This window comes from Streptomyces sp. NPDC085900, assembly GCF_044540925.1.
Taxonomy (GTDB): domain Bacteria; phylum Actinomycetota; class Actinomycetes; order Streptomycetales; family Streptomycetaceae; genus Streptomyces; species Streptomyces gilvifuscus.
On sequence record NZ_JBITSP010000013.1, the window covers coordinates 227,375 to 283,090 of the forward strand.

Sequence of the window (55,716 nt, forward strand, 5' to 3'; positions counted from 1 at the left end):
GGAAGGAGACGGCGGTCGCGGCGAGCACCGGGTGGGCCTTGGCCCGCGATCTCCTGGCGGCACCGCTCCACGCCGTGGGTGACACGGTGGACCTCGCTCACCGCGTGTACCAGGTGGTGCGCCGCAGCCTCCGGCAGAGCGGGAACGATGATCACTGGGCCGTATCCCCGGTGACGGTCGGCGACCAGTACGAAAAACCCGTGAGCCTGCGGGAGTACTGCTCACGGATGAGCGTCGAGGACATGCATCAGTGGGAAGACGTCCTGCGCCACGTGTCGATCCTCCAGACCTGGATGTTTGCCCGGGTGCGGGTCTTTCTCAAGAAACACGGGGCCGACCTTGCCGAGTTCGACAAGCAGGTGTCGAACGTCATCAACCAGACGATCACCATCGGCAACAACAACAACGTCATGACGGCTGCGGCGGGCGAAAAGACCGGTCAGACCGCCTCGGGGAAGGCGTCGACGGAGACGAAGGAGTGAATCATGGCTGCACGACGGCAGGAGCCGCAGCAGGGGGTCAGCACGGTCTCGTACACGATCGGCACGGGCAATACGACCGTCGCCGCCGCCGCTGGTGACACGGTTGATCAGGACGTGACGGTCGCGGGGACATCCCCCGCGCCGACGAAGCTCGATGAGGCGAAGACACTGCTCGACGAATTGCGCACGGTACTGAAAGACCATGCCGAAGAGCTGGAAGACTCAGCCCAGTGCGACGCGGCTGTCGCCATGATCGGGCAGCAGCTGGACAGCGGGCGGCCTCAGCAGTCCCTGCTGGGAGTGTTCCTGAGTGGACTCCTCGCCGCGATCGGCGGTGCAACTGACGTGATCGCGATCGCTGAGAAGCTGCGGGACGCCATCCAGGCGCTGTTCCCCTGATGCGTTCCCTCGTCGACAAGGATCCGGCGAACCGTTCGGTAGGGTCGCCGCATGGGGGAGGAAGAGGCCGACCCGCGCGAGCTGTTCTTCGAGAGTCCCGTCGAGATCGTGCTCAATTGACGCAGCGTGACGGTCGATCGCAGGTGGTGATTGCCCGTGACGAATTGCGTTCATAAAGAATGCACCTCCCGGGGCAGCCGTCACAGTCCTGAAACCCAATTGTCCCGTCTGCTCCAGGCAAGCGATCTACCGTGGACACCACACCCCACCAGCCCGGCCACCGTCGCCCGAAGGCACACCCCGCCCTCGTCCGGACAGGAGCCCCGTGTCCCGCCCCGCCGTCGCGTTTCGTCCTCCGCCCTGGCTTGCGCATGCCCTGCGTGCCCAGCGCGGCCCCGTCTCCTGGAGTGCCGTCACGCGCGGTGCGCTGTCGGCCGGGCCACTGCTCCTGATCACCGTCCTCCTCGACCGCACCGCGCTCGGCGTCCTCTCCGCCATCGCCGCCATGCTCGCCGGGATCAACGACCGCCCGGGCAGTCGGCGGGCGTCGGTGAAGCGGCTCGGGGTGCCCGCGCTCGCCGGGGCCGGTGGGCTGCTCGTCGGGACGTACGCCGAGGTACACGCCGACCCCGTCGCGCTCACGGTGCTGTTCACCGGGATCGGGCTCCTCGCCGGCGGCGTCAGCGCCGTGGGGCCCGTGGCCTCCAGCGCCGGGACGCAGTTGCTCGTCGCGTCGGCCGTCGGGGCCGGGATGCCGGCGCCCGAGCCCGGCTGGGCGCGGGCGCTCGCCTTCGTCGTCGGCGCCGGCTGGCTGCTCGGTCTGCGGCTGCTCCTGCCCACCCCCGGCGCCACCGCCGGCGACTTCCGGTTCGACGGGGAGCGGGCCGCCGTGGCGGCGGTGTACGACGCCGTCGCCGACCTGCTCGACGCCGCCGGCACCGAGGAGGCCGTCGCACGCCGCGTCGCGCTGACCGCCGCCCTCGACCACGCGCAGGACGCCCTCGCCGGACCCCGGCTGCGGCGCTACGCCAGCTCCTCGGCCGAGCGGCGGCTGCACGCGCAGTACGCCGCCGCGCTGCCGCTGGCCGAGGCGGCGACCGCGCTCGCCTGGGCCGGGGAGCCCGTCGCCGGGCGGACCTCCGAAGGGCCCCGCCGGCTCGCCGGCGCCGTACGGGAGAACACGCACACCGGGCCCCTGCCCGCACCGCACCGGTCCGTGCCCGCCCTGCGCGCCCTCGACGACGCCCTGCTGCACGCCGCCGACGCCTTCGATCGGGGCAGCGGCGGCGATCTGCACACGCGCAGGCGGTCCGTCCGGGACCTTCTCCGGGTCGCCTTCGGGGCCGGCGGACGCGAGTACGGCCTGCGGGTCGGACTGTGCTTCGGCGCCAGTGCCGCCGTCGCGCAGGCGCTGCACCACGCCCGCTGGTACGGGCAGCACACCCACTGGTACTGGCTGCCCGCCACCGCCGTCTTCCTCGTCAAGCCCGACCTCGGGCCGCTCGCCTCCCGGGTGCTGAGCCGGGCTGCCGGCACCGTGCTGGGGGCGCTGCTGTTCGCCGGGTTCGCCGCCGTGCTGCCCCGACCCGAGGGGCTCATCGCCCTCGTCACCCTCTGCGGCGCCCTCATCCCCGTCGCCACCCGGCACTTCGCCGCGCAGACCACCGTCGTCACCGTCCTGGTGCTGGCCCTGGTGATGGTCGGCGGGGAGCCGCAGGCCTCCGTCAGCCGGATCGGTGAGACGCTGCTGGCCTGCGCGATCGTGCTGGTCTTCGGCCATCTGCCGATGCCGGGACAGCGCGGCGGGGGAGTGCGGGCGCGGCTGGCGGCGGCCGGCGAGGCCACGCAGGCCTATCTCGCCCATGTGCTGAGCGAGTCGGACGACCGCGCCACCCGCTGGACGCTGCGCCGCGAGGCCTACCGGGCGCTCGCCGAGGCCCGTACCGCCATCGCCCTCACCGCGGCCGAACTGCCCCCGCTCGCCCGGCACTCGGAGGGCGCGGACGAGGTCGTCGCCTCGCTCGAACGGCTCGCGGACGCCACAACCGCCTGCGCCGTCCACCTCGACGACTCGGGACACCTCTCGGCCCACGACAGGGAGCAGATCGCCGCCCTGCTGGCGGAGTTGGCGAAGGACGGCGAACGTGCGCGGCTACGGCTGCCCGAGCTGCCGCTCGCCGGGTAGGGGCGTCAGCCCAGCAGCCGTCAGCCCAACAGCCGTCGCTCCTTCGCCACCGCGACCGCGCCCGCCCGTGTCTCCACCCCCAACTTGCCGTAGATCCGCCCCAGATGGGTCTTCACCGTCGCCTCGCTGATGAACAGCGCCCGGGCGATCTCCCGGTTGCCGATGCCGCGGGCCAGCTGGCCGAGGATCTCTCGTTCACGGGCGGACAGCATCGGGTGCGGGCTGCGCATCCGCGCCAGGAGGCGGTCGGCGACGGGGGTCGACAGAGCCGTACGGCCGCGGGCCGCGCTGTGGACGGCCGCGAAGAGTTCCTCGGGGCGCTCGGCCTTCAGCAGGTAGCCGGTGGCGCCCGCCTCGATGGCCCGGGTGATGTCGGCGTCGGTGTCGAACATCGTCAACACCAGGACGCGCGGCGGTGACTGACCTGCCGTCAGCTGCCGGATGGCAGTCACTCCGTCCATGCCGTCGCCGAGTTGCAGGTCCATCAGGACCACGTCGGGGCGCAGCCGGGCGCTCAGGGCGAGCGCCTCCTCGCCGCTGCCCGCCTCCCCGACCACCTCGATCCCCTCGGCGCTGGCCACCAGCGCGCGCAGCCCGGCGCGGACCACCGCGTGGTCGTCACACAGCAGCAGCCGGACGGGCCCGCTCACGCGGCCGGCTCCTGCGTCGAGTCGTACACCGTGCTCATACGGCCGCCTCCTTCGGGGCCAGCGGGATCGCCGCCGTCACGACCGTCCCCTCGCCCGGTGCCGACTCCACCGTGAGGGTGCCGCCCGCCTGCCCTGCCCGGATGCGCATGGCGGGCAGCCCGTGGCCGCGGGCCGGGCCGGGGTCGGCGGCCGGCCGGGCGGAAGGGGGCGGCAGGGCGGTCGGGGCCGACTCGAAGCCCCGTCCGTTGTCGGCGACGTCGAGGGAGATCTGCTCGTCCAGGCAGGTCAGGGTCAGCACGGCCCGGGTCGCGGCCGCGTGTTCCCGTACGTTGGCCAGCGCCCCCTGGGCGATGCGCAGCAGGGCCGCCTCGGTGCGTTCGGGCAGCGGGCCGGGAAGGTCGCCGTCGAGGCGGAAGCCGACGGTCAGGCCCGGGCCGCTCTCCCGTGCGGCGAGGGCGGCGAGGGCCGCGGGCAGCGACTGCCCGGCCAGGTCGGCGGGGGCGAGGTCGTGGACGAACCGGCGGGCCTCGGTGAGGCTGCGCGCGGTGACGGCGGCCGCCTCGCGCACATGCGTACGGGCCGTCTCCGGGTCCGTCGCCCAGACCCGCTGCGCGGCCTGCAACAGCATCCGCTGGCTGGACAGCCCCTGCGCGAGCGTGTCGTGGATCTCCGCCGACAGCCGCTGCCGCTCCGCCAGGACACCCGCGCGCCGCTCCGTCGCCGCCAGGTCGCGGCGCGTGCGGACCAGGTCGTCGATCAGTGCCCGCTGCCGTGCCCCCTGCCGTTGCAGATGGACGAAGACGGCCGTGGCCACCGCGGCGACGGCGATCGGCGCCACGACCATGTTCGGGTTCAACGGGCCCTCCGACGCCCGGACTTCGGACACCACGACCAACGCCGTGAGTACGGCGGCCAACGGCACCGCGATCCGTGGCGGCAGTGCGTACAGGCCGGCGAACAGCAACGGCATCGCACACCAGGTGGCGCTCGGCGCGACGGCCAGCAGGGCCACCCAGACCGCCGACACCGAGGCCAGCCAGACCAGATGACGTGCGGTGGGCGGGGTGCCTGCGCGCGGGGGCGGGGCGAGCAGGTGGCCGAGGGCGTACAACAGCGCGAAGCCCGCGAAGAGCCCCGCCACCCAGGCGGTACGGGCCCCTCCCTGGTCGCGGCTGAGGAAACGCGCGATGGAGGAAGCCAGTAGCAGCAGGAACGCACCGTGCACGACGACGGCCAGACGACGCTCGTCCGGATCGGGAACGGCGCCACGATCCGAACCAGAATCCTGCCCCGGACCCGGACCCGAATCCTGCCCCGGACCCGGACCCGGACCCGGACCCGGACCCTGACCCTGACCCGGTCCCGGACCCTCGACGATCCCCGTGCCCGGGCCTTCGGTGTTCTCCATGTTCCGTGTCTAACGCGGCCGGCCGCGCCCCGCATCAACCGATCGGCTGACATCGTGCTCGCCCGAACCGCCCGGCGGACGGCTGCCGTCGGCCGATCCGGAGACCCCGTCCCCGCCCCGAGGCTTACGGCACTACCTCCCTCCTCCGCCTCGGAAAGGCCGGACCATGCCCGCCAGGAATCTCACCGCCAACCGCGCCGCCCTCGGCCACCGCCTCGGCTACGCGCTGCGCCACCCCGACCGGGTGCCCCGCCACCTTGCCCGCGCGGCACGGGACTTGTGGCTGAGCCACCGCCACCCCGACCACGTCGACTACTACCGGGCCGTGATGCGGTCGGACACGCGCGACAGCCCGGACGCGGCCGTCGGCAGCCGAACCCGCGAGCGCTGGCTGGCACTCGGCGCGATGCAGTTCGACTACCTCGTCGGCCACGGACTGCGCCCCGAGCACCGCATGCTGGAGATCGGCTGCGGCAACCTGCGCGGCGGCTGGCGGTTCATCCGGCACCTGGAGCCCGGGCACTACCACGGCATCGACATCTCGCCGGACATCCTCTTCGCCGCCCAGGAAACGGTCGTGGAGATGGGCCTGGAGAAGCGGCTGCCCACGCTGACCCCCGTCCGCGACCTCACCTTCCGCTTCCTGCCCGACGCGCACTTCGACGTCGTACACGCCCACAGTGTCTTCTCGCACTCGCCCCTGCACGTCATCGAGGAGTGCCTGGCCCACGTCGGGCGGGTGCTCGCGCCCGGCGGCTGGTTCGACTTCACCTTCGACCGCACCGAGGGGGAGGAACACCACGTACTGAGGGAGGACTTCTACTACCGGACGCAGACGCTGGTGGATCTGGCCGGGAAGTATGGGCTGCGGGCACGGTTCATGGACGACTGGGAGGCCCTGCCGCACGGGCAGTCGAAGATAAGGGTGACGGAGGGCTGAGCCGGCGGGGGCCGGCCGTCGCCGCTACTGCGCCACCCGTGCCCACACCGGCGCGTGGTCCGACCCGGGCTTCCCGCGTCGCTCCGAGGGGTCCGGGCCCACCGACGGCAGGTGCGGGGCGCCGTCGCCGGGCAGGCCCGTGCCGGCCGCCGTCACCCGGTGGACCAGGTGATGGCTCAGCAGGATGTGGTCGATGAGCTCACGACGGCCCGAGTTGACCCGGGAGTAGCGCTGCTCGGGCGGGATCAGCGGGGCCACGTCCCACAGCCGTTCGGCGTCGCCCTGGTCGGGGCGGTCGTAGCCAGGGGTGCCGATCTCGGACCCGGGCGGCCCGAGCAGTATCTGCGTGGTCGCCGCCTGCACCTCGTCGTTCATGTCGCCCAGCACGACGACGTCCCGCGCGCGGCCGTCCCCGTCCAGCAGTTCGTCGGCGAGGGCGCGCAGGGTGGCGGCCTCGGCGGCGCGGCGGTACAGGGCGTAGGCGCCGTAGCGGGCGCGTTCACCCTCGTCGTGGGGGAAGAAACGGTTCCCCGGATATTCCAGCAGCTTCGACTTCAGGTGGGCCACGGCCACCCGCAGCGGACCGGCGTCCGTCGTGACCTCCACGGCCAGGAAGCCGCGCCCCGCCGCCGAGAGTTCCGTGCCGGAGTCGTTCACCTGCACGGGGTGCAGCCCCGGCGGGAAGGCGTTGGTGTCGGCCAGCACCCGCAGGGGCGCGCGGCTGATGACGCCGACCCGGATGTGCCGGCCGTCCTCGTGCTTGGAGAGCGCGCTGTGCCAGTCACCGCCGACCAGGTCCAGCAGGTCCTGCAGCGCGTCCGGGTCGCCGACCTCCTGCACACCGAGCAGCGCCGGATCGAGCTCCGTGACGACGGCGGCGAGCGCGGCGAGCTTCGTCCGGTACGTCGCCTCGTCCGGGGGGCCGCCGGGGTCGCCGGGACGGAAGAGATTCTCCAGGTTCCAGGTGCCGAGGAGCATGACAGGCCCCTTTCCAGAGCCGTCGGGCGAGCCGGGTGAGCCAAGGATCCTCGTCCGGCCGATTCCGCGGTAGAGCGACGACAGAATGCGCGGTTCGGCTCACGCGCCCCGACAACCGGGGCATACGTCGACGGGACGACCGAGAATCCCGCCGAACTCATCATCACCGGATGCACCGCCCTCGCGCACGACGATCAAGGACGGATCGGCTCCGAAGAGGCCGCGGCCGTCGTCGTACGGGACGGCCCCCTCGACGTACCGCCGGCCCGGGCGGTCGAGAAAGTCCGTGCGGCGGCGATGAGTTCAGCCTCTTCCGGCGGTCACCACACCGAACGGACCGTTGTACAGGAGGGGTTATGTCGCTTCCGGAGATCGTCTCGCGTGAGCAGTGGCGCGCGGCGCGCGCGAACCTGCTCGTCAAGGAGAAGGCCGCCACGCGCGCGCGTGACGCGCTCAACGCGGAGCGGCGCAGACTGCCGATGGTCGAGGTGGACAAGGAGTACGTCTTCGAGGGCGGCGACGGCAAGGCCACCCTGTACGACCTCTTCGAGGGGCGGCCCCAGTTGGTCGTCCACCACTTCATGTTCGCGCCGGAGTGGGACGCCGGCTGCCGCAACTGCTCCGCATTCCTGGACCAGATCGGGCATCTGGCGCATCTTGCCGCACGGGGTACGACGTTCGCGGCCGTCTCCCGGGCGCCGTACACCAAAATCCTGCCGTTCAAGGCGCGGATGGGCTGGATGCTGCCCTGGTACTCGTCCTTCGACAGTGACTTCAATCACGACTTCGAGGCGACCCTGGAGCGGGACGGCGAGCTCGTCGAGCGACCCGGGGTCAGCTGCTTCCTGCGGGACGGGGAGCGCCTCTGGCACACGTACTCGACGTACGGGCGCGGGCTCGACGGACTCGGGTCCACGACGAGCCTGCTCGACCTGACCGCGCTGGGCCGGCAGGAGGAGTGGGAGGAACCGAAGGGACGTGCGTCGTCTCTTGGGGCGCCTGTGAGCAGCGCACGCGTCCGCTATCACGATGAGTACGAGGACTGATACGGAAAGCGACCGAGATGATCGCAAAGTTACCGGATCCTCACACTCCGCGCTGAACAAGTGTCAACTACGTCTCAGTCCCGCAACTGAGCGAGGCCTTTCGGCCCCCGAAGGCGTTAACTCCTACAAGCACAACGCTTTCTGGAGGTGCGAGATGGTGAACGGGCGAATGGTGCTCGAAGCCTTTCCCGCAGGTGGGCCGCGAGGCTCGTGGCCGGCGGAGGAGTTCGCGCACGCGCGACGACTGGAAGGACTGGCCGCCGAGGTCGTCATGGACCTCGCGACGGACATGTTCCTGGTGATCGTGCGCGGTGACACGGCCGCGGACGCGGTCGCCTGAGGTGCGTCAGCCCGCCTCGGGGGCGGGCACGGGCGCAGTGAACTGTTCCGCCTGGAGCGAGTACAGCTCCGCGTAGATACCGCCACCGGCCAGCAGCTCCTCCGGAGTGCCGGACTCCGCCAGCCGCCCCTGGTCGAGCACGTGCACCAGATCGGCGTGGCGCACGGACGCCAGCCGGTGGGTGATGAGGATCACGGTCTGGCCGGTCGAGGCCAGCGCGCGGATCTTCTCGAAGACCTCCAGCTCGGCCCGGGCGTCCAGGGCCGCCGTCGGCTCGTCCACGACCAGGATCCGGCCGCGCCGGTAGGCCGCCCGCGAGATTCCCAGCCGCTGCCACTGACCGCCGGACAGCTCGTGCCCTCCGCTGAACTGGCGGGCGAGCAGCGTGTCCAGGCCGCGCGGCAGACCGGCCACCACGTCCTCGGCACCCGCCTCGGCGAGCGCGGAGGCCATACGGTCCTCCGTCAGCGGCGCCGAGGAACGGCCGATCGCCACGTTGACGCGGGCCGTGAACGGCCAGCGCTTGAAGTCCTGGGCCACCATCGCGACCCGCTCGGCAAGCTGGTACCGGTCGGCGGTCGCGGCGTCCACGTCGTCCCACAGGATGCGGCCGCTGTCCGGCCGGTACAGGCCCGCCAGCAGCTTGACCAGGGTGGTCTTGCCCGAGCCGTTCTCGCCGACCAGGGCCACGATCCGGCCGAGCGGGAGGCTGAGGGTGACGTCGTCGAGGGCCGGGCGCGCGGATTCGCCGGGGTAGCTGAAGCTGACGTGTTCGAAGCGAACCTCCCGCGGGTCCTCGGGCAGGGCCTCGCCGCCCACCGGGATCGCCCGCTCGGCCGCCTCGACGTACAGCCTCTGCAGGTCGCCTACGAACAGCGCGTCCTCGTGCAGCGAGTTGACCGCCACGACCAGGTTGTCCAGGCTCGACGAGCCCGTCCGGATCGCGATCACCGCCGTACCCGCCACCGACAGCGCCATCGCCCCGGCCAGCAGCAGCCCGGTGAGCGTCGCGTACGTCGCCACGGTCGTGATGCCCGTCCAGGCCGAGGCGATCACCCCGGTGCGCGCCGCGAGCCGGGCGAGCCGCGCCTGCTCCGCCTCCGCGGTCTCCGCCATGGCCCGGTAGTGCCGCAGCAGGAAGGGGCCGACGCCGTGCACCCGGATCTCGGGCGCCGCCTCCGGTTCGGTGAGCAGACCGCTGACCAGGCGGCTCGCCCGCGCGTGCTGCACCCAGGTGTGCCAGGACTCGTAACGCCGCCGGGCGTTCGTCAGCGCGCCCCAGGCCGTCGGTAGCGTCATGGTCGCCAGCAGCGGCAACAGCACCGGGTGCAGCACGGTCAGCACGCTCGCCGCCGCGACGAGCGAGATCAGGGCGCTCACCACACGCGTGGCGTACGAGATCATCCGCCGCGCCGATCCGGCGCCGTACTGGGCGGTGTCCAGCAGCTTGTGGAAGGCGTGGTCCTCGATCGCGGCCAGCTCCACGGCGGCCGCCCGCTCCAGATACAGCTCGGTGGCCACCCGCTCCACCTTGGGCTCCAGACGCCCGGTCGCCCAGGTGGACGCGGCCCGCAGCAGCGCCCCGACCAGGGCCACGGCGGCCATCACGGCCAGTACCGGTACGGCGTCGCGCAACCGGTCCCCGATCGCGCCCCCGGCGATCAGCCGCCCCAGCACGCTGTTCATGGCGAGCAGACCCACCGCCTGCGCCACGCCCCGGCCCACCTCGGCCGCGAGCACGGCGCGCGCCGCCCGCGGGTCGGCCTCCCAGGCCAGCCGGCAGCTCGCCCCCAGCAGCTCCGGCAGCCGCGTCACCATGGCCCGCAGGCTCAGCTCCAGGAACGCGTCGGTGTGCTGGTTCCAGCCCATGTCGTAACGCAGCGGGCCACCGAACAGCAGCTGCTCCGACTCGGACACCCCGGGCTGGGCGGCGCCGGCAGGTTTCTTCCTCCGACCGAGGAGACGCCTCCTCCTGCGGGGGGCTGGGGGGCGGGGCTTTTGGTGTGTGTCGGAAGTTTGTGTTGCCGTGCCGTCTGCGGGGTTCTGTGTTCCTGCGCCGCCGTCCGGGCTCCGGGCTTCCTCGCGGGCGCCCGCGCCTTGAGCCCCGCCCCGCTGCTCAGTGCCCTGTGCCCCGCGTCGTTCCTCCGCGCCCTGCGTCCCGCCCCGCTCCTCGGTGCCCTGCGCGCGTCGCGCGTCCCCCAGTCCGTCCGAGTCCCGCGTCTTCCCCACCGCCGGCTTCCCCCTTCATCTCGCCGGACGGCCACTATCGCGGGACGGCGTCCGCGAGGGCAGGGCGCGGGTGGGAGAAGGCCGAGCGCGCGGGCGTACGCCCCAGGCGGCGCAAGGGCCGCTACCGGCCGGCCGGCCACCGGCTGCCCGCCCAGCCCCCCGCCCCGATGTTTACGCAACCACGGGCGTCAGCCCGTCACGCGATCACCGGGCGGGACCACGTCGGCGTCGTTCCCGTGACCCGGCACAGGGCCAGGTACAGCGGTATCGGCGGGGTGTACGGGAGTGTGCCGTCCGGCTTGTGGATCAGGCCGGGGACCGCCGGGGCGTCCGGAACTACCGCCCCGGCGGCGTACAGGGCGGGGGCCGGCCACTCCAGGGCGTAGTCGGAGTCGGACGGGACCAGCCACCACCAGTGCGCCTCATCGGCGTAGACGCACCCCACCCGTGGCAGCCGGGGCATCAGCAGCGGCCCGAGGCAGGCGGGCACCGCCACCGCGTCGCAGCCCAGCGGGGCCGTCATCCCCTCGGGCACGGGCAGCCGCCGGGGCCTGCCCGAGCCGTGCAGTCCGCGATTGAGGCGGACCAACGTGTCCAGGCTCAGCACCTGGCCGCCGGATGCGGCCCTCACTCCCGTCCCCCCTCTCGGAGACGCGCGGTCGGATCGGCCCCCACGGCCCCCGTCCCGTGCCGCGCGTCCGCCTCGTCGCCGTCCCCCGAGCCGCCGGCCGAGCCGGGCTTGGGACGGGCTCCCCAGCCCAGGTCGTTGCATGGGCCGCAGTCGTGCCACGGCTCGTCGGCCTGGCGCGGCAGCTCCGCCCAGACCAGCAGGCCGGGGCCGTGTTCGTGGGCTCCCCACGCGTGACAGAGGGCGTCGATGAGAAGCAGTCCCCTCCCGTGCTCCTCCTCGGGCCGAGCCCGCGCCGGATGAGGCACACCCGGCGCACAGCCCTCGTCACGCACGGCTATCCGCACCAGGTCCTCGCCGTCGTGCAGCTCGCAGACGATGAGGCTGCTCGCGGTGTGGACGAGGGCGTTGGTGACCAGCTCGGTGACCACCAGGGCGGCGGTGTCGCAGATGTCCTCGCACACCGACCAGCCGTTCAGCCGCGCCCGGGTCATGCGTCTGGCCTGCGCGGGAGAGCCCGGGTGGGCGGCCAGCTCGAATCGGAACCGGCGCTCGGTGGCGACCCTTGCGGGGTCTGCTCCCGGGGCGGCACCGAGGCTGTGGGGGTGGCCTTCGGCGGCGTCTGTTCCTAAGGGCGCGGACGGAATCACGCTTGCCACTATCGCCCCGGCGTGAACACTTGGCAAGTGTCACTCTGAAAATTGCAGAGTGCGGTGTGACGTTGTGGAACGGCGTGGCACACTGCTCGCAACAGCACGTCGAACGGCGCCAGTTGAGATCAGCGTGGATCGGTACCGAACCGTACAGATCTTCGAATAGGTCTTCGAATGGCGCCGTATGGCTGTCAGCATGCTTGTGGATTCCCAGGGGTCGAGGGAGGTGGAGGGTGAGCGAGCCGCGGTCCGCGCCGACGGTCGGTCAGGTCGTCCTCGGCCGACGCCTGCTGGACCTGCGGGAACGCGCCGGGCTCAAGCGTGAGGAGGCCGCCAAGGTCCTGCGCGTCGCCCCCGCCACCGTCCGCCGCATGGAGATGGCCGAGGTCGGCCTGAAAATCCCTTACCTGCAACTGCTGCTGAAGTCCTACGGCGTCTCCGACGAGGAGGCCGACACCTTCGTGCAGCTGGCCGAGGAGGCCAACAAACCGGGCTGGTGGCAGCGGTTCCACGACATCCTGCCCGGCTGGTTCTCCATGTACGTCAGCCTGGAGGGCGCGGCCTCCCTCATCCGCTCCTACGATCCGCACTTCGTCCCCGGCCTGCTGCAGACCGAGGACTACGCGCGCGGTGTGCTGAGATCGGGCGCCATCGGCCAGACCCGGCCCGAGGACATCGAGCGTCATGTCGCGCTGCGCATACAACGCCAGGAACTGCTCACCCGCCCGGACGCGCCCCGATTCTGGGCCGTGTTCGACGAGACCGCGCTGCGCCGCCCCGTCGGCGGCCCGGAGGTGATGCGTGCCCAGATCGACAAGCTGCTCGACGCCACGAAGCTGCCCAACGTCACCCTGCAGGTCGCGCCGTTCCTGAGCGGCCCGCACCCCGGCACGTTCGGGCCCTTCGTGCTGTTCCGATTTGCCATGTCAGAACTGCCGGACATGGTCTACAGCGAGTACCTGACCGGCGCCGTCTACCTGGACGCGCGCGCCGAGGTGGCGACCCACCTCGAGGTCATGGACCGCATGGCGGCGCAGGCCGCTACGGCACATCGCACGAAGGAGATCCTCCGGGATCTCCGCAAGGAGCTGTGAATGGATCGCATCAAGCCGCGCAAACACGTCTACAACGGCATGCCCGCGCGGGAGTTGGGCAGCGAGGGCTGGCACAAGCCCTGGAGCGGCGGCAACGGCGGCAACTGCCTGGAAGCGATGAAACTCGCCGACGGCCGCATCGCCGTCCGCCAGTCCACCGACCCGGACGGCCCGGCGCTGATCTACACCACCGACGAGATGACGGCGTTCATCGAGGGCGCCAAGGCGGGGGAGGCCGACTTTCTGCTGTCGTGACGCGATGGTCCGGCGCTCGAACGACTTTTCTTCCCGTTTTCCTTACCGTGGTTATGAATTGATGGGCAATCAGACGATGGTCGAGATCGACGGCAGAACGTGGGCAGGACCCGGCAGATGCCGGCCCCGGACCTCCGCATGCCGCTCGTGGCACGTGTCAACCGGACCGTCCCGCACAGGGATCTGACGAAGTCCGCGCCGGCCGTGCGGACCGACCCCTCACCTCGGGCGTCGACCCGCACGGCGCGGGACCCCCTCATAGCGCGCCGGGCAACCCCCGGCACAGTGCCTCCAACGCCGTCTCGTACGCGTGCTCCGCGGGTGTCGCGTATCCCACGACCAGGCCGTCGGCGGCCTCCATGTCCGTCTCCGGATGGCGGAACCCGGCCAGCCCGTCCAGCGCGACGCCCTGCCAGGCCGCGGCCTTGACGGCGGACCGCTCGGTGCCGGGCGGCAGCCGCAGCACGGCGTGCAGGCCGGCCGCCACCCCGGTCACCTCGACGTGCGGCGCCTGCGCGGCGAGGGCGGCCACGAGCCGGTCGCGCCGGCTCCGGTACCGCTGCCGCATCCGCCGCACATGACGGTCGTAGGACCCGCTCACGAGGAAGTCGGCGAGGCTCAGCTGGTCGAGGACGCTCGCCCACGCCTCGCGTTCGCCCTTGGCCGCCAGCACCCCGTCGACGTACCGCTCGGGAAGTACCATCCACCCCAGCCGCACGGCCGGTGACAGGCTCTTGCTGACCGAGCCCAGCAGGATCACCCGCTCGGGGTCGAGTCCCTGCACGGCACCGACGGGCTTGCGGTCGTAGCGGAACTCCCCGTCGTAGTCGTCCTCCAGCACCACACCGCCACGCGCGCGTGCCCAGTCGATCACGGCCGTCCGGCGCTCGGCGTGCAGCGGGCCGCCCGTCGGGAACTGGTGCGCGGGCGTGAGCAGTACGGCCCGCTCCCGCCCCAACCGGTCCACCCGCGCCCCGTGTTCGTCGAGGGGCAGCGGTACGGTCCTTACGCCCGCGGCCGTGAGCAGTTCCCGGTGGAAGGGCAGCCCGTACGCCTCCACCGCCAGCGGCCCGCGCAGCACTCCGCCGCCGAACAGCAGCCGCAGGGCGTGCGCGAACCCGGAGCAGACCACGATCCGGTCCGCATCGGTCCGCACGCCACGCGCGCGTGCCAGGTACTCCGCGAGCGCCTCCCGCAACTCGACGCGCCCGGCCGGATCGCCGGGCCCGAACACCTCGTTGGGCGCCTGCTGGAGAGCCCGCCGGTAGGAGGCCAGCCAGGCCGCACGGGGGAACGCGGAGGCGTCCGGGGTGCCCTGGCGCAGGTCGTGCAGCGGGGGGCGCGGGGGTATGCGGACATGGGCGGGGGCGGTTGGCGATGAGGCGTGCGCGGGTGGGGTCGGCGCAGAGGTACGCGTGCGGGAGGTCGGTGCCGAGGCACGCGTGCGTGGGGGTGTCTTCGGGGACTCTCGCCCGGCGCGCGGCAGTGGTGCGGCGCGGTCCGCGACACGGGTGCCCGATCCTTGCCGGGCGGTCAGCCATCCCTCCGCGACGAGCTCCGCGTACGCGTCGGCCACCGTGTTGCGGGCCACGCCCAGGTCGGCGGCGAGCGAGCGGTAGGGCGGCAACCGGGTGCCGGGCGCGAGCCGCCCGTCGCGTACGGCCTCGCGCAACGCGGCGATGAGCGCGGCCCGTCGCCCGCCCGTCCCGGACAGCTCCAGATGCAGGTCGGCCCCGACCCGCTCCGCGGAATTGACCCACGATTTCGCCATGGAAATGCACCCTACAGCGGGTCTTTCGAGTCCGTAGGGTCGATCACATGACGACGCACACGACACGAACGACGCACGCGACGCACACCGCTTCCTCGACGGCTCCCGCCGGCCCGGCGGCCGCGGCCGGTTCGCCCCGCACGCGCCTCGACTTCGCGAAGTCCGCCCCGAAGGTCTTCCGCGCCCTGGTCGGTTTCGACGCCGCGGCCCGCGAGGGCCTCGACCCGGCGCTCGTCGAACTGGTCCAGATCCGTTCCTCACTCCTCAACCACTGCGCGTACTGCCTGCACATGCACACCAACGACGCCCGCAGGGCAGGGGAGAGCGAGGACCGGCTGCACATGGTCGCCGTCTGGCGCGAGGCCCGCCACTTCTTCACCGAGAAGGAGCAGGCCGCCCTCGCCCTGACGGAGGCGGTGACCCTCGTGTCCGACGGCGGCGTCCCCGACGACGTCTACGCCGAGGCCGCCGCCCACTTCGACGAGGAGGAACTCGCCCACGTACTGGCCCTGATCCTCACGATCAACACGTGGAACAGGGTGGCGCTGTCGACGGGCAAGGTGGCGGGGACGGACGAGCGACGCCGCTGAGGCCCCTCCGCTCGCCCTACGGCTACACCATCATCGGCCGGTCGAACGGCCCGATCGGCGCCGGCAGTTGTGAGCTCCCCGTCAGGTGCCGGTCCACGGCCGCCGCCACCGCCCGCCCCTCCGCGATCGCCCACACGATCAACGACTGCCCGCGAGCGGCGTCCCCGGCGGCGAACACGCCCGGCACACTCGTCGCGAACCCGGCGTCCCGCCTGATCGTCCCGCGCGGCTCCATCTGAAGCCCCAGCTGGTCGATCAGCCCGTCGCCCCGGTCCGGCCCGGAGAAGCCGAGCGCCAGCAGCACCAGGTCGGCGGGCAGTGTCCGCCCGGTGCCCGGCAACGGGCGCCGGGCCGCGTCGACCTCGACCAGATGCAGTGACCGCACATGCCCGCCCGCGTCCCCGGTGAAGCGGAGCGTGGACGCCGCGAACAGTCGCGCGTCCGCGCTCGCCGCCGGCGCCGTCCGGAGATCACGCGCCTCCTCGTGGGCGGCCGACAGCCGGTAGATCTTCGGGTACGTCGGCCACGGCTCGGCGTCCTCGTCCCGCTCGGCGCCCGGCTGCGCGTAGATGTCCAACTGGGTGACCGAGGCGGGCCGTTGACGCACCGCGGTGCCCAGGCAGTCGGCGCCGGTGTCACCGCCGCCGACGATGACGACATGCTTCCCGGCGGCGGACACCGGGGAGCTCTCGATGTCCCCCTCGCACACCCGGTTGGCCAGCGGAAGATACTCCATGGCCTGATGTATGCCGTCCAACTCGCGTCCCGGTACGGGCAGTTCGCGCCACGCCGTCGCCCCGGTGGCGATCACCACGGCGTCGTAGCGTGTGCGCAGCTCGGCCGCCCCGACATCCCGGCCGACCGCCGTCGACGTGCGGAACTTCGTCCCTTCGGCCCGCATCTGCTCGATCCGCCGCTCCAGATGGTGCTTCTCCATCTTGAACTCCGGGATGCCGTACCGCATCAACCCGCCGAGCCGGTCGTCCCGCTCGTACACCGCGACCGTGTGCCCGGCCCGCGTCAGCTGCTGTGCCGCCGCCAGCCCGGTCGGCCCCGAGCCGACCACCGCGACGGTCCGTCCGGAGAGCCGCTCCGGCGGCCGCGGCGGCGTCAGCCCCAGTTCCCAGGCCCGGTCGGCGATGGCCGCCTCGACGTTCTTGATGGTGACCGCGGGCTGGTTGATCGCCAGCACGCACCCCGCCTCGCAGGGCGCGGGACACAACCGCCCGGTGAACTCGGGGAAGTTGTTGGTGGCGTGCAGGCGGTCGGCCGCCTGCCGCCAGTCGTCCCGGCTGACCAGGTCGTTCCATTCCGGGATCAGGTTGCCGAGCGGACAGGCTTCGTGGCAGAACGGTACGCCGCAGTCCATGCAACGGTCTGCCTGCCGGTTGACGATCGGCAGCAACGCCCCGGGGACGTAGACCTCGTTCCAGTCCCGGACGCGCTCCTCGACCGGCCGGCGGGGCCATTCCTGCCGGGGCGTGGTCATGAAACCCTTGGGATCGGCCATGGCCGGTTTCCTTGCGTACGGGTACGGCGGCCGTGCGTCATCGGGCGGCACTCTTTCGGCCACGATACGACGGGTCGGCCAGTGGCGCAGAGTGGGCGGACAGCGCTTTCCGGCCGGCCTTCTCAGGAGCCGCCCAGCCCGTCCCGGAAACCTCTCAGGGCGTCCTCAGCTCACCCTCGCCCCCTCAGGGCGCACTCAGGTGATCGCCAGCACATACGCCACCGCCGCCCCGGCCGAGGCCACCGTCCGGACGTGGTTCCAGAACGTCCACTCGCGCACATACGACGGCCAGTAGTTCGCCGCCTCCGAGGTGCCCGGTTCCAGCCTGCCCAATATCTCGTTGCGCGGCACGTTCGCGACCATGGTCACCCCGAAGCAGCCGAACAGATACAGCGCGCTGCCCACCAGCAGCTCCGCCGTGCCGCTCTCGGGCCACAGCACGAACGTCACCACGCCGATCACCGCGCACAGCACCGCCGACCCCACGAAAAGGATCATGAACGCCGGCATCACCGCCGTCGTGTTGATCGCGTTCATCGCAGCCACCCCCTGCGCCGGCGGCAGCGTGGCCAGTGCCCTCATCACGAACGTCGAGAACCCGCAGAACACCCCGGCCACCAGACCGGTCCCCAGCACCCCCAGCACCGTCAGCCAGAAGTACGGTCCATCGATCACCACAACGTCAACTCCCCGTGTCGGCCGGTACCTCGCCCGGCGCCCCCGTCACCACAAGTCGAACCCCGTCCGAGCACCGGGACCATGGCCGAGGAACGCGGGCCCATGCGCGAGCGTCCAAGCCCACGGCACGGCCACCGGCCCCGCTCCCGATCCCTCAACCCGCCTCCGCACCCGCCCCCGCGGACCGCCAGCTCCGCAGCACCGTCTCCACCCCCGCCCTGATCCGCCGTCGCGCCTCGTGCCGCGGCACCCCGCTCATCAGCAGCTGGTCGTACGGCGTCTCCAGATGCCGCACGGACGCCGCCACCGCCGCGACCACGGCCCCCTCCGACAACGCCCGCCCGGCCGCGCTCCGGCCGACCCGCCCGCTGCCCCGCACCGACGCGTGACCGGCGACGGCCCGCGCCCGCTCCTCCGGACACCCGGGAAACAGCCGCCGAATCTCGGCCGCGAACGCCTCCGCGAACCGCACGTCCTCGGCGGCCCGCCGCCGCGCGTCCCGGGCCCGGCGCCGGCGCCGCGCCTCCGCGTCCGCCAGGCACCGCTCCTCGGCCCGGACCAGCCCCGCCTCCTCGACCAGGACGCCCTGCCGCTCGTAACGCGACTTCCGCCGGTTGAACCGCACGACGACCGCCGACAGCGTGCTCTCCTCCCGCGACCGCCGCGTCAACGCCGTGTCGCCGCGGGGCAGAAACACCAGATGCCCCAGGTCGGCGCAGTCCAGACAGCGTGGCGTTCCCTCCTCGAGCACGAGCATGGCGAGCGGCCCCGCCTGGCAGTCCGCGCAGTGGCGTCTCTTGAGCGGCTGGATCACGAGAAGTCCGGTGCGGGGCGGGGGAGTCGCGAGGTGCGCCATACATGTTTCCTTCCCCCGCCTCATCCACGGACCACTCCGATATCCCGCCCTTCGCACCACACCGGCGACGGCATCGACCGGCCCCGGGGAATGCCAGCGTGTTCCGGTGGGTTCGGTCCGCCGCGTCGGCGCAGGACTCCCGGGCCCGGACGCACGCCGACCGGTGCCTGACGCATCATGGGCCCTGTGCGACTCGAAGCGATCACCTGGGACCGGCTCGGCGACCTCCTGGCCGAGCGACTGCTCGACCTGAAGCCCGCCGACGGCAGCCCCTGGCCCCGTGTCGCCTTCGACGGCGCCCCGGCGGCCAGCCCGGGAGACCTCGCCGAACGCGTCGCCGCGTCCCTGCGCACACGCGGCCGCCCCTCGCTGGTCGTCGGCGCCCAGGGCTTCCTGCGCCCGGCCTCGGTCCGCCTCGAGTACGGCCGCCACGACGTGGAGGCCTACTACAACGGCTGGTTGGACACCGGCGCACTGTGGCGCGAGGTGTTCGGCCCCCTCGAACCCGGCGCCGACGGACGCGTCCTGCCCGACCTGTGGGACCCGACCACCGACCGGGCCACCCGCAGCGACTACGTCCGACTCCCGCCCGGCGGCTTCCTGTTGCTCCATGGCCCCCTCCTGCTGCGCCACTGGTTCCCCTTCGACCTGACCGTCCACGTCCTCCTCTCGCCCGGTGCCCTGCGCCGCCGCACCCCTGAGGCCGACCACTGGACACTCCCCGCCTACGAGCGCTACGAAGCCGAGACCGACCCGGCGGGCACGGCCGACGTGCTCGTACGCGCGGACGACCCTCGCCATCCGGCGTGGAGCGGGTGAGCGCGGAGCGCTTGCCCCGGCAAACCCCTTTTCTATGCACGCGCATTTAATTATCCTGGCCGCATGACGATCTCCTCCACGGATCCCGTCTCCTTCGGCGATCCCGTCCGCGCCCTCCTCGACGGCAAGAACTTCGCCAGCGTCGCTACGCTCGGCCCCGGCGGGGCTCCGCACAACTCGGTGGTGTGGATCAAGCGCGAAGGCGACACGGTGCTCTTCTCCTCCACCGACGGCCGCCAGAAGGTGCGCAACCTCCGCCGCGACCCCCGTGTCAGCCTCACCGTCTTCGACCTCGCCGACCCCTACACCTCGGTCGAGATCCGCGGCACCGCCGAGATCCTCCCCGACGAGGGCAAGCGCCTGCCGTACGAGCTCTCGCACAAGTACCTCGGCATCGACCCGCCCGCGGAGAAGGAGGACGAGGTCCGCGTGATCATCCGTGTCACGCCGCGCAGGATCGTGGGCTTCTCCGTCTGAGCGAGACCCGCCCGGCTGCGGATGCGGCCGTCATGGGCCGCGGCGAGAATGTAGGGCGCCGGTTTCCGCGGTGCGTCCCGTGCCGCGCCGGCCGCCCGGCATCGGGAGGTACTCCATGACCACCGCCGGAGACATCATGCACCGGGGCGCCCAGTGGATCCCCGCCCACGAGACCCTGGACCGCGCCGCTCAGCTCATGCGCGAGCTGAACGTCGGAGCCCTGCCCATCAGCGACCAGGACGAGCGGCTGTGCGGCATCCTCACCGACCGCGACATCGTCATCGGCTGCGTGGCCATGGGCCACGACCCGGCCAAGGTGACCGCCGGCGAGATGGCCAAGGGCACCCCGCGCTGGATCGACGCGGACGCCGATGTCGGAGACGTGCTGCGGGAGATGCGCGACCATCAGATCCGCCGGCTCCCCGTCATCGAGAACAAGCGGCTGGTCGGCATGATCAGCGAGGCCGACCTGGCCCAGCACCTGACGGAGGACCAGATCGCCGACTTCGCCCACGGCGTCTACGCCAGGACGACGACCGGCTGACCGCCGTACCCGCCGTACCCGCGTACCCGCCGTGCCGCCCCGCCCGGCCCGGCCCCGGGAGGGGGGCGTCACAGCCAGCCGTTGCGCCTGAACCCGCGGTAGAGGACCAGGCACGCCGCCGATATCACGGCTATGACCAGGGGGTAGCCGAACTTCCAGTGCAGCTCCGGCATGTACTGGAAGTTCATGCCGTACACCCCGCAGACCATCGTCGGTACGGCGATCACGGCGGCCCAGGCGGTTATCTTGCGCATGTCCTCGTTCTGCGCGACCGTGACCTGCGCGAGGTGCGCCTGCAGGATCGAGTTGAGCAGCTCGTCGAAGGAGGCGATCTGCTCCTTCGCCCGCATGAGGTGGTCGAGGACGTCTCGGAAGTACGCCTGTATCTCCGGGTCGACCACCCGGATCGGTCGTGTCGCGAGGTCCTCGACCGGGCGGGCGAGCGGCACCACCGCCCGCTTCAGTTCCAGGAGTTCGCGCTTCAGCTGGTAGATGCGCCCGGGGTCGGTCCGCGCGCCGCTCTCCGCGAACACGTCCGTCTCCACCTGGTCGATGTCCGCCTGTACCGCGTCCGTGACGTTCAGATAGTCGTCGACCACATGGTCCGCGATCGCGTGCAGCACCGCCGCCGGCCCCTTGGCCAGTTGCTGCGCGTCGGCCTCCAGCTCCTCGCGCAGGGGACCGAGGGAGCCGTGCATGCCGTGCCGGACGGTGATCACGAAGTCCTCGCCGACGAACACCATGATCTCGCCGGTGTTCACCACCTCGCTGGTCGCCGTCAACTGCTCGTGCTCGACGTAGCAGACCGTTTTGAACACCGCGAACAGCGTCTCGCCGTACCGCTCCAGCTTCGGACGCTGATGCGCCTCGACCGCGTCCTCCACCGCCAGCGGGTGCAGGTCGAACAGCTCGGCGATGCCCGCGAACTCCTCGTCCGTCGGCTCGTGCAGACCGAGCCAGACGAAGCCGTCCCGGTTCTTGCGCACACGTTCCACCGTGTCGACCAGATCGCTGCCACCCGGCACCCGCACACCGTCCCGGTAGCTCACGCAGTTCACCACCGAGGAGCCCAGGGGGGAGCGGGCCGGATGGCTCAGGTCGACGCGCGGGCGCCGTCGAGCCAGCCGTGCCACCTTGCGGAGGCCACCGACCCTGCCGAGGCTCGTGACCTTCCGCAGATTCCCTGCCATGGACATCTGGATCTCCTCGCGTGGATCTCCTCGTGCGTGACGCGCCGTTCGCGTCAGGAGCCCTCCAGCTCCGTCTGCTCGTTCGCGCTGCGCCGCATTCCTGCGTCGTGGCGCGCCAGTCTGCCAGGTCTTCGTGAGCGCCGGGTGAGCCTGTGGGAACAGTGGATTCCGCTTTGTTCCCGCCTGTGGACGAGGGGGTTCGCCTATGTGGACGACGGGAGGCGCCGACTGGTTCTCGCATTGTTTCCGGATGGTTCCCGGACGGACGCCGATGGGTGGCCGACCGGTTCGCCGAGAGCGGCCGATGGCCGGGGCGCTTCCTCCGCAGACGACATCGGCCGATGGCCGGGACGTTTCTTCCGTCGTCCGGCATCGGCCGAAGGCTCCGCGCCATTTCCGCCGTAGGAACGTGCGGTCGCCGCGTCGACCGCTCGTCGCAAGCCGGGCAACTGGGATGATCGCGGCATGACGCGATCCGACGGGTATCTCCTCGACAACCGGCAGAGCGAGGCGGCCGAGCGTTTCGACGCCTTCGCCAGGCTCTTCGACCCCACGACCTTCCGGCATCTCGAAGGGTTCGGCGTCGGCGCCGGCTGGCGCTGCTGGGAGGTCGGCGCCGGCGGCACCTCCGTGGTGTCCTGGCTGGCAAAGAAGGTCGGACCGACCGGGAAGGTCGTCGCCACCGACATCGACACCTCCCTCCTGGCCGCCGCCGCACGCCCCCCGGTGGACGTCCGCGTCCACGACGTCGGCGCCGAGGAACCGCCGGGGGAGGGGTTCGACCTGGTGCACGCCCGGCTCGTACTCGTCCACGTCCCCGACCGCGAACGTGCGTTGCGGTCGATGATCGCGGCCCTGCGCCCGGGCGGCCGCCTCCTGATCGAGGACGCCGACCCTGCCCTGCAGCCCCTGGTCTGCCCCGACGAACACGGCCCCGAGCAGCGCCTCGCCAACCGTCTGCGGCAAGGCTTCCGCCAACTCCTCGCCGACCGCGGCGCCGACCTCTCCTACGGCCGCCGCCTGCCCCGACTGCTGCGCGAGGCGGGCCTGCGCCAGGTCGAGGCCGACGCCTACTTCCCGCTCGCCTCACCCGCCTGCGCGGCCCTGGAGTCCGCCACGATCCGCCAGATCCGCGGCAGGCTCGTCGACGCCGGACTCGCCACGGACGAGGACATCGAGAACCATCTCGCCAATGTGGCCGCCGGGGGAATGGACCTGGCCACGGCTCCGATGATCTCTGCGTGGGGGCGCCGGGCGGCGTAGAGGTGCGGAGGGCCGGGAGATCCGCGGACCGATTACACGAAGCCCGACCGTGGCGTCCGCTCAGTCCCTCCCCGGCGGCCTCCCGCCGACCCGCTCGACGGCCTGCGCCCCGGCCCTGCACCCTTCCCGCGCCGCGTCCTCCGGCTCCGCGCCCGCGACCAGCGCGGCGAGGAAGGCGCCGGTGAACGCGTCACCGGCTCCCGTGGTGTCGGTGGGAGTCGCCGGTACGGCGGGGACATGGGCGGACACCGCACCGGAGCGGGCCACCAAAGCACCGTCCCGGCCCTGCTTGGTCACCACCAGCGGCACGTGCCGGCTCAGCTTCGCGGCCGCGTCCGACGCGTCGGAGAGCCCGGTGAGCAGGCACGCCTCGTCCCGGCTCGGCAGCAGCAGGTCCAGTCCGTCGACGAGGCCCAGGAAACGGTCCACTCCGAGCCGCGCGAGGAACCCCGCCGACGCGGGGTCCAGGCTCACCGGTACACCCCGCGCGCGTGCCGCCCTCAGCGCGACCGCGACCAACGCGCGGCTTGGCTCGGAGAACAGCAGATAGCCCGACAGGTGCAGTCGGGCCACGCCGTCCAGCAGCGTGTCCGACCAGTCGTCGGGCTCCAGGCGCAGGGATGCCCCGCTGTCGGTCAGGAACGTCCGCTCGGCCGCGTCGCCCGTGTCCACCAGGCAGATCACCGTCCCCGTGGCCGCCTGCGGATCGACGACGAGCCGCGGTCGCACGCCGCACGCGGTCAGCTCCCGCTCGTGCCAGTCCGCCGCGTCCGCGCCGACCCGACCGAGCAGCCGCACCTCAGGGCAGCCCCAATGTGCCGCCCAGCAGGCGACATTGGCGCCGGCGCCACCCGGCACCGTGCGGATCGTGGCAGCCGTGTCGGTCCCCGGCGCCAGCGGCCCGCCGTGCCGGGCGACGACGTCCGTGATCACGTCACCGACGACCAGCAGAGCACCGCCCGCCGAGGTCATCACCGCCCGCGCACCGTCGGACCCGGCCCCCGCCGCCCGCGGACCGTCGAATCCGGCCCCCGCCGCCCGCGCACCGTCGGATCCGGCCCCCTCCGGCGTCGTCGTCACGCTCCAGCCCAGGCCGCCGCGATCCGAGCCGCGAGCCTCACGTTGCCGCGCACCGCTGCCAGATTGGCGCTGAGCGAGGCGCCGTCGGTGTGCCGCACCAGATAGTCGAGCAGGAACGGCGTGACGGCCTGCCCGGTGACACCCTCAGCCTCGCACGCGTGCAGCGCGTCGGCCAGCACACGCGCGTGCAACTCGGGATCGAGCTGCTCCTCCTCGGGCACGGGATTGGCGACGATCAGCGCAGACTCCGGTCCGTCGAGCGCGTCCTGGGCCCGCATGACGTCCGCCACCTGCCCGGGACTCTCCAACGTCCACTCCACCGGATGCCCCGAGTCGGACAGATAGAAGCCGGGGAAGCGGTCCGTGCCATATCCGGCCACGGCGACGCCCAGCGTCTCCAGACGCTGCAGGGTCGCCGGCACGTCCAGGATCGACTTCACACCCGCGCACACCACGGTGATCCGCGTCCGCGCCAGCAGCCCCAGGTCGGCCGACTCGTCCTGCGTCACCGTCCACTCCCGGTGCACCCCGCCGAGGCCACCCGTGGCGAACACCCGCACTCCCGCCAGCGCCGCCAGCAGAGCCGTGGCCGACACCGTGGTCGCCCCGCTGGCCCCCGAAGCCACCGCGAGGGGCAGATCGCGGTGGCCCAGCTTGCGGATGCCGTCCTCGTTCGCGACCCGCTCCAACTGCTCCTTGTCGAGGCCGACATGGGGCCGCCCGTCCAGCACGGCGATCGTCGCCGGAACGGCGCCCTCCCGTCGTACGACGTCCTCCAGCTCCAGCGCCACCTGCAGATTCCGCGGACGCGGAAGCCCGTGCGCGATGATCGTGGACTCCAGGGCCACCACCGGTCGACGCGCGTCGACCGCCTCGCGTACTTCCTCCGACACCACCAGCACCACGAGCCCGCCTCCTGTCGTTCGTTCTTCCCTCATCTCTGGCGAGCGGCGTGCCCGGTCAAACCCTTGCGGTCGGTCGAGGACGACACCAGCCTGGGGTGCATGACGGACAACACGGCACGTCTCGACCACGTCGTCCTCTGGGTACGCGACCCCGTGGCCTCGGCCGGCTTCTACGAGAAGACCGTCGGCATGGAAACAGTGCGGCTCACCGACTTCGCCGAGGGCAGCGCGCCCTTCCCTTCGGTACGGCTCAACGAGGACACCATCCTCGATCTCATGCCGCTCACCATGGCGGAGCGGATGCGGATGCTCCCGGGAGCCGTGGAGAGCTCGGGGCACCCGGTCAACCACGTCTGCCTGGCCATGCCCGCCGAGGACTTCGATGAACTGCGCGGCCGACTCCAGGAGAGCTCGGTGCCCGTGTCGGACATCGACCACGACTCGTTCGGCGCCCGCGGAAAGGCCAGGCGCAGCTTCTACTTCCGTGACCCCGACGGGAACGTCTTCGAGGCCCGGCACTACGACTAGCGGACCGCGACCGGGGGGAGCGGAGGGCGATGCCCACGCGCGCGTGGCCGTGACGTGGGCACCGTCCCTCTCGCCGGTCCTCAGACGCGCTGCACGCCGTCCAGCACCCCGTGCGGATTCAGCACGTACTTGCGGCTGGCGCCCTGGTCGAACTCGGCGTAGCCGCGCGGCGCGTCCTCGAGACCGATGACGGTCGCGTTGACCGCCTTGGCGATGTGCACGCGCTCGTGCAGGATCGCCCGCATCAGATTCCGGTGGTACTTCATCACCGGGCACTGCCCGGTCGTGAAGCGGTGGCTCTTGGCCCAGCCGAGGCCCAGCCGCACCTTCAGCGTCCCCGACTTCGCGTCCTCGTCGACCCCGCCGGGGTCGTCCGTGACGTAGAGCCCCGGAATGCCCAGGGCGCCGCCCGCCTGGGTGATCGACATCAGTGAGTTGAGGACCGTGGCCGGCGCCTCCTGGGCGTCCGGGCCGTGGGCCCGGGCCTCGAAGCCGACGGCGTCGACCGCCGCGTCCACCTCGGGCTCGCCGAGGATCTGCTCGATCTGCTCCCCGATGTCGCCCTGCGACACGTCGACGGTCTCGCAGCCGAAGCTCCTCGCCTGGGCGAGGCGTTCGGTGTTGAGGTCGCCGACGATGACCACGGCTGCACCCAGCAACTGCGCCGACGCGGCCGCCGCCAGACCGACCGGACCGGCCCCGGCGACGTAGACCGTCGAGCCGACGCCCGCGCCCGCGGTCACCGCGCCGTGGAACCCCGTTGGGAAGATGTCCGACAGCATGGTGAGGTCGAGCAGCTTCTCGCGGGCCTCGTCCCGGTCCGGGAACTTCAGCAGGTTGAAGTCCGCGTACGGGACCATGGCGTACTCCGCCTGACCGCCGACCCAGCCGCCCATGTCGACATAGCCGTAGGCCGCTCCCGGGCGGGCCGGGTTGACGTTCAGACAGATGCCGGTCTTGCGCTCCTTGCAGTTGCGGCACCGCCCGCAGGCGATGTTGAACGGTACGGAGACGATGTCGCCGACGTCGATGAACTCGACGTCCGGACCCCGTTCGACGACCTCTCCGGTGATCTCGTGTCCGAGGACCAGCCCCTCGGGCGCGGTCGTCCGCCCGCGCACCATGTGCTGGTCGCTGCCACAGATGTTGGTGGCGAGCACCTTGAGGATCACCCCGTGCCGGCACTTCCGGCCGACGTTCTCGGGCGCGACCCCCGGCCCGTCCTTCACTTCAAGCGTCGGGTAGTCGATGGTCTGGACTTCCACCGCGCCCGGCTTGAGATACGCGACTGCCCTGTTTCCGCTCATGCGTGATCGCCGTCCCTTCGGCTTCCGAGCCCTCGGATGCCAGTGGCTGTGCGCATGTTCGAGTCTGCTCCCGCCGTACCCACCCGGCCACCCTGTGCGTGCGCCTTTCGGGCGGCCGAACCGGTCGCTTCAGGGAGGGGCGGATCAGAACAGCGGTTCGGGCAGCACACCCTCCAGGGCGAGCAGTTTCCGCTTGGTCTCCAGCCCGCCGCCGAACCCGCCGATGCCTCCGTCGCTCTCCACGACCCGGTGGCAGGGCACCACGACCGGCAGCGGATTGGAGCCCATCGCCACCCCCACGGCCTGCGCCGCGCCCGGCTGCCCCACTCGCCCGGCCAGGTCGCCGTAGCCGACGACGGCGCCGTAGGGCACGCCGGACGCCAGCTCGCGCAGCACCTGCCGGTTGAAGCCGGAGATCAGCGACCAGTCCAGCGGCAGGTCGAAGTCGTGCCGCTGGCCAGCGAAGTAGGCCTCCACCTGTCGTATCGCCTCGGCCAGCAGGGGCGAGTCCGGTGCCTCGACGGGCTCGCCGCCCAGCCGCGACCGGAGCCGCTCGAGCGCCTTGTCGCGCACCGCGTCCGTGGCGTGGAACACGACGTTGACCAGACCCTCGCGGGTCGCGGCGAGCAGCAGCGGACCGATCCCGGTGCCGACCACCGCCCACACGACCTGCTGTTCGTACCGCCCATCGCTGTCCATGCGCCCACCGTACGACCAGGCACTGACAACGCCCGCCCGGCCGCCGTTCAGGGCGACTGGAGTGCCGCCTGGACGACGTCGGGCTTGTTGGTGATGACACCGTCCACCCCGTACCGCGCCGCCCGACGGGCGGCGCCGGCGTCGTCGACGGTCCAGGCGAAGACCGACAGCGGCCTGCCGTGCGGCCCCGTGAACGCGTGCACCGTGGAGACGTAGCCCGTCGAGACCGAACCGAGGGAGGGGTTGATCCCGTCGGTGAACTGCGCGTACCCGGGCAGGTGGGCCACGGTCGGCGCACCGAGGTAGGCCGTCCTGACCGCGGGCTTCAGGTCGTGGACGATCTTCAGGCTGTCCGCGCTGAAGCTCTGCACGACCAGCCGGCCGGCCAGGTGCCGGTGGTCCAGCCAGCCGTCGTTGCCCAGCAGCTTCAGGATCTGCCGTTCGATGCCCGGGTACAGCTCCGGGTTCTTGATCTCGAGCAGCAGCTTCTCGTGATTGCGCTCGACCCGGCGCATGTACTGCTCCAGCGTCGGCACGCGCGTGCCCGCGTACCGGGGCGCGAACCAGGAGCCCGCGTCCAGGCGGGCGATCTCGGGCGCGGTGAAGTCCTTCACCTTCCACGGCGCACGGTTCGGGAAGACGTCCTCCACATCGGTCGTCCGCCGCAGGCTGTCGTCGTGGAGGACGACGAGCTCGCCGTCCTTGGTGCGCTGCACGTCGTTCTCGACCCAGGAGAAGCCCATCCGGGCCGCCTTGTCGATGGCGGCCAGGGTGTTCTCCGGCGCGTATGCGGAGGCGCCCCGGTGCGCGATGACCAGGGGCGGCTCGCCGTCGCCCGCCCGGGCGTCGGAACCGGGCAGCAGGAAGGCGGCGACCCCCAGCAGCGCGGTGACGATGGCGGCAACTGCGCGCGCGTACATACGCACTCCTCGCGTCGAGCGATCACGAACAGCTCAACTGTGACAGCAGTGAGTCAGCGCCGGCGGGGTACACAATGGCCACACATTGAATGGAGTTGCCCAAGTCCGCTCACCGGTGCCGCACAACTGGGGCAACGACGTGTTTCTTTGCCGGAAAATCGTTCGACCGTTCCGGTGGGGGTCATACTCTCTGCCTCAGCCCTGACCGCTCGGCCGGTCGGGGGAGGGGGCGCAATCAAGTAGTTCCGGTACGCAAAGGGCGGGAAGGGCAGCCGCGCATGCAAGGCACGGTCGACGGATTCAGCTACGGACTCGTCACACCGCTGGTGGCCTACCTCATGGCCTGCCTGGGTGGCGCCCTCGGCCTGCGCTGCACCACCAGATCCATGCTCGTTACACACTCCTCGCGCCCGGCCTGGCTCGCCCTGGGCTCGGCGGCGATCGGCTCCGGCATATGGACCATGCACTTCGTCGCGATGATGGGGTTCACGGTCAGACAGGCGCCCATCCACTACGACAAGGCGATGACGTTCGCCAGCCTGGGCGTCGCCATCGTGATGGTGGGCGTGGGGATCTTCATCGTCGGATATCGCGGGGCCAGGGGGACGGCCCTCTTCACAGGCGGAACGATCACCGGCCTCGGCATCGCGTCCATGCACTACCTGGGCATGGCCGCCATGCGCCTGAACGGAAAGCTGGAGTACAACACCTTCACGGTCGCCGCGTCCGTCGTCATCGCGATGTGCGCCGCCACCGCCGCCCTGTGGGCCGCGGGACAGGTCCGCGGGTTCCTGTGGAGCGTGGGCGCGAGCCTCGTCATGGGTCTCGCCGTCAGCGGCATGCACTACACGGGCATGGCCGCCCTCACCGTCCACCTCCACGGCACGTCCGCCCCCACGTCCGGCGAGACGCCCGCGGCCCTGTTGTGGCCGATGCTGATCGGACCGCTCGCTTTCCTCCTGATCGCCGCCGTGGTGGTGATGTTCGACCCGCTGATGGTCATGGGCAAGCCCGACTGGAGTCCCGTCGAGCACAAGCCGGGCGTCCCGGCCCATCCCTCCGTCCACCACCCGGCCCACCACCCCCACCGTCCGGTCCGGCCCCTGGGCCGCCGCGCCTCCCGTACCCCGCAGAACCGCTGATCGGACCGCTTTGTCAGTGGGGGGTCGTACGGTTGATGCCATGCGGCCCGTTTCCAACATCGAACGCACGGTGGCGCCCTTCGAGGTCGTCAGCCCCTACCAGCCCAGCGGCGACCAGCCGGCGGCCATCGCCGACCTGGCCAAGCGCATCGAGGCCGGTGAGAAGGACGTCGTACTGCTCGGCGCGACCGGCACCGGCAAGTCCGCCACCACCGCGTGGATGATCGAGAAGCTCCAGCGCCCCACCCTCGTGATGGCGCCGAACAAGACGCTGGCCGCCCAGCTGGCGAACGAGTTCCGCGAGCTGCTCCCGAACAACGCCGTCGAGTACTTCGTCTCGTACTACGACTACTACCAGCCCGAGGCCTACGTCCCCCAGTCGGACACCTACATCGAGAAGGACTCCTCGATCAACGAGGAGGTCGAGCGCCTGCGCCACTCCGCGACGAACTCGCTGCTCACCCGCCGCGACGTCGTCGTGGTCGCCTCGGTGTCCTGCATCTACGGCCTCGGTACGCCGCAGGAGTACGTGGACCGCATGGTCCCCCTCCGGGTCGGCGACGAGATCGACCGCGACGATCTGCTGCGCCGCTTCGTGGACATCCAGTACACGCGCAACGACCTGGCGTTCACCCGCGGCACCTTCCGGGTCCGCGGCGACACGATCGAGATCTTCCCGGTCTACGAGGAGCTCGCGGTCCGCATCGAGATGTTCGGCGACGAGATCGAGGCCCTCTCCACGCTCCACCCGCTCACCGGCGAGATCATCAGCGACGACCGGCAGCTGTACGTCTTCCCGGCCTCCCACTACGTCGCGGGCCCCGAGCGCCTGGAGCGGGCCGTCAACGACATCGAGAAGGAGCTCGGCGAGCGCCTGGCCGAGCTGGAGAAGCAGGGCAAGCTCCTGGAGGCCCAGCGTCTGCGGATGCGCACGACGTACGACATCGAGATGCTCCGCCAGATCGGCTCCTGCTCCGGCGTCGAGAACTACTCGATGCACTTCGACGGACGCTCGCCCGGCTCCCCGCCGAACACCCTGCTGGACTACTTCCCCGACGACTTCCTCCTGGTCATCGACGAGTCGCACGTCACCGTCCCGCAGATCGGCGCCATGTACGAGGGCGACGCCTCCCGTAAGCGCACCCTCGTCGACCACGGCTTCCGCCTGCCCTCGGCCCTCGACAACCGCCCGCTGAAGTGGGAGGAGTTCCAGGAGCGCATCGGGCAGACGGTGTACCTGTCGGCGACCCCGGGCAAGTACGAGCTCTCCCGTGGAGACGGCGTCGTCGAGCAGATCATCCGCCCCACCGGCCTCGTCGACCCGGAGGTCGTCGTCAAGCCCACCGAGGGGCAGATCGACGACCTGGTGCACGAGATCCGCACGCGTACGGAGAAGGACGAGCGCGTCCTGGTCACCACGCTCACCAAGAAGATGGCCGAGGACCTCACGGACTACTTCCTGGAGCTCGGCATCCAGGTGCGCTACCTGCACAGCGACGTCGACACCCTGCGCCGTGTCGAGCTGCTGCGCGAACTGCGCTCCGGCGAGTTCGACGTCCTGGTCGGCATCAACCTCCTCCGTGAGGGACTCGACCTGCCCGAGGTGTCCCTGGTGGCGATCCTCGACGCCGACAAGGAGGGCTTCCTGCGGTCCGGCACCTCCCTGATCCAGACCATCGGCCGCGCGGCGCGCAACGTCTCCGGCGAGGTCCACATGTACGCCGACAAGATCACCCCGGCGATGGAGAAGGCCATCGAGGAGACCAACCGCCGCCGGGAGAAGCAGGTCGCCTACAACAAGGAGCGGGGCATCGACCCCCAGCCGCTCCGCAAGAAGATCAACGACATCGTGGCGCAGATCGCCCGCGAGGACGTCGACACGGAGCAGCTGCTCGGCTCCGGCTACCGCAAGTCCAAGGACGGCAAGGGCGCCAAGGCTCCCGTGCCCGCGCTCGGCGGCAAGGCTGCCGGCGGTGCCAAGTCCGCCAAGGGCAAGGCCAGGGAGACGGTCCCGACCGACCGTCCCGCGGCCGATCTCGCCGAGCAGATCGAGGAGATGACGGCGCGTATGCGCGCCGCCGCGGCGGACCTGCAGTTCGAGATCGCCGCCCGACTGCGCGACGAGGTCTCCGAGATGAAGAAGGAACTGCGCCAGATGAAGGAGGCGGGACTGGCCTGACCTCGCCGGTCCTCCCCGTGCCCCGGCCCTCCGACTGTGTTGCAAGACCGACACAAAGCGGGAGCCGGGGTACGGCACTGTCGGTCCCCCTGCGTAGGGTTCTGCTCAACCGCGGACTCCGCGGCAACAGGGGACAGCTCGAGAGGGGAATCAGCGCGTGACCGTCAACATGACCAAGGGTCAGGCCATCAGTCTGCAGAAGAACGACGGGGGCAGCCTGACCGCGGTGCGCATGGGTCTCGGCTGGCAGGCGGCTCCCCGGCGCGGCCTGTTCGGTTCGCGTACGCGGGAGATCGACCTGGACGCCTCGGCCGTCCTGTTCGCCGACAAGCAGCCCGTGGACGTCGTCTTCTTCCGCCACCTCGTGAGCGACGACGGCTCCGTGCGCCACACCGGTGACAACCTCGTCGGCGGTGTCGGCCAGGGCGGCGACGACGAGGCCATCCTCGTCGACCTCGCGCGCGTCCCGGTCCACATCGACCAGATCGTCTTCACCGTGAACTCCTTCACGGGACAGACCTTCCAGGAGGTGCAGAACGCCTTCTGCCGCCTCGTCGACGAGACCAACGGCCAGGAGCTGGCCCGCTACACGCTCGCGGGCGGCGGTGCCTACACGGCCCAGATCATGGCGAAGGTGCACCGCTCGGGCGCGGGCTGGACGATGACGGCCATCGGCGCCCCGGCCAACGGCCGCACCTTCCAGGACCTGATGCCGACGATCCTGCCGGTCCTGTAGGACCACCCGAAGAGCGACACACGGCACACCGGCGACACAGGGGGACGAGGCGATGGCGGCCGAGCTGGTGCGGGGGCAGAACCACCCGCTCTCCCAGGCCCGACTCGAGATCCGGGTCTCGGCCGGTGCGCCGGTCGTGGCCTCGGCCACGCTCGGCGACGAGAACGGCAAGGCGCGGAGCACCGAGTGGGTCGCCCACCCGGGTGCGCCGACCCTGCCGGGCCTGGAGGTCTCCCGGCAGGCGGCCGCCGACCACCGTCTCGCGGTGGACCTGGACGCCATGCCGGAGGCCGTCCACCGGGTCAACGTCCTGCTCGCGCTGCCCACGGCGGGCGGCGCGGGCCCGGCCCGCTTCGGCGCCGTGGCCGCCCCCTTCGTCGCCGTCACCGGCCTCGACGGCACCGAGGTCGCCACGTACACGATCACCGGTCTGGACGCCGAGTCGGCCGTCGTGGCCCTGGAGCTCTACCGCCGGCAGGGCGCCTGGAAGGTGCGCGCCGTCGGGCAGGGGTACGCCGGGGGTCTCGCCGAACTCCTCACCGACCAGGGCCTGCCCGAGGCCCACCACCTCGCGGGCCACATCGACGAGGCGGTCGCCCAGAGCCTGGCCCGCTCGGTCCAGGCACCTCCGCAGCGGACCGCGGACGGCGACCGTACGCGGCAGGCCGCGGGACCGCAGGCCTCTCCCTACGGCCCGCAGAGCACGCCCGCGTCCGGCGCCGCGCAGCCCACGGTGCCGCAGGGCCTCACGCCCCCGGACTCCTCGGCGCTCACCGAGCCGTCCGCGCCCACCGTCTCCGGCCCCATCGACTACAGCCACCCGGGCCGCAGGCCCGCCGCACCCCCGCCGCCCGCCCCGACGGCGCCCCCGGCCCCTCCGGGACAGCCGGCGCAGCCCGTCGCGGGCGACGCGACCGGCTGGTCCATGGACGAGCGGCTCTACAACCAGGTCTGGGGCATGTTCGAGGACCTGGCCCGTACGACCGCCGCGTACCGCAGCGCCGTCGACTTCGCCGACTCCCGTATGGAGAAGGAGCTCGACCGGGCCCTGTCCGACCCGCGCAGCAGGATCGGCGGACAGGGCGACGCCGCGCGGGAAGCGGCGCAGGCCAAGCACGCGCACCTCGTCGACCAGGCCCGGGCGGCCCTGGACCGCGACCTCGCCCAGCTTTCCGCCGAGGCCGACGTCGTCGAGCCCGCGCTGCCGCCCGCGTACGCGCGCTGGGACAACCCCGTGTGGCACGGCTACCGGGTGCCGATGGAGCTCCCGATGGCCGTCCGCGTGGGCGATCTGCATCTGCCGGAGAGCGGGCTGCTGCGCATCCCGATGCTGGTGCGGCTGCCGTTGGAACGAGGTCTGTGGATCGACAGCGGACGCTCCGAGTTGTTCGACGAGTCGTTCGCCGACGGCGTGGGACTGGGGCACCTCGCCATGGAGACGGCGGTCGCGCTCGCGGCGCGTCTGCTGGCCGTCTATCCGGCCGGCGAGTTCAGCGTGCACGTCGTCGATCCGGCGGGCTCGGGCGCGCAGGCCCTCGCACCGCTGGTGCGCACCGGTGTGCTCGCGGCCCCGCCCGCGCTGGGAGCCGCCGGTGTGGCGGACGTCCTCGGCCGTCTCACCGAGCGCGTCGACCTGGTGCAGATGGCGGTGCGCGGCGGCGCCCCCGACGCGCTGCCGCCGGGCTTCGACACGTCGGAGCAGCTGCTGATCGTCAACGACTTCCCGCACGGCTTCGACGACCGGGCCGTGAACCAGCTGCGCTACCTCGCGGACGAGGGCCCCGCCGTCGGTGTCCACCTGATGATGGTCGCGGACCGGGAGGAGGCCTCGAGCTACGGGCCGTTGCTCGACCCCCTGTGGCGTTCGTTGCTGCGACTGACGCCGGTGCCCGACGACCACCTCGCCGACCCGTGGGTCGGCCACGCCTGGACGTACGAGCCCGCGCTCGTACCGCCCGGGAGCCAGGTCCTCCAGCAGGTGCTCACTCTGGTGGCGGCAGCCCGTACCAAGTACCCGTAAAGCAGCACTGAGCTGCTGCTTTGACCTTTCTTTTGCCAATCACTTTACCTTTCCTTGGTGATTGGGGTACGGTTGTTCCCACGGAGGGGAGTACTCCCTGTCGACTGCGGCGTACCCGTCAATACGGATCCGATCGGATCCCGGGGCGCCGGCCCACCGTGGGTGGAAGAGACCTCCGGCAGCGCGACGACGCTGGTAATTGGCCGTTCCGTCCTGCCGGAGGCGCAGTGGATGTTTCCGTGAACCTGTGGGTTCTGACCATCGTGGGCCTTGCCGCCCTGATCGCGGTCGACTTCTTCATCGGCCGCAAACCGCACGACGTGTCGATCAAGGAAGCGGGGATCTGGACGATCGTCTGGATCGCCCTCGCCGGGCTCTTCGGACTCGGTCTGTTCGTCTTCGCGGGCGGACAGCCCGCCGGCGAGTTCTTCGCGGGCTTCATCACCGAGAAGTCGCTGAGCGTCGACAATCTCTTCGTCTTCGTCCTGATCATGGCGAAGTTCGCCGTGCCCTCGCAGTACCAGCAGCGGGTCCTGCTGATCGGCGTCCTGATAGCCCTGGTCCTGCGGGCGATCTTCATCGCCGCGGGTGCCGCGATCCTCGCGAGTTTCTCGTGGGTGTTCTACCTCTTCGGCGCCTTCCTGATCTGGACCGCCTGGAAGCTCATCCAGGAGGCCCGGGCCGACGAGGAGGAAGAGGAGTTCGAGGAGAACAAGCTCCTCAAGGCCGCCGAGCGCCGCTTCGGCGTGGCCGACCGCTACCACGGCACCAGGCTGTGGATCCAGCAGAACGGCAAGCGGGTCATGACCCCGATGCTGGTCGTGATGCTGGCGATCGGCACCACGGACGTCCTCTTCGCCCTCGACTCGATCCCGGCGATCTTCGGCCTGACGCAGGACCCGTACATCGTCTTCACCGCCAACGCCTTCGCCCTGATGGGCCTCAGGCAGCTGTACTTCCTCATCGGTGGCCTGCTCAGGAAGCTGGTCCACCTCAGCTACGGCCTGTCGATCATCCTGGGCTTCATCGGCGTCAAGCTGGTGCTGCACGCCCTGCACGAGTCCGGCGTCCACGTCCCGGAGATCTCCATACCGGTCTCCCTCGGCGTGATCTGCACGGTCCTGATCGTCACCACGATCACCAGCCTGCGGGCCTCCAAGAAGCAGACGGCGGCCGAGGCGGCGCGGACCGGGAGCGAAGGCGCTCCGAAGGACGACGTCCAGGTCTGAGCACGACCGACGTAAGAGCAACCAGCACCGGGAGCGAGACAGGATGAATTGCAAGATATCGCTCCCGGTGCCGCGTTGGTCGCCAGGCGATCCCGCCCCGGGAGGGCCGTGGCCCGGTGGAGGAACCCGTGGTCACATGACACGATCCGGGCCCTGTACCACCGGAATGCGGGGCCCCAGCCCCTCTGCGAGGATCGCTCCATGATCGCTCGGCTCAGGTCGCTCACCACCCAGTGGACGTCTCTCGTGCCGGTTCTGGCGGTCGTCCTGCTGATTTTCACCTGGGGGCGTGACCTCCCCGGCGTGGTCGTCGCGCTGGTGACCCTGGTCCTCGCGGGGGCCGTGCTGGCCGCCGTCCATCACGCCGAGGTGGTCGCCCACCGGGTCGGCGAACCCTTCGGCTCCCTCGTCCTCGCGGTCGCCGTCACGATCATCGAGGTCGCCCTCATCGTCACCTTGATGGCGGACGGCGGCGACAAGGGCTCGACCCTGGCCAGGGACACGGTCTTCGCGGCCGTGATGATCACGTGCAACGGCATCGTCGGCCTCAGTCTGCTCGTCGCCTCGCTTCGGCACGGCACCGCCGTGTTCAACCCCGAGGGCACCGGCGCCGCCCTGGCGACCGTCGCGACCCTGGCCACGCTCAGCCTGGTCCTGCCGACGTTCACCACGAGCAAGCCCGGCCCGGAGTTCTCCGCCATCCAGCTCACCTTCGCCGCGATCTCCTCCCTGATCCTCTACGGCCTGTTCGTCGCGACCCAGACGGTGCGCCACCGCGACTACTTCCTGCCCATCACCCGCCAGGGCGACGTGATCACCGCCGACGACCACGCAGACGCACCCACCGCCCGCACCGCCTGGATCAGCCTGAGCCTGCTCGGCCTCGCACTGATCGGCGTGGTCGGCCTGGCCAAGGGCGTGTCCCCGACGATCGAGTCCGGTGTGGAGGCCGCCGGGCTGCCCCATGCCGTCGTCGGCGTGATCATCGCCCTCCTGGTGCTGCTGCCCGAGACCATCGCCGCGCTGCGCTCCGCCCGCCGCGACCGCGTGCAGACCAGCCTGAACCTCGCGCTCGGCTCGGCCATGGCCAGCATCGGCCTGACCATCCCCGCCGTCGCCCTGGCCTCGGTCTGGCTCTCCGGCCCGCTCGTCCTCGGACTGGGCGCCACCCACATGGTGCTGCTCACCCTGACCGTGGTGGTGGCCTCCCTGACGGTGGTGCCCGGACGGGCCACGCCGTTGCAGGGAGGCGTGCATCTCGTGCTGTTCGCGGCCTACTTGGAGCTGGCGATCAACCCGTAGAAACGTCCCGGCAGACCCGCTCCCGGGACGCCGTGATAGACCGGGTCCGAACAGCGGTCCAGGTGGATCGCCTCATCCGACCGGACCGGAGGAACCGTGCCCCGCACCCTGGCCAACGCCCCGATCATGATCCTCAACGGGCCCAACCTGAACCTGCTCGGCCAGCGGCAGCCCGAGATCTACGGCAAGGACACCCTGGCCGACGTGGAGGCCCTGTGCGCCAAGGCCGCGGCCGCGCACGGCGGCACGGTGGACTTCCGGCAGTCCAACCACGAGGGCGAGCTGGTCGACTGGATCCACGAGGCACGGCTGAACCACTGCGGGATCGTCATCAACCCCGGCGCCTACTCCCACACGTCCGTGGCAATCCTGGACGCACTCAACACCTGTGACGGACTGCCCGTGCTGGAGGTCCACATCTCCAACATCCACAAGCGTGAGTCCTTCCGGCACCACTCCTACGTGTCGCTGCGCGCCGACGGCGTCATCGCCGGCTGTGGTGTCCAGGGATACGTCTTCGGCGTGGAGCGGGTGGCGGCACTGGCGGGTCCCGCGCAGGCCGAGGCGTAACGAACGCTCCCGGCGTAACTCCCGCTCGCCAGGAGGGCGCCCCTTACAGCCCTCCTTACAGCCGCCCCGCCTCGACGATCCGTCGCAGGAAACGCCGTGTGCGTTCCTGCTGCGGGTCGCCGAAGACCTGCTCGGCCGTACCACGCTCCAGGACCACACCCCCGTCCAGAAAACAGACCTGGTCGGCGACGTCCCGGGCGAAGCCCATCTCGTGCGTCGCCAGCACCATGGTCATCCCGTCGTCCTTCAGGTCGCGCACGACGGTGAGCACCTCGCCGACGAGCTCCGGGTCGAGCGCGGCGGTGATCTCGTCGAGCAGCAGCAGCCGGGGCCGCACGGCGAGGGCGCGCACGATGGCCACACGCTGCTGCTGGCCGCCGCTCAGCCGGTCCGGGTAAGCGTGGGCCTTCTCGCCGAGCCCGAGCCGCTCCAGCAGCTCTCCGGCACGCTCCTCGGCCTCCTCGCGGGACGCGCCGTGGACCCGCCGCGGGGCAAGGGTGATGTTCTCCAGCACGGTCATGTGCGGAAACAGGTTGTACGCCTGGAAGACCACGCCGATACGGCGCCGTACAGCGTCCTGGTCGACGCGCGGGTCCGTGATCTCCTCGCCGTCCAGCCAGATCGCGCCGTCGTCGATCTCCTCCAGCAGGTTCGCGCACCGCAGCAGCGTCGACTTGCCCGAACCAGAGGCACCGATCAGCGCGGTCACCGTGTGCGGGGCGACCTCCAGGTCGACGTCCCGCAGCACCACGGAGCCGCCGAAGGTCTTGCGCACGGACTCCATGCGCAGCACGGGGGCGTCGCTCATACCGCTCCTCCTTGGGCGCGCTGCCGGTCCATCCGCGCCGTCACCCAGTCCGTGAAGCGCGTCATGGGGATCGTCAGCGCCACGAAGACCAGACCCGCGACGATGTACGACGTGTAGTTCATGCTGCGCTGCGCGATGATGTCGGCCGCGCGCACGGCGTCGATCGCGCCGCCGATCGACACCAGACCGGTGTCCTTCTGGAGGGACACGAGGTCGTTCAGCAGGGGCGGCACCTGACGGCGTACGGCCTGGGGGAGGACCACGTACCGCAGCGCCTGCCGGTTGGTCAGGCCCAGGGAGCGGGCCGCGGCCCGCTGCGAGGGATGGACGGACTCGATGCCGGCGCGGAACACCTCGGCGACGTAGGCCGAGTACGTCAGCGTCAGCGCCGTACCGCCGAGCAGCACCGGGTCGACCGTCACGCCCTGGAGCCGCAGCGCGGGCACGCCGAAGATCACGATCATCAGGTTGATGATCAGCGGCAGACCGCGGAAGAAGTCCGTGTACGCGGCCGCGAGCACCCGCAGCGGGAAGAACACCGGCCCGGGCAGGGTGCGCGCGATGGCGATCAGCATGCCCAGTACCAGCACCAGCACGCCGCAGATCAGCAGCAACCGGACGTTGAGCCACAGCCCTTCGAGGACCTTGGGCAAGGCCTCGCGCGCGTAGTGCGCGTCGAAGAAGGTCTCCTTGGTGCGCGGCCAGCCGGGCGCGTTGACGACGACCACGTACAGCACGACGGCCGTTACGAGGGTGGACAGGGCGGCGATGGCGGTCGCGCGGCGGGCCCGGGCACGCTTGTGGCGCTCCCGGTCCAGACGCCGCTCCGAGGGGACGTACGCGTCGTCCGCGCCCGGCGTGCCGCCCCCGCCGTCCGCGCCCTCCCGGCCCGAGTCGTCCTTCAGGAGCGTCACTTGAGCACCGGAGCGTCGACGGCGTCGGACAGCCACTGCTTCTCCAGCTTCGCCAGCGTGCCGTCCTTGCGCAGGGCGTCCACGGCCGACGACACGCACGACGTGAGGGCGCTGCCCTTGTCGAGGACGAGCCCGAACTGCTCGGGCGTGGTGCCCTGGTTCTCGAACTGGCCGACGATCCTGGCGTTGGTCACCTGGGCCGCGGTGACGTAGAACGCGGTCGGCAGATCGGTGACGATCGCGTCGACCTGGCGGTTCTTGAGGGCGGAGACGGCCTGGTCGTTCTTGGAGTACACGGCCGCCTGCTGCGACGGCTTCACCACGTCGCTGATGTAGTTCAGGCTGGTCGTGCCGACCTGGGCGCCCAGCTTGAGGCCCTTGAGGTCCGCGATGCCGGTCGCCTTGGCGGCCTTGCTGCCCTTGAGCGCGATGACGGCCTGACGCACGTCGTAGTAGCCGGACGAGAAGTCAACGGCCTTCTTGCGCTCGGCGCTGATCGACACCTGGTTGATGTCGAAGTCGAAGGTCTTCTCGCCGGGAGCGAAGGCCTTGTTGAAGGGGACGCTCTGCCAGACGACCGCGCTCTTGCCGTACCCGAGCTGCTGGGCGACGGCGTAGGCGACCGCCGACTCGAAGCCCTTGCCGTTGGCCGGCTTGTCGTCCTTGAACCAGGGCTCGTACGCGGGCTCGTCGGTGGCGATCGTCAGCCTGCCGGAGGTCTTGGTGGCCAACTTGCCCTTGGCGCAAGTGCTGCCGGTCGATCCCGAGGCGTTGTCGCTCGCCTTCTCCTCCGGCTGCGGCGCGCAGCCGGCGGCCGTGGCGAGCAGGGCGATGGATGCCGCGGCGACGGCGCGGCGCAGTGCGCGAGGGGCGAGGTGCATGGCGGGAGATTGACAGCCCGACGTCTCGTTTGTCGAGGTCACGTCGGCAACTGTCCGCATACTGGGAACGGGTGTTGCATTCCTGTGAACACGCTCCGGCCGCACGCGCTGGAACGCCGGGGCCGCCGGCCGAGGGCGGGGTTGGGTGGACCGGCGGCCCGTACCGCGCAGGAGCCGTCGTCCTGAGCGGGGCGGTTTCCAGTTGACTGCGCAACCAAGTGCGCCGGGAGCGCGCGCATGGCCCCGGCGCGTGCGAACGGTTCACACGGGGCGCGCGCACCGACTCGGCGCGGGCGCGCGGAACTTCAGCCGGGGGCTGCGCGACTTCGGGCACCGGGTGCGGGACTTCGACCCAGGGGTGCGTGACGCATTCGCCGTTACGTGCGCTGTACGGCATGACTCCCATGGGTCACGGGCCCGTCCTCTCGAGGCGGCAAGCGGGCCGAGGCGCGCAGGGGCGGAGGGCCGACCGGCCCTCCGCCCCTGCGCGCTGTCAGGGGACCGTTCACCCCGGTGTCACAACCCCCTGATGGCAGTCACCGCGGTGCCGGATCGCCTCGACCACTCAGTTGCAATACCTTCATGAAGGTATTTTAATGGGGGCAGGCGTACAGACTCGACGGGGGCGAATATGTTCGTCGCGCATGAGGACCAACTGGAGCGGCTGACGAACCTGCTGGAGCAGGCCCGCCAGGGTGCGGGACCAGTAGCGGTGGTTGCCGGGCCGGTGGGCAGCGGGAAGTCGACACTGCTGCGAGCCTTCGCCGAGCGCGCCGCCGAGCCCCGCGACGGGGGACCCTCGCCGCTGGTGATGACGGGATCCGGTGATCCGGAGGAGCGGTCGGTGCCCTTCGGCGTGCTGCGCCAGTTGCTGCACGGCAGCGCGGACGGCGGCCTCGGGGACGAACAGGAGCTGCGGCGGCTGCTGCGGGAGCCGGTGCCGGCCGGGGCGCCGCCGGAGCGGCTGCTGCACGAAGCCGCGCTGGCGCTCACCGCCCTGGTGGCGGGCAGCGGACGACCGCTCGTCGTCGTCCTCGACGACGCCCGATTCGTCGACGGCCCGTCCTGGCACTGCCTGACCGCGGTGCTGCGACGACTCCGGCGGCCACGCACCCTTCTCCTGGTCGGGGACTCCGGCCAGGGTGCCGACCCCGATGCGCTGCGCCGTTCCCTGCGGACCCTGGAGTCGCAGTGCCACACCGTCGACCTGCCTCTGCTGACGGTGGACAACGTCGCCGAGCAGCTCGGTCTGGCCCGCGCCGTGGCCGCCGAGGCGGTCGCGGTGACGGGTGGTCATCCCCTGCTTCTGGAGGCACTGTCGACGGAGCTCGGGGCAGCGCCGGAACCGCACGACGTGTCCCGCGCGATGACCGGACACGGCTTCCGGCGGGCGCTGACCGCGCTGCTGAGGGGCTGCGGTGAGACCACCGCCGGCGTGCTGCGGGCGCTCGCCACACTCGAACCGGGTGCGCGGCCCGAGGTGCTGGCGGAACTGGCCGGGCTGGACGAACTCACCTGTGCCTGGCATCTGCGGCTCGCCGAGAGCGCGGGACTGCTGCGCGACGACGACTTCCGGCACCCCGCCGTCCCCCGTCTGCTGCTCGGCGAGACGGCCCCTGAGGAACGCAGGCGGTTGCACGCACGTGCCGCGCGGGTGCTGCACGCGGACGGAGCACCCCCGCGCATGGTGGCGCGGCACCTCGTCGAGGCCGGCGGCACGGACGATCCGTGGGCCCTGCCCCTGCTCCACGAGGCTGCCGAACGCGCCACGGCCGAGGGCGCACCGCAGGAGGCGGTCGACTACGTGCGGTTGCTCGGCCGCTCGTCCTCCGACGAGCGGCAGCTCGCCGCCGCGTCGGCACTGCGGGTGCGGGCCGAATGGCAGGCCGATCCGGTGCAGGCCCTGCGGCATCTGCCCGAGGTCGTGCACGCCTCCCGCGAGGGGCGTCTCAGCGCCCGTGACACCCTGTCACTCGTCTCTCCGCTGCTGTGGTTCGGCCATTTCGAGGACGCCTTCGACGCCATCCAGCGAGTGGCCGCACAGCAGGACCGGCTCACGCACACCGAGCGGTCCCTGCTGTACGCGTCCCGGCTGTGGCTGTCCGCCCTGTATCCCGCAGCGGTGCGCGAGCTCGGCCGGCAGGAGGTGGCCTCGGGTCCGGCCGGCGCCGACTCCCAGGCGGAGGCAGCCCTGCTGCTGGCGCTGGTGCTCTGCCCGGAGTCCCCGGCCGGAGCCGAGATGGCTGCGGAGCGCGCCCTGCGCCGGGGCGCACTCGACGAACGTACGGTCATGCTGTGCGTCAGCGCGCTCGTCGCCCTCATCCACCAGGGGCGGCTGGATCTGGCTCGCAGCTCCTGCGACCGGCTGGCCGCCGAGGCGGCTCGACGCGGCATCCCGATGTGGCACGGACTGCTTGCCGCGCTGCGCGCCGAGATCGCGCTGTACGGCGGCGATCTGGACGACGCCGTACGGTTCGCGCGGACCGCCCTCGAGGTGGTGCCCGCGGAAGCCTGGGGGGTCCGGATCGCGGTGCCGCTGGGCATCCTGGTGCAGGCGCTCGTGGCACGTGGCGACTACGAGGAGGTGGACGCGCTCATCGGCGCGGAGGTACCCGACGCGCTGTTCCAGAGCCCGATCGCCTTCTACCACCTCCAGGCGCGCGGGCGTTACCTGCTCGCCGTGGGCGGACACCGGGCCGCGCTGAAGGAGTTCCAACTGATGGGCGAGCTGGCCGCCCAGTGGGGTGTCGCCCTGCCCGGGCACATGGCGTGGCGGCTGGACATGGCACGGGCCCATCTGGCGGCGGGGCAGCCGATGCGGGCCCGGGAGCTGGTCTACGCCGAGCTGGGCCAGACCGGCGGGGACGACGCCCGGGGCCGGGGGCCGGCGCTGCGGCTGCTCGCCGCGGCCGCCGACGGAGTGAACCGGCTCGAGTTGTACCAGCAGGCGTGCGAGGTCCTGCGGGCCACGGGAACGCGGCTGGAACTGGCGCACGCGCTGGCCGGGTTGGCCGATGCGCAACGGGCGGCGGGAGACACGGCGGCCGCAGCTGTAACGCTCGCCGAGAGTCACCGGCTCGCACGCGCGTGCGGGGTGCGGGACGTCGACCGGGTTCTCTCCGCAGAGCTGACCGCGGTCGGAGCTGAGGCCGAGGAGGGCACGGAGTCGGCGGCGGCCGGGCTGAGCGAGGCGGAGCACCGGGTCGCGGCACTGGCCGCCGCCGGGTTCAGCAACCGTCGTATCGCGAGCCGTCTGTTCATCACCGTCAGCACCGTCGAGCAGCATCTGACGCGGATCTACCGCAAGTTGGGCGTCACCCGGCGCGGCGAGCTGACCACGGTGTATCCACTGGTCGACGCCGGTATCGGCTGACGTCGGCGACCGGCTCCCCGGCCCGCCCCGCGGTACCGCCGGCCGTCTGCCGGTCCGGCTCCGCGAGCCGCACGATCCGTGGCACGCCCGTCACGTCGCCCGCGCGGTGGCGCCAGTCGCGGGGGTGACCCAGGGAGACCTCCTGGAACGGGACGCCGTCGTGCCAGGAGGTGCGCGGGATGTGCAGGTGGCCGTAGACGACGGCTGCCGCTCGGTAGCGGCGGTGCCAGTCGCGGGTGCGGTCCGTACCGCACCACTGCGCGAGTTCCCTGCAGGGCAGGGCTTCGGTCGGCTCCCTGATCAGGGGGAAGTGGTTCACCAGGACGGTGGGCAGGGACGGGTCCAGCGCGTCGAGGCGGGCGCGGGTGGCGCGGACACGTGCGTGGCACCAGTCGACGGGGCCGGCGAAGGGCTCCGTGTGCAGGAGGAACTCGTCCGGGCAGACCACGCCCGCCTCGTGGGCCTGCAGGACCGCCTCGCCGACGCTCGCGGTGGCCGGATCGCGGAAGCTGTGGTCGTACAGGAGGAACAACGGGACGATCGCGAACGGGCCGTGCGGTCCGGGCCAGATCGGGTACGGGTCCTCCGGGGTGGTCACTCCGAGAGTGCGGCACAGCGCCACCAGGGCCCGGTAGCGCTCCTCGCCGCGCAGCTGGACCGGGTCGTCCGGCCCGGTCGACAGGTCGCGGTTGCCGGGGGCCCAGACGACCTGGGAGAAGCGGTCGCGCAGCAGCCGCAGCGCCCATTCCACGTCGGCGAACCGCTCGCCCACATCCCCGGCGACCAGCAGCCAGTCGTCGTCCGTACCGGGGCGCAGGCGCTGGACGAGTGGGCGGCCCGCGTCCTTGGCGACGTGCAGGTCGCTGACGGCCAGCAGCCGCCCGCGCGCCCCGTTCACACCGGGCTCCGGTCCGCGGCAACGGTCCGCAGGCGCGCGACGATCTCGGCGGCGGCTTCCTCCGCCCGGCCGTCGAGGTAGAAGTGCCCGCCGGAGAAGACGCGCAGGTCGGTTTCGGCGGTCGTGAGGCCGGCCCATTCGGCGACCAGGTCCGGCGTGTCCGTCTCGGTGTCGCGGTCCCCCGCGAAGACCGTGACGGGGCAGTCGAGCGGCGCCCCGGGGGCGTACCGGTAGGTCTCCACGGCCCGGTAGTCGGCGCGGATGACGGGCAGGGCGAGGGCGAGCAACTCCTCGTCCTCCAGGATCTGCCGGCCGGTTCCGCTCAGCCGGCGGAGCTCGGCCAGCAGTCCGGCGTCGTCGCGCAGGTGCACGGCCTCGGCACGCGGCACGCTCGGCGCGCGACGGGCCGAGGCGAAGAGACGGACGGGGCCGCGGGCGCCTGCGGCGGTCATCCGGCGGGCGGTCTCGAAGGCGAGCAGCGCACCCATGCTGTGGCCGAAGAAGGCGTACGGCCGGCCGTCGAGGGCGGTGCGCAGGGCACCGGCGACCCCCTCGGCGAGGGCCGGGATGCTGCCCGGGTGCGGCTCGTGGCGGCGGTCCTGCCGGGCGGGGTACTGCAGGGCGAGTACCTCGACGTGGGGGGCGAGGGCACGCGAGAGCGCGACATAGGCGCTGGCGGCTCCGCCGACGTGCGGGAAGCAGATGAGCCGGGGGGCGCTCGGCGGACACGGCGTGAAGAGCCGGACCCACGGGTTGTCGGCTTCCTGATGCATGATGCGGTCTCCTTCATGCGTACCGGGCGCGTGGGAAACGAGGTGCGCGCGGAGCGGTTCGCGGGGTGTGCGGGTGCGTGCCGCTGTCGTGAGCGACGGCCCGGGGCGGGCCGGGCGGCGGACCGGCACTCGGCAGATCGGTCACGGCCGTCCCGCCCGCCCCCTGGCGGCCCGGCGTCAGTCGGTGCTGCTGTCCCACTCGGGCTGTTCGACGATCTCCAGGACGGCGCAGCTGAATGTGAACCCGGCGCCGATGCCGGAGAGGACGACGACATCGCCCGGACGGACCGCCTTGGTCTCCAGGAGGTGGCTGAGACCCGCGGCCTGGTCGCCGGCGCCGATGTGCCCGATGCCGCGGCCCCACTCCCAGGTGGTGCGAGGTTCGTCGATGCCGAACTCCCGCTTGCGGAAGTCCCAGTCGACGACCGTGCGACCGGCGTTGGGGAAGACGAAGCGTGCCACGTCCTCCACCTTGACCCCGGCGTCGGCCAGCGCGGACTGCATGACCTCCTGCTGACGCACCGTCAGCAGATGGACGATCTCCCGGACGTCGGCGCCGCTCTGCAGGTACGTCTTCAGGCGGCTGCGCAGGTCCACCGGCCAGCCCTCGGAGCCGATGTGGTCGGCGAAGCCCTGTCCGCCGCGGTAGACGCCCTCGTGGCTGGCGTCGCCGATCACCGTGGTCGACAGCAGCCGGGCCACGCCGGAACCGCGCGTGAGGACGACCGCGCTGGCGCCGTCACCGCGCAGCATGCCCTTGTCGGAGCGGTACCGGTCGAAGACCGGCAGGTGGTACTTGTCGGCGGTGGTCACCAGCGCGGCGGCGGGGCCGGTGCGCGCGGACAGGTAGGCCGCGGCGAGCTCGATGGCCGCCATGCCACCGTTGGAGGCCTGCTTGACCTCCAGCGCCGAGCCATTGCCGCCGACGGTGCGCTGTTGGATGTAGGACGGCGGGGCCCAGTGGTCGAGTCCCTGGAAGCCGACGCTGGCGTGCGCCACGAGGTGGAAGTCCTCGTGCGGCACCGCGGAGCGGGACAGGGCACGCCGCGCGGCGGCGACGGCCATGTCGGCCGGTGTCTCGTCACCGGCGACCCGCACACTGCGGTAGTCGTCGTCGCGGCGCTCCTCGGCGTCGTAGCGGCCCTCGGCGACGGCCACGTCGACGTCCTCGGGGCGGCCGAGCCAGGCGGCCGACGCGCTGACGTATATGTCGTTCCACTTCATGACAGGTTCTCCTCGGTTGCTGGGGGGCGTGGTCGGGATGCCGTCACTCGGCGGCGGCGACCGCCTTGGCATCGGCCTTGCCGGACGGGGCCGGGGCGGCGGCCGGGCGGGGCTGCTTCCTCAGGCCGAGGCCGATGGCCGCGCCGACGAACGTGGCGACCGTGGCGACCCAGCCGGCCGTGCGCAGGCCGTCGACGAGGTCCGCGGCCGGGGGCACGGCGGCGGTGGTGTGCAGTCCGGCGTTGACGATGGCGACCAGGGCGGCCAGGCCCAGCGCGCCGCCGATCTGGCGGGAGGTGGAGGCCAGCGCGGAGGCGACGCCCTGCTGGGCGGGTGCGGCACCGGACATGGCGACGGCCACGAACAGGGACGGGAAGGCGAAGCCGCCGCCGAAGCCCCAGATCACGATGCCCGGCAGGACGGTCCAGTAGGAGCCGTCGGCGGTCATGCCGGCGATGATCGCGGCCAGGCCGAGACCGGTGACCACCGTGCCCCAGAACAGCGTGGTGCGGACACCGAACTTGCCGAGGGCCTTGGCGTTCAGCTTCATGGAGACGGCCATGGAGACCACGGTCGGCGGCAGGAACGCGAGGCCCGCCGCGAGCGGGCTGTAGCCGAGCACGTCCTGGAGGTAGGTGGTGAGCAGGTAGTAGGTGCCGCCCAGCGAGGCCTGGAAGACGATCATCGCGAGCATGGCGACGTTCAGGCCGCGCAGCTTGAACAGCTGGAGCGGGACCAGCGGGTCGTCGGTGGCCTTCTCGACCAGGACGAAGACGGCCAGCAACACCAGACCGGCGACCAGGGCGCCGGCGCCCTCGATCGAACCCCAGCCCTTGTCGGGGCCGCTGACCAGGCCGAACACCAACAGCGTGGAGCCCACGGTGGCGATGATCGCGCCGACCGCGTCGAAGCTGCGGCCGCTGCCGGGCCGGTCGGCGGGCAGGATGTTCGGCGCGGCGAGGGCGGCGATCAGGGCGAGCGGGACATTGACGAAGAACACCCACTCCCAGCCCAGCGAGTTGGTGAGGACACCGCCGAGCAGCGAGCCCGCGGCGAGGCCGGCGCCGCCCATGGCGCCCCACACGGAGGTGGCCCGGTTGCGCTCGGGGCCCGCGGCGAAGTGGGTGAAGATCAGCATCAGGGTCGCCGGGGTGAGCAGCGCGCCGCCCACGCCCTGCACGGCCCGGGCGGCCACGAGCAGCTCCGGGTCGCCGGACAGCCCGCCGGTGAGCGATGAGACGGCGTAGATGACCAGGCCGGTGACGAGCATGCGGCGCGGGCCGATGCGGTCGACCGCGCGGCCGCCGAGCAGGAGCAGGCCGCCGAGGGCGACGGCGTAGGCGCTGACGACCCACTGCAGCGTCTGGGCGGTGAAGCCCAGTTCGCGCCCGATGTCGGGGAGGGCGACGTACACGATGTTGTAGTCGATCGTGACGATGAACTGGGTGAACGCCAGCAGGGCGAGCGTCAGCCCGGACCACCGTGGCGATCGGGTGTCGGAAGTGACCACGGTCTGCCTTCTTTCTGAGGATGCGGGGCGGTGCGGCGCTCGTGGAGGAACACACCGTTCGGTCTCTCCTCGCCGGTGCGGCGGGGACGGCATCCGGGCCCGCGTGGCGGACTCCGGGCCGGGTGGAGAGAGGGGGTGCCCCAAGGGACGGGAGTGTGACGGCCGCTCGCCCACGCGGGGGATGAGCGGGCGAGCGGCTCTGACCATGACCGTAGGAACGGTCGCCCCCTACCGACAACCCCAGGTCGGAGGGGTGGAACCCCTATGTCCGCGGGGTGTCGCGGCGCTGTGCGGGTACGGCGAAGGGCCGCCCCGGCGGGAAGCCGGGACGGCACGTTCTGCGGGCCGGATCAGTTGAAGAAGGCGTGCAGGCGCTTGACGCGGTCGCCCTCGAGGATGATGACGTCGGTGCCGCCCGCGACCGCTGCTCCGGGGCGGCCGAACTGCCAGGAGAAGCGCGCCTGGTCGTGGTGGCCGTTGACTTTGGCCGTCAGCGCGAACGACAGACCGGGCGGGAAGTTCTTGCTCAGCCGGCCCAGATAGGCGTCGATGGCGTCCCGGCCGACCAGTTGGGCGTCGGGGTCACAGTACTCGGCGTCCTCGGTGAACAGCGCGTCGATCAGGGCCCGTCGGCGGGTGTCGTCCGCCTCGTTGGCGACGTCGATGAACTTGTCGACGATCGCCTGGTAGTCGTGGCTCATGGGTACCTCTCTGTTCGGATGGGGGAGTTACCTGGTCGGACCCAGGAGGACCGGCAGTTCGGCGAGACTGCGCACGGCCACCGCGCCGTTGGTGGGCGGGGTGAGCGTGACGGCGTCCACCTCGTGCCGGAAGAGTGTGGTCAGCGCGACCTGGGTGACCAGGCGTGCGATGGGGGCCGCGACACAGAAGTGGATGCCGTGGCCGAAGCCGAGGTGCCGGACCGACGGGCGGGTCAAGTCCAGCTCCTCCGGACGGTCGTAGGCCTCGGGGTCGCGGTTCGCGGCGCCCAGAACCATGAAGACCTCGTCGCCGGCCTTGACCTCGGTGCCGCCGATCTCGGCGTCCTCGAGGACGGTGCGGTTGATCAGCTGGACGGCGGAGTCGTAGCGCATCAGTTCCTCGACGGAGCGCGCGGTGTGCTCGGGGTGGGCGCGGAACCAGGCCAGTTGCCCGGGATGGCGCAGCAGGGCCAGCGCGGAGACGCCCATCATGGCCTGGGGTGCGCTGAAGCCGGCGAGGAAGATGTTGGCGGCGGTGGTCAGCAACTCCACCTCGGTGAGCCTGTCCCCGTCCTGCTCGACCGCGACCAGCTGGCTCATCAGGTCGTTCTCCGGCTTGGCGCGGCGCGCGGCGATGAGCTCCAGGGATATCTCGACGTAGCCCTCGCGGGCCGCGATCCGCGCCTCCAGCTCCTTGGGGGAGAGCGTGTAGTTGGGGTCGAGTCCACGGCCGGCGTCGTTGCCGTACTCGATGCAGCGCTCCAGGTACTTGTCCGGGACACCGACGAGGACGTTGAGGACGTAGGCGCCCAGCGGCCGGAAGTACTCGGCGACCAGATCGACCGGCGCGCCGTCGCTCTCCCGGCGCAGCCGGTCGAGGAGACCGGCTGCGAACTCCTCCGCCCGGGGCCGTACGGCCTCCACCATGCGGGGCGTGAAGGCCTTGTTGATCAGGGAGCGCAGCCGGGTGTGATCCGGCGGATCCATGAACATCACCACCCGGGACTGGCCTTCCGAGGTGGGTATGTAGGTGTCCTGCACGCCGGCGCCGTCGCCCCGGCCGAAGCGCGGGTCGCGCAGGACGGCGGACAGCTCCCGGTGACCGAGCACGGCGTAGCCGGCCTCGGTGGGAATGACGTTGCCGCTCGTCTCACGCAGCGCCCGGTAGACGGCGTACGGGTCGGAGTGGAAGGCCGGGTCGAAGGGGTCGTACGGCAGCACCCTGGGTCCGGTGCCGGTGAGTTCGGACAGCGTCTCGGTCATGACGGGGTTCCCTTGGAGTCAGCGGTGAACTCGACCGGCAAGTCGAGCAGGACGGTGTGCTTGTTGTTGGCGCCCCAGCGCACCGGGCCGGCGGGACGGATCTCGCGGGCGCGCTCGAGCAGTTCCTCGAGCACCATCCGGATGAGGAGCCGGCCGACCTCGTCGCCGAGGCAGTAGTGCGGGCCGTGACCGAACGACATGTGCGGGTTGACGGTGCGCCGGATGTCGAAGCGGTCGGGCTCGTCGTAGACGGCCTCGTCGCGGTTGGCCGAGGGCCACCACACGGTCACCTTGTCGCCCGCCCGGATGGTCTCGCCGTGCAGTCGTACGTCGCGTACGGCGGTACGGCGGTTGTAGGGGTTGGCCGGGGCCCAGCGCAGGATCTCCTCGACGGCGCCGGGCAGCAGGCCGCGGTCGGCGCGCAGCAGCCGCCACTGGTCGGGGAAGTCGGTGAACGCCTGGACGCCGGCGGCGATGGTGTTGCGGGGCTGTTCGAAGCCGGTGACGAGGAACAGCACGGCGTTGCCGGCCCGTTCGGCGTCGGTGAGCGGGGGCAGGCCCGTCCCGGGCGGGAGGTCGCCGGCGGAGATCAGGGCACCGAGGTCGTCGCCGGGCGTGTCACGTCGGGCGCCGACGAAGTCGGTGAAGTACTCCTGCATGGCGCGGAAGACCGCCGCCGACCTGGCGTCGGGTTCGCCGGTGCGCCGGTTGGTGAAGCCGAGGACCTCGCGCACCCAGCCGGTGAGCAGCTCCCAGTCGCTCTCGGGCACGCCGAGGAGGACGGCCATGGCGCCCAGGGCGAAGGGCACGGACACGTCCTCGACGAACTCGGCGCTGCCCCGGGCCACGGCGTCCGCCACGAGCTCCGAGGCAAGGGCGCGCAGGCGTGCTTCGAGGGCGGCGACGGCGCGTCCGGTCACGGATGGGGTCAGCAGGTGCTTGATCGCGTCATGGCGGGGGTTGTCCATCATCGGCAGCAGCACTCCGGCGTGGACGCCGACGGGCATGTCGTCGAGATGGGTGCCGCCGCCCTTGCGTCCACCGCCGCCCTGGGCGGAGAACGCCGGGTCGGTGGTGACGAAGGCGATGTCGGCGTGGCGGGTCAGCACCCAGAAGCCCTCGCGGTCGGCGCTGTGCCCGGGGGGGTGGTACAGCAGCGGTGCCTCGCGGCGGAGCCGGGCGAAGAGGTCGTAGGGCAGGCCGGCCGCGTAGCCGGACTGGTCGGTGAGGTCGAATCCGCCCAGGACGTCGGGCAGTTGACGTGCGGTGGTCTCGGTGGTCATCGCTGGGGTGCCTCTCGGTCGCGTCCGGGGGCGGACAGCCAGGCGCGGCTGATCGCCGCGTGGTCGGGTTCCGTGCCGGAACGCACGGCGCTCAGCCGGCGCCGGGCGGCCTCGAGACGGTGCCGGGCGCCTGTGCAGTACAGGTCGGCCAGGGCCTGGGCGCCGTCGTCCGCCCCGGTGCGGGTGATGTGGGAGGCGCGGGCCAGGGCGGCGCTCATGGTGAGCAGCTCGGCTGCGATCCGCGCGACGAGGACGAGGGCGCCCTCGTGTTCGTAGAGGTCGGTGAGGTCGCCGTGGCTGTCGGAGAGCTCCCGGCAGGTACGGGTGAGGCCGGCGGTGTACCGGGCCAGTGCCGCGAGATGGGCGCGGTTGGCATCGGTGAGCTGGGCGTCCACAGCCGTGGACAGGCCCAGGTCGGCCGGGGGGTCGGCGCGGCCGGTGTCCGGCGCCCGGTGGAAGGCGGCGAGCAGCAGTTGGGCGCCCTGGTTGTCGAGCTGGAAGTCGACGTTGCCCGCGATGCGCAGCCCGCGGGCGTCCCGGTAGGCGCGCTCCACGGGCAGGTCCGGGGCCCCGCGGCGGCGCTTGCTGGCCACCGTCTCGAAGCCCTCGGCGCCCAGCAGGGACACGGTCCGGTCCGCGATTCGCCCGGCCGTGCGCACCAGGACGTTCTTGGCGAGGAACTGCTCCAGCCAGCGGTCGCTCGGACCGGCACCGATCAGGCTGAGGCGGGCCACGCTCTCCATGGCGTACACCTCGGCGACGGTGGTGGCCACGAGCCGCTGGATCTCGTCGTAGCCCCCGAGCGGGCGCCCGTCGACGGTGCGCCGGACGACGAAGTCCCGGGACCACTCCGCGCAGTTGCGGGCGATCGCGAGGGCGGGAGCGCCGGTGAAGTGCAGCCGGCCGACCAGGCCGAGGAAGCCGATCGCGGCGGGCAGCCGGTCTCCGTCCCCCTCGACCAGGACGTGTTCGCGGGGCACCCGTACCTTCTCCAGCCGCAGCGCGCCGTTCGGCAGGCCCCTGCTGCCCATGAACTCGATGCGGGAGGTGACCTGGAAGCCCGGGGTGCGGGTGTCGACGAAGCAGACCCCGACGCGCCGCCGGTCGGGGTCGTCGAGCACGGCCGAGACGGGCAGCAGGTCGGCCACGGGGCCGTTGCCGATGAAGAGCTTGTCGCCGGTCAGCTCGTAGGCCGTGCCGTCCGTGGTGGGTGTCGCGGTGAGCGCGGGCCGGGAGTTGTTCTGCCCGGCGTGGTCGGTGTCGCCGAACCCGGAGACGGTGCCCTCGGCGATCCGCCGGCGCACATGGTCGCGCAACGGGCCCTCCGGCAGGGCGGGCAGCATGGCGGGGGCGCCGACACCGGCCTGGATCGCCATGATCTGGGCGGCGGCCACGGACCGCTGTGCGGCGCGGGCCACGGCCTCGAAGACGGCGTACGGGGACAGGCCCAGACCGCCGAGGTCGGGGCCGACGCCCAGCCTGAGGTAGCCCTGCAGCTGCAGGGCGTCGAGGAAGCCCTCCGGGAGGGTGCGGGTGCGGTCGAGTTCCTCCGGGTCGACGCGCCGCTCGTAGAAGGTGGTGATGTCGGCGACGGTCTTGTCGTCGGCCGACCGCTCCTCGGGGGTGCGCTCCGGGAAGGGGTCCAGCGCGTCCCAGCGGAGCCGGCCGGAGAGGAGGCCGGGGAGGATTCCGCGAGCGGGCGCGCTCGAACGGTCGTCAGACCCCGAGTTCATGAGTGGACTCCTTGTCACGTCCGGGATGCGTTCCGGGACTTCCGGAAAGCGACGCTAGAAACGGCCGACCCCTACTTCCAACCCCTGACCCGGCAGACGGGGCCCCTGATCAGGGACGGGGCACCGGGCGGGACGCCTGCCAGGATGCGGCCGGGCGATGGGCCGCGAGGGGGCCGCCGGGGAGCGGCGCCCGCTCCCAACCCGCCTGTGCGGCGGACGGGTTGGGAGGTTCGACGAGGTCACTCGCCCGTGCTCGTGCGGCGAGCAGCACGGCGGTGACGGCGGCCAGCTCGGTCGCGGTGGGGTTGCCCCGGGTGACCCGCAGCACCGACGTAAGGTCCGTGGGGACGCCGGCGCCGCTCATGCGGGCGCGTTCCCGTGCTTGCGCGAGGGCAGGTCGGCGTGTTTCGTCCGCAGCATCGTGAACGTGGCGACGAGCGTGGCACGGGTCTCCGCCGGGTCGACGACGTCGTCGACGAGCCCTCGCTCGGCCGCGTAGTAGGGGTGCATCAGCTCGGCCTTGTACTCCTTGATCCTCTGTCGGCGGACCGCCTCGGGATCGTCGGCGGCGGCGATGTCCCGCCGGAAGATGACGTTCGCGGCGCCCTCCGCACCCATCACCGCGATCTCGTTCGACGGCCAGGCGAGGGCGACGTCCGCGCCTATGGACCGGGAGTCCATGACGATGTAGGCGCCGCCGTAGGCCTTGCGCGTGATGAGGGAGACCCGGGGCACGGTCGCGTTGCAGTACGCGTACAGGAGCTTCGCGCCGTGCCGGATGATCCCGCCGTGCTCCTGGTCCACACCGGGCAGGAAGCCGGGGACGTCGACCAGGGTGAGGATCGGGATGTTGAAGGCGTCGCACATCTGCACGAAGCGGGCGGCTTTTTCACTCGCGTGGATGTCGAGGACTCCGGCCATCGCACTTGGCTGGTTGGCGACGACGCCGATGACATTGCCGTCCAGCCGGGCGAGCACGCACAGGATGTTGGTCGCCCAGGTGGGGTGCACCTCGAACGTCTCGCCGTCGTCGACGATCTCCTCGATGACGGCGCGCATGTCGTACGACATTCCGGGGTCGGCCGGCACCAGCTCCAGCAGCCGGTCGGTGCGCCGGTCGGCGGGGTCGTCGGTGGGGACGTACGGCGGAAGTTCACGGTTGTTGGCGGGCAGCAGGGACAGCAGGTAGCGGACGTCAGTCAGGCAGCTCTCCTCGTCGTCGTAGGCCAGATGGCACACGCCGGAGACGGAGGCGTGCACGTCCGCGCCGCCGAGCCCGTTCTGCGAGACCTGCTCGCCGGTGACGGCCTGGACGACGTCCGGGCCGGTGATGAACATCTGCGAGGTCTCGCGGACCATGAACACGAAGTCGGTCAGGGCGGGGCTGTAGGCCGCTCCGCCCGCGCACGGGCCGAGCATCACGCTGATCTGCGGGATGACCCCGGAGTTGCGGGTGTTGCGCTGGAAGATCCCGCCGTAGCCGGCGAGCGCGGTCACGCCCTCCTGGATGCGGGCGCCGGCGCCGTCGTTGAGGGACACCAGGGGCGCGCCGGCCGCCGCTGCGAGGTCCATCAGCTTGTGGATCTTGGCCGCGTGGGCCTCGCCCAGCGCACCGCCGAAGATACGGAAGTCGTGCGCGTAGACGAAGACCGTACGGCCCTCGACCGTGCCCCAGCCGGTGACGACACCGTCCGTGTAGGGCTTCTTCGTCTCCATGCCGAACCCGGAGGCCCGGTGCCGGCGCAGCTGCTCGATCTCCTGGAACGACCCCTCGTCCAGCAGCAGGTCGATGCGTTCACGCGCGGTCAGCTTGCCCTTGGCGTGCTGGCGTTCGGTGCCGGCGGGGTCGCCGCCCTCGCGGGCGGTGCGCTTGAGCCGCAAAAGCTCCTCGACGGGACCCTCGCCGGACGTCTCGGTCGTGATCGTGCCCGTCCCCATCAGGCCTCACTCCTCTCTGCGGCGGCGAGCCGGTCGAGCAGGTCCTCGACCCGGTCCAGGCCGGACGGTGTGGTGCCGCTGACCGCCACATAGCCGTCGGGCCGCAGCAGCAGGAAGCCGGCGCCGCGGCGCGGCAGGTGGTCGTGGGTGAGCAGTCCGGAACGGCGTGACGCCATCGCCCGTCCCCTGCGCACCAGTTCGCCGGCCGGCGAGCCCAGGGTCAGCAGCCGGAACGCGGACTGGACGTCGGGACCGGTGCGGGGCACCCAGTGCGGGGTGCGGGCGCCGGCCGGCGGGAGGTTCTTCAGCAGCAGCGCGGGGCCGCGGCTGGGCAGCCGGGAGGCCGAGCCGTCCGCGGACAGCGACCCGGAGTAGCGGATCCGCCAGCCCGCGAGCAACGGTACGAACCAGCGGCGCAGCACACCGGTGGCGTCCAGCCCGCGCCAGGACAGATTGCGCACCCGGGCCGCGGCGGGGCCGAGCGTGAACATGCGGATCATCTGGTGGGTGGTGTGCACGATCTGCTCCGCGGCCTGTCGCCGTTCGCGTTCGTAGCTGTCGAGGATGGCGAGCGTGAGCCGTCCGTGGATGACCGCGGCGAGCTTCCACGCCAGGTTGTGCACGTCCTGGAGCCCCAGGTTGAGGCCCTGCCCGCCCACGGGCGAGTGGGTGTGTGCCGCGTCGCCCACGAGGAAGCAGCGGCCCCGGCGCAGCGGTACGGCGATCCGCTCGGAGCTGGTGAAGGTGCGCAGCGCGTCCAGACGGCCGACACGCAGCCCGCCCGGGCCCCGCTCGTCGAGCAGCGTCTGCACCGA

General features: G+C 71.8%; 52 protein-coding genes (2 of these 52 only partly in view). 22 read left to right on the top strand and 30 right to left on the bottom strand.

Going from position 1 to position 55,716, the window contains the following annotated elements:
• The 3 genes from ACIGDI_RS35980 to ACIGDI_RS35990 form a co-directional block, all read left to right on the top strand.
• Window positions 1–482, top strand: the 3' end of a protein-coding gene (locus ACIGDI_RS35980; RefSeq protein WP_399905800.1) for a hypothetical protein. 1,345 nt of this gene lie to the left of the window's left edge; the window shows 482 of its 1,827 coding nt (coding positions 1,346–1,827); its start codon lies beyond the left edge, outside the window; it ends in the stop codon at window positions 480–482.
• A 3-nt stretch (window positions 483–485) separates the two neighbouring features.
• On the top strand, window positions 486–881 hold the full coding sequence (locus ACIGDI_RS35985) for a hypothetical protein (protein WP_399905803.1): 396 nt from the start codon (window positions 486–488) through the stop codon (window positions 879–881).
• 325 nt (window positions 882–1,206) lie between these two features.
• Entirely contained in the window at window positions 1,207–3,066 is a 1,860-nt protein-coding gene (locus tag ACIGDI_RS35990; protein WP_399905806.1) for an FUSC family protein, read from the top strand.
• A gap of 20 nt (window positions 3,067–3,086) precedes the next feature.
• Here the strand turns inward: ACIGDI_RS35990 and ACIGDI_RS35995 are convergent, their stop codons facing one another.
• Together ACIGDI_RS35995 and ACIGDI_RS36000 are read right to left on the bottom strand one after the other, a co-directional pair.
• On the bottom strand, window positions 3,087–3,716 hold the full coding sequence (locus tag ACIGDI_RS35995; RefSeq protein WP_399905809.1) for a response regulator: 630 nt from the start codon (window positions 3,714–3,716) through the stop codon (window positions 3,087–3,089).
• 34 nt (window positions 3,717–3,750) lie between these two features.
• On the bottom strand, window positions 3,751–4,941 hold the full coding sequence (locus ACIGDI_RS36000; protein WP_399905812.1) for a sensor histidine kinase: 1,191 nt from the start codon (window positions 4,939–4,941) through the stop codon (window positions 3,751–3,753).
• Between the two features lie 349 nt (window positions 4,942–5,290).
• Here ACIGDI_RS36000 and ACIGDI_RS36005 point away from each other — a divergent pair, with 349 nt between their 5' ends.
• Window positions 5,291–6,064 carry a class I SAM-dependent methyltransferase gene (locus tag ACIGDI_RS36005; protein WP_399905815.1) on the top strand — a complete coding sequence of 258 codons (774 nt, stop codon included), beginning with the start codon at window positions 5,291–5,293 and terminating at the stop codon, window positions 6,062–6,064.
• A 24-nt stretch (window positions 6,065–6,088) separates the two neighbouring features.
• Here the strand turns inward: ACIGDI_RS36005 and ACIGDI_RS36010 are convergent, their stop codons facing one another.
• The gene (locus ACIGDI_RS36010; RefSeq protein WP_399905818.1) at window positions 6,089–7,042 is read right to left on the bottom strand and encodes an endonuclease/exonuclease/phosphatase family protein; all 954 of its coding nucleotides are present in this window, start codon (window positions 7,040–7,042) and stop codon (window positions 6,089–6,091) included.
• Between the two features lie 356 nt (window positions 7,043–7,398).
• On the opposite strand from ACIGDI_RS36010, the gene ACIGDI_RS36015 reads away from it, so the two are divergent.
• Together ACIGDI_RS36015 and ACIGDI_RS36020 are read left to right on the top strand one after the other, a co-directional pair.
• Window positions 7,399–8,088: a DUF899 domain-containing protein gene (locus tag ACIGDI_RS36015; protein ID WP_399905821.1), complete on the top strand. Its 690-nt coding sequence runs from the start codon at window positions 7,399–7,401 to the stop codon at window positions 8,086–8,088.
• 154 nt (window positions 8,089–8,242) lie between these two features.
• Window positions 8,243–8,428, top strand: a complete 186-nt coding sequence (locus ACIGDI_RS36020) for a hypothetical protein (protein WP_399905824.1) — start codon at window positions 8,243–8,245, stop codon at window positions 8,426–8,428.
• Between the two features lie 6 nt (window positions 8,429–8,434).
• Here ACIGDI_RS36020 and ACIGDI_RS36025 read toward each other — a convergent pair whose 3' ends face one another.
• From ACIGDI_RS36025 to ACIGDI_RS36035, 3 genes are all read right to left on the bottom strand, one after another.
• Entirely contained in the window at window positions 8,435–10,297 is a 1,863-nt protein-coding gene (locus tag ACIGDI_RS36025; RefSeq protein WP_399905950.1) for an ABC transporter ATP-binding protein, read from the bottom strand.
• Between the two features lie 556 nt (window positions 10,298–10,853).
• The gene (locus ACIGDI_RS36030) at window positions 10,854–11,288 is read right to left on the bottom strand and encodes a hypothetical protein (RefSeq protein ID WP_399905827.1); all 435 of its coding nucleotides are present in this window, start codon (window positions 11,286–11,288) and stop codon (window positions 10,854–10,856) included.
• Window positions 11,285–11,944 (bottom strand): ATP-binding protein, encoded by a 660-nt coding sequence (locus ACIGDI_RS36035; protein WP_399905830.1) that lies wholly within the window; start codon window positions 11,942–11,944, stop codon window positions 11,285–11,287. Before ACIGDI_RS36035 ends, ACIGDI_RS36030 begins: the two co-directional genes overlap by 4 nt.
• Window positions 11,945–12,171: 227 nt before the next feature.
• Here ACIGDI_RS36035 and ACIGDI_RS36040 point away from each other — a divergent pair, with 227 nt between their 5' ends.
• Together ACIGDI_RS36040 and ACIGDI_RS36045 are read left to right on the top strand one after the other, a co-directional pair.
• Window positions 12,172–13,032 carry a helix-turn-helix transcriptional regulator gene (locus ACIGDI_RS36040; protein ID WP_399905833.1) on the top strand — a complete coding sequence of 287 codons (861 nt, stop codon included), beginning with the start codon at window positions 12,172–12,174 and terminating at the stop codon, window positions 13,030–13,032.
• Window positions 13,033–13,287, top strand: a complete 255-nt coding sequence (locus tag ACIGDI_RS36045; RefSeq protein ID WP_058925966.1) for a DUF397 domain-containing protein — start codon at window positions 13,033–13,035, stop codon at window positions 13,285–13,287. It abuts the gene before it with no gap.
• Window positions 13,288–13,543: 256 nt separating this feature from the next.
• On the opposite strand, the gene ACIGDI_RS36050 is transcribed toward ACIGDI_RS36045, so the two are convergent.
• Window positions 13,544–15,058, bottom strand: coding sequence for a PLP-dependent aminotransferase family protein (locus tag ACIGDI_RS36050; protein WP_399905836.1), 1,515 nt, complete (start codon window positions 15,056–15,058; stop codon window positions 13,544–13,546).
• Between the two features lie 47 nt (window positions 15,059–15,105).
• On the opposite strand from ACIGDI_RS36050, the gene ACIGDI_RS36055 reads away from it, so the two are divergent.
• Complete coding sequence (locus ACIGDI_RS36055; RefSeq protein ID WP_399905839.1) at window positions 15,106–15,648, top strand: carboxymuconolactone decarboxylase family protein; 543 nt, start codon at window positions 15,106–15,108, stop codon at window positions 15,646–15,648.
• A 22-nt stretch (window positions 15,649–15,670) separates the two neighbouring features.
• On the opposite strand, the gene ACIGDI_RS36060 is transcribed toward ACIGDI_RS36055, so the two are convergent.
• The 3 genes from ACIGDI_RS36060 to ACIGDI_RS36070 form a co-directional block, all read right to left on the bottom strand.
• Complete coding sequence (locus tag ACIGDI_RS36060) at window positions 15,671–17,158, bottom strand: glutamate synthase subunit beta (protein WP_399905842.1); 1,488 nt, start codon at window positions 17,156–17,158, stop codon at window positions 15,671–15,673.
• A 195-nt stretch (window positions 17,159–17,353) separates the two neighbouring features.
• Window positions 17,354–17,833 (bottom strand): DUF1772 domain-containing protein, encoded by a 480-nt coding sequence (locus tag ACIGDI_RS36065; RefSeq protein ID WP_399905845.1) that lies wholly within the window; start codon window positions 17,831–17,833, stop codon window positions 17,354–17,356.
• 157 nt (window positions 17,834–17,990) lie between these two features.
• Entirely contained in the window at window positions 17,991–18,692 is a 702-nt protein-coding gene (locus ACIGDI_RS36070) for a DUF2293 domain-containing protein (RefSeq protein ID WP_399905848.1), read from the bottom strand.
• Between the two features lie 177 nt (window positions 18,693–18,869).
• Between ACIGDI_RS36070 and ACIGDI_RS36075 the strand changes: the two genes are divergently transcribed.
• From ACIGDI_RS36075 to ACIGDI_RS36085, 3 genes are all read left to right on the top strand, one after another.
• A complete protein-coding gene (locus ACIGDI_RS36075) occupies window positions 18,870–19,511 on the top strand; it encodes a uridine kinase (RefSeq protein WP_399905850.1) in 642 nt (213 codons plus the stop codon).
• A gap of 63 nt (window positions 19,512–19,574) precedes the next feature.
• On the top strand, window positions 19,575–19,988 hold the full coding sequence (locus tag ACIGDI_RS36080) for a PPOX class F420-dependent oxidoreductase (RefSeq protein WP_399905853.1): 414 nt from the start codon (window positions 19,575–19,577) through the stop codon (window positions 19,986–19,988).
• 115 nt (window positions 19,989–20,103) lie between these two features.
• Entirely contained in the window at window positions 20,104–20,532 is a 429-nt protein-coding gene (locus ACIGDI_RS36085) for a CBS domain-containing protein (RefSeq protein ID WP_399905856.1), read from the top strand.
• Window positions 20,533–20,600: 68 nt separating this feature from the next.
• On the opposite strand, the gene ACIGDI_RS36090 is transcribed toward ACIGDI_RS36085, so the two are convergent.
• Complete coding sequence (locus ACIGDI_RS36090) at window positions 20,601–21,728, bottom strand: magnesium and cobalt transport protein CorA (RefSeq protein WP_399905859.1); 1,128 nt, start codon at window positions 21,726–21,728, stop codon at window positions 20,601–20,603.
• A gap of 459 nt (window positions 21,729–22,187) precedes the next feature.
• On the opposite strand from ACIGDI_RS36090, the gene ACIGDI_RS36095 reads away from it, so the two are divergent.
• Complete coding sequence (locus ACIGDI_RS36095; protein WP_399905862.1) at window positions 22,188–22,985, top strand: methyltransferase; 798 nt, start codon at window positions 22,188–22,190, stop codon at window positions 22,983–22,985.
• A 60-nt stretch (window positions 22,986–23,045) separates the two neighbouring features.
• Here ACIGDI_RS36095 and ACIGDI_RS36100 read toward each other — a convergent pair whose 3' ends face one another.
• Both ACIGDI_RS36100 and ACIGDI_RS36105 read right to left on the bottom strand, forming a co-directional pair.
• Window positions 23,046–23,957 (bottom strand): carbohydrate kinase family protein, encoded by a 912-nt coding sequence (locus tag ACIGDI_RS36100; RefSeq protein ID WP_399905953.1) that lies wholly within the window; start codon window positions 23,955–23,957, stop codon window positions 23,046–23,048.
• 104 nt (window positions 23,958–24,061) lie between these two features.
• On the bottom strand, window positions 24,062–24,970 hold the full coding sequence (locus ACIGDI_RS36105) for a pseudouridine-5'-phosphate glycosidase (protein WP_399905865.1): 909 nt from the start codon (window positions 24,968–24,970) through the stop codon (window positions 24,062–24,064).
• A gap of 99 nt (window positions 24,971–25,069) precedes the next feature.
• Between ACIGDI_RS36105 and ACIGDI_RS36110 the strand changes: the two genes are divergently transcribed.
• Window positions 25,070–25,498: a VOC family protein gene (locus tag ACIGDI_RS36110; RefSeq protein WP_399905868.1), complete on the top strand. Its 429-nt coding sequence runs from the start codon at window positions 25,070–25,072 to the stop codon at window positions 25,496–25,498.
• Window positions 25,499–25,578: 80 nt separating this feature from the next.
• On the opposite strand, the gene fdhA is transcribed toward ACIGDI_RS36110, so the two are convergent.
• The 3 genes from fdhA to ACIGDI_RS36125 form a co-directional block, all read right to left on the bottom strand.
• Window positions 25,579–26,805 (bottom strand): formaldehyde dehydrogenase, glutathione-independent, encoded by a 1,227-nt coding sequence (gene fdhA, locus ACIGDI_RS36115; protein WP_399905871.1) that lies wholly within the window; start codon window positions 26,803–26,805, stop codon window positions 25,579–25,581.
• A 144-nt stretch (window positions 26,806–26,949) separates the two neighbouring features.
• The gene (locus ACIGDI_RS36120) at window positions 26,950–27,504 is read right to left on the bottom strand and encodes a methylated-DNA--[protein]-cysteine S-methyltransferase (RefSeq protein ID WP_399905874.1); all 555 of its coding nucleotides are present in this window, start codon (window positions 27,502–27,504) and stop codon (window positions 26,950–26,952) included.
• A 47-nt stretch (window positions 27,505–27,551) separates the two neighbouring features.
• Complete coding sequence (locus ACIGDI_RS36125) at window positions 27,552–28,424, bottom strand: glycerophosphodiester phosphodiesterase family protein (RefSeq protein ID WP_399905877.1); 873 nt, start codon at window positions 28,422–28,424, stop codon at window positions 27,552–27,554.
• A 278-nt stretch (window positions 28,425–28,702) separates the two neighbouring features.
• On the opposite strand from ACIGDI_RS36125, the gene ACIGDI_RS36130 reads away from it, so the two are divergent.
• From ACIGDI_RS36130 to aroQ, 7 genes are all read left to right on the top strand, one after another.
• Window positions 28,703–29,566 carry an MHYT domain-containing protein gene (locus tag ACIGDI_RS36130; protein ID WP_399905880.1) on the top strand — a complete coding sequence of 288 codons (864 nt, stop codon included), beginning with the start codon at window positions 28,703–28,705 and terminating at the stop codon, window positions 29,564–29,566.
• 40 nt (window positions 29,567–29,606) lie between these two features.
• Window positions 29,607–31,745, top strand: coding sequence for an excinuclease ABC subunit UvrB (gene uvrB / locus ACIGDI_RS36135; protein ID WP_200704778.1), 2,139 nt, complete (start codon window positions 29,607–29,609; stop codon window positions 31,743–31,745).
• 157 nt (window positions 31,746–31,902) lie between these two features.
• Window positions 31,903–32,481: a TerD family protein gene (locus ACIGDI_RS36140; protein ID WP_351561769.1), complete on the top strand. Its 579-nt coding sequence runs from the start codon at window positions 31,903–31,905 to the stop codon at window positions 32,479–32,481.
• A gap of 52 nt (window positions 32,482–32,533) precedes the next feature.
• Window positions 32,534–34,501, top strand: a complete 1,968-nt coding sequence (locus ACIGDI_RS36145) for a TerD family protein (protein ID WP_399905884.1) — start codon at window positions 32,534–32,536, stop codon at window positions 34,499–34,501.
• Between the two features lie 227 nt (window positions 34,502–34,728).
• Complete coding sequence (locus tag ACIGDI_RS36150; RefSeq protein WP_399905887.1) at window positions 34,729–35,730, top strand: TerC family protein; 1,002 nt, start codon at window positions 34,729–34,731, stop codon at window positions 35,728–35,730.
• Window positions 35,731–35,931: 201 nt separating this feature from the next.
• Complete coding sequence (locus tag ACIGDI_RS36155) at window positions 35,932–37,032, top strand: calcium:proton antiporter (protein ID WP_200704773.1); 1,101 nt, start codon at window positions 35,932–35,934, stop codon at window positions 37,030–37,032.
• Between the two features lie 96 nt (window positions 37,033–37,128).
• Complete coding sequence (gene aroQ / locus ACIGDI_RS36160) at window positions 37,129–37,602, top strand: type II 3-dehydroquinate dehydratase (RefSeq protein ID WP_272175572.1); 474 nt, start codon at window positions 37,129–37,131, stop codon at window positions 37,600–37,602.
• 55 nt (window positions 37,603–37,657) lie between these two features.
• On the opposite strand, the gene ACIGDI_RS36165 is transcribed toward aroQ, so the two are convergent.
• Genes ACIGDI_RS36165 through ACIGDI_RS36175 form a run of 3 tightly spaced genes read right to left on the bottom strand, consistent with a single transcriptional unit; the run spans window position 37,658 to window position 40,205 of the window.
• Window positions 37,658–38,410 carry an amino acid ABC transporter ATP-binding protein gene (locus tag ACIGDI_RS36165; protein ID WP_399905891.1) on the bottom strand — a complete coding sequence of 251 codons (753 nt, stop codon included), beginning with the start codon at window positions 38,408–38,410 and terminating at the stop codon, window positions 37,658–37,660.
• Window positions 38,407–39,324, bottom strand: coding sequence for an amino acid ABC transporter permease (locus tag ACIGDI_RS36170; protein WP_399905894.1), 918 nt, complete (start codon window positions 39,322–39,324; stop codon window positions 38,407–38,409). Before ACIGDI_RS36170 ends, ACIGDI_RS36165 begins: the two co-directional genes overlap by 4 nt.
• Window positions 39,321–40,205, bottom strand: a complete 885-nt coding sequence (locus tag ACIGDI_RS36175; protein ID WP_399905896.1) for an ABC transporter substrate-binding protein — start codon at window positions 40,203–40,205, stop codon at window positions 39,321–39,323. The genes ACIGDI_RS36170 and ACIGDI_RS36175 overlap by 4 nt, the downstream gene beginning before the upstream one ends.
• A gap of 631 nt (window positions 40,206–40,836) precedes the next feature.
• Here ACIGDI_RS36175 and ACIGDI_RS36180 point away from each other — a divergent pair.
• The gene (locus tag ACIGDI_RS36180) at window positions 40,837–43,578 is read left to right on the top strand and encodes an AAA family ATPase (RefSeq protein ID WP_399905899.1); all 2,742 of its coding nucleotides are present in this window, start codon (window positions 40,837–40,839) and stop codon (window positions 43,576–43,578) included.
• Here ACIGDI_RS36180 and ACIGDI_RS36185 read toward each other — a convergent pair.
• The 11 genes from ACIGDI_RS36185 to ACIGDI_RS36235 form a co-directional block, all read right to left on the bottom strand.
• The gene (locus ACIGDI_RS36185) at window positions 43,520–44,476 is read right to left on the bottom strand and encodes a metallophosphoesterase family protein (protein WP_399905902.1); all 957 of its coding nucleotides are present in this window, start codon (window positions 44,474–44,476) and stop codon (window positions 43,520–43,522) included. The genes ACIGDI_RS36180 and ACIGDI_RS36185 overlap by 59 nt on opposite strands.
• Window positions 44,473–45,249 carry a thioesterase II family protein gene (locus tag ACIGDI_RS36190; RefSeq protein ID WP_399905905.1) on the bottom strand — a complete coding sequence of 259 codons (777 nt, stop codon included), beginning with the start codon at window positions 45,247–45,249 and terminating at the stop codon, window positions 44,473–44,475. Before ACIGDI_RS36190 ends, ACIGDI_RS36185 begins: the two co-directional genes overlap by 4 nt.
• Before the next feature lie 177 nt (window positions 45,250–45,426).
• Complete coding sequence (locus ACIGDI_RS36195) at window positions 45,427–46,473, bottom strand: ketoacyl-ACP synthase III family protein (RefSeq protein ID WP_399905908.1); 1,047 nt, start codon at window positions 46,471–46,473, stop codon at window positions 45,427–45,429.
• A gap of 43 nt (window positions 46,474–46,516) precedes the next feature.
• A complete protein-coding gene (locus tag ACIGDI_RS36200) occupies window positions 46,517–47,983 on the bottom strand; it encodes an MFS transporter (RefSeq protein ID WP_399905911.1) in 1,467 nt (488 codons plus the stop codon).
• Between the two features lie 350 nt (window positions 47,984–48,333).
• Window positions 48,334–48,684, bottom strand: coding sequence for a nuclear transport factor 2 family protein (locus tag ACIGDI_RS36205; RefSeq protein ID WP_399905914.1), 351 nt, complete (start codon window positions 48,682–48,684; stop codon window positions 48,334–48,336).
• Between the two features lie 27 nt (window positions 48,685–48,711).
• Window positions 48,712–49,947 carry a cytochrome P450 gene (locus tag ACIGDI_RS36210; protein ID WP_399905917.1) on the bottom strand — a complete coding sequence of 412 codons (1,236 nt, stop codon included), beginning with the start codon at window positions 49,945–49,947 and terminating at the stop codon, window positions 48,712–48,714.
• Window positions 49,944–51,230, bottom strand: coding sequence for a cytochrome P450 (locus ACIGDI_RS36215; protein ID WP_399905920.1), 1,287 nt, complete (start codon window positions 51,228–51,230; stop codon window positions 49,944–49,946). Before ACIGDI_RS36215 ends, ACIGDI_RS36210 begins: the two co-directional genes overlap by 4 nt.
• On the bottom strand, window positions 51,227–52,963 hold the full coding sequence (locus tag ACIGDI_RS36220) for an acyl-CoA dehydrogenase family protein (protein WP_399905923.1): 1,737 nt from the start codon (window positions 52,961–52,963) through the stop codon (window positions 51,227–51,229). The genes ACIGDI_RS36215 and ACIGDI_RS36220 overlap by 4 nt, the downstream gene beginning before the upstream one ends.
• Before the next feature lie 109 nt (window positions 52,964–53,072).
• Entirely contained in the window at window positions 53,073–53,327 is a 255-nt protein-coding gene (locus ACIGDI_RS36225; RefSeq protein WP_399905925.1) for an acyl-CoA carboxylase epsilon subunit, read from the bottom strand.
• The gene (locus ACIGDI_RS36230) at window positions 53,324–54,901 is read right to left on the bottom strand and encodes an acyl-CoA carboxylase subunit beta (protein WP_399905928.1); all 1,578 of its coding nucleotides are present in this window, start codon (window positions 54,899–54,901) and stop codon (window positions 53,324–53,326) included. Before ACIGDI_RS36230 ends, ACIGDI_RS36225 begins: the two co-directional genes overlap by 4 nt.
• Window positions 54,901–55,716, bottom strand: partial view of an FAD-dependent oxidoreductase gene (locus ACIGDI_RS36235; protein ID WP_399905930.1) — the 3' portion only. 684 nt of this gene lie beyond the right edge of the window; only the last 816 of its 1,500 coding nucleotides appear in the window; its start codon lies off the right edge, out of view; its stop codon occupies window positions 54,901–54,903. Before ACIGDI_RS36235 ends, ACIGDI_RS36230 begins: the two co-directional genes overlap by 1 nt.

Bases quoted from the DNA above. Each gene is read 5' to 3' on its own strand.
- ACIGDI_RS35985 (WP_399905803.1), top strand. From the start codon at position 486: ATGGCTGCACGACGGCAGGAGCCGCAGCAGGGGGTCAGCACGGTCTCG.
- ACIGDI_RS36005 (WP_399905815.1), top strand. From the start codon at position 5,291: ATGCCCGCCAGGAATCTCACCGCCAACCGCGCCGCCCTCGGCCACCGC.
- ACIGDI_RS36010 (WP_399905818.1), bottom strand. From the start codon at position 7,042: ATGCTCCTCGGCACCTGGAACCTGGAGAATCTCTTCCGTCCCGGCGAC.
- ACIGDI_RS36015 (WP_399905821.1), top strand. From the start codon at position 7,399: ATGTCGCTTCCGGAGATCGTCTCGCGTGAGCAGTGGCGCGCGGCGCGC.
- ACIGDI_RS36020 (WP_399905824.1), top strand. From the start codon at position 8,243: ATGGTGAACGGGCGAATGGTGCTCGAAGCCTTTCCCGCAGGTGGGCCG.
- ACIGDI_RS36025 (WP_399905950.1), bottom strand. From the start codon at position 10,297: ATGGGCTGGAACCAGCACACCGACGCGTTCCTGGAGCTGAGCCTGCGG.
- ACIGDI_RS36045 (WP_058925966.1), top strand. From the start codon at position 13,033: ATGGATCGCATCAAGCCGCGCAAACACGTCTACAACGGCATGCCCGCG.
- ACIGDI_RS36050 (WP_399905836.1), bottom strand. From the start codon at position 15,058: ATGGCGAAATCGTGGGTCAATTCCGCGGAGCGGGTCGGGGCCGACCTG.
- ACIGDI_RS36055 (WP_399905839.1), top strand. From the start codon at position 15,106: ATGACGACGCACACGACACGAACGACGCACGCGACGCACACCGCTTCC.
- ACIGDI_RS36060 (WP_399905842.1), bottom strand. From the start codon at position 17,158: ATGGCCGATCCCAAGGGTTTCATGACCACGCCCCGGCAGGAATGGCCC.
- ACIGDI_RS36070 (WP_399905848.1), bottom strand. From the start codon at position 18,692: ATGGCGCACCTCGCGACTCCCCCGCCCCGCACCGGACTTCTCGTGATC.
- ACIGDI_RS36075 (WP_399905850.1), top strand. From the start codon at position 18,870: ATGGGCCCTGTGCGACTCGAAGCGATCACCTGGGACCGGCTCGGCGAC.
- ACIGDI_RS36080 (WP_399905853.1), top strand. From the start codon at position 19,575: ATGACGATCTCCTCCACGGATCCCGTCTCCTTCGGCGATCCCGTCCGC.
- ACIGDI_RS36085 (WP_399905856.1), top strand. From the start codon at position 20,104: ATGACCACCGCCGGAGACATCATGCACCGGGGCGCCCAGTGGATCCCC.
- ACIGDI_RS36090 (WP_399905859.1), bottom strand. From the start codon at position 21,728: ATGTCCATGGCAGGGAATCTGCGGAAGGTCACGAGCCTCGGCAGGGTC.
- ACIGDI_RS36095 (WP_399905862.1), top strand. From the start codon at position 22,188: ATGACGCGATCCGACGGGTATCTCCTCGACAACCGGCAGAGCGAGGCG.
- ACIGDI_RS36100 (WP_399905953.1), bottom strand. From the start codon at position 23,957: ATGACCTCGGCGGGCGGTGCTCTGCTGGTCGTCGGTGACGTGATCACG.
- ACIGDI_RS36110 (WP_399905868.1), top strand. From the start codon at position 25,070: ATGACGGACAACACGGCACGTCTCGACCACGTCGTCCTCTGGGTACGC.
- fdhA (WP_399905871.1), bottom strand. From the start codon at position 26,805: ATGAGCGGAAACAGGGCAGTCGCGTATCTCAAGCCGGGCGCGGTGGAA.
- ACIGDI_RS36120 (WP_399905874.1), bottom strand. From the start codon at position 27,504: ATGGACAGCGATGGGCGGTACGAACAGCAGGTCGTGTGGGCGGTGGTC.
- ACIGDI_RS36125 (WP_399905877.1), bottom strand. From the start codon at position 28,424: ATGTACGCGCGCGCAGTTGCCGCCATCGTCACCGCGCTGCTGGGGGTC.
- ACIGDI_RS36130 (WP_399905880.1), top strand. From the start codon at position 28,703: ATGCAAGGCACGGTCGACGGATTCAGCTACGGACTCGTCACACCGCTG.
- uvrB (WP_200704778.1), top strand. From the start codon at position 29,607: ATGCGGCCCGTTTCCAACATCGAACGCACGGTGGCGCCCTTCGAGGTC.
- ACIGDI_RS36145 (WP_399905884.1), top strand. From the start codon at position 32,534: ATGGCGGCCGAGCTGGTGCGGGGGCAGAACCACCCGCTCTCCCAGGCC.
- ACIGDI_RS36155 (WP_200704773.1), top strand. From the start codon at position 35,932: ATGATCGCTCGGCTCAGGTCGCTCACCACCCAGTGGACGTCTCTCGTG.
- ACIGDI_RS36165 (WP_399905891.1), bottom strand. From the start codon at position 38,410: ATGAGCGACGCCCCCGTGCTGCGCATGGAGTCCGTGCGCAAGACCTTC.
- ACIGDI_RS36175 (WP_399905896.1), bottom strand. From the start codon at position 40,205: ATGCACCTCGCCCCTCGCGCACTGCGCCGCGCCGTCGCCGCGGCATCC.
- ACIGDI_RS36180 (WP_399905899.1), top strand. From the start codon at position 40,837: ATGTTCGTCGCGCATGAGGACCAACTGGAGCGGCTGACGAACCTGCTG.
- ACIGDI_RS36190 (WP_399905905.1), bottom strand. From the start codon at position 45,249: ATGCATCAGGAAGCCGACAACCCGTGGGTCCGGCTCTTCACGCCGTGT.
- ACIGDI_RS36195 (WP_399905908.1), bottom strand. From the start codon at position 46,473: ATGAAGTGGAACGACATATACGTCAGCGCGTCGGCCGCCTGGCTCGGC.
- ACIGDI_RS36205 (WP_399905914.1), bottom strand. From the start codon at position 48,684: ATGAGCCACGACTACCAGGCGATCGTCGACAAGTTCATCGACGTCGCC.
- ACIGDI_RS36210 (WP_399905917.1), bottom strand. From the start codon at position 49,947: ATGACCGAGACGCTGTCCGAACTCACCGGCACCGGACCCAGGGTGCTG.
- ACIGDI_RS36215 (WP_399905920.1), bottom strand. From the start codon at position 51,230: ATGACCACCGAGACCACCGCACGTCAACTGCCCGACGTCCTGGGCGGA.
- ACIGDI_RS36220 (WP_399905923.1), bottom strand. From the start codon at position 52,963: ATGAACTCGGGGTCTGACGACCGTTCGAGCGCGCCCGCTCGCGGAATC.
- ACIGDI_RS36225 (WP_399905925.1), bottom strand. From the start codon at position 53,327: ATGAGCGGCGCCGGCGTCCCCACGGACCTTACGTCGGTGCTGCGGGTC.
- ACIGDI_RS36230 (WP_399905928.1), bottom strand. From the start codon at position 54,901: ATGGGGACGGGCACGATCACGACCGAGACGTCCGGCGAGGGTCCCGTC.